This is a genomic window from Kaistia adipata DSM 17808 (genome assembly GCF_000423225.1).
Classification (GTDB): domain Bacteria; phylum Pseudomonadota; class Alphaproteobacteria; order Rhizobiales; family Kaistiaceae; genus Kaistia; species Kaistia adipata.
This window is the reverse complement of sequence record NZ_AUHO01000006.1, coordinates 167,956-221,119: the sequence shown is the minus strand read 5'-3', so window position 1 is coordinate 221,119 and position 53,164 is coordinate 167,956. Positions and strand designations below refer to the sequence as shown.

General features: G+C 64.6%; 70 protein-coding genes and 1 pseudogene (1 of these 71 cut by a window edge). 19 read left to right on the top strand and 52 right to left on the bottom strand.

Annotated elements, in window-relative coordinates:
• The 8 genes from G539_RS23295 to G539_RS0101315 form a co-directional block, all read left to right on the top strand.
• Positions 1 to 1,280, top strand: the 3' portion of a protein-coding gene (locus tag G539_RS23295; protein ID WP_156911738.1) for a putative bifunctional diguanylate cyclase/phosphodiesterase. Its footprint begins 232 nt before the window's first position; only the last 1,280 of its 1,512 coding nucleotides appear in the window; its start codon lies off the left edge, out of view; the stop codon is at positions 1,278 to 1,280.
• An 82-nt stretch (positions 1,281 to 1,362) separates the two neighbouring features.
• A complete protein-coding gene (locus G539_RS0101350) occupies positions 1,363 to 1,968 on the top strand; it encodes a methyltransferase family protein (RefSeq protein WP_029073605.1) in 606 nt (201 codons plus the stop codon).
• 301 nt (positions 1,969 to 2,269) lie between these two features.
• Positions 2,270 to 2,578, top strand: coding sequence for an adenylate cyclase (locus G539_RS23290; protein WP_210162772.1), 309 nt, complete (start codon positions 2,270 to 2,272; stop codon positions 2,576 to 2,578).
• A 726-nt stretch (positions 2,579 to 3,304) separates the two neighbouring features.
• A complete protein-coding gene (locus G539_RS0101340; protein ID WP_029073604.1) occupies positions 3,305 to 3,496 on the top strand; it encodes a hypothetical protein in 192 nt (63 codons plus the stop codon).
• Complete coding sequence (locus tag G539_RS0101335) at positions 3,493 to 3,825, top strand: hypothetical protein (protein WP_029073603.1); 333 nt, start codon at positions 3,493 to 3,495, stop codon at positions 3,823 to 3,825. The genes G539_RS0101340 and G539_RS0101335 overlap by 4 nt, the downstream gene beginning before the upstream one ends.
• Positions 3,826 to 4,586: 761 nt before the next feature.
• Complete coding sequence (locus G539_RS0101325; RefSeq protein WP_029073602.1) at positions 4,587 to 5,090, top strand: DUF3833 family protein; 504 nt, start codon at positions 4,587 to 4,589, stop codon at positions 5,088 to 5,090.
• A 59-nt stretch (positions 5,091 to 5,149) separates the two neighbouring features.
• Entirely contained in the window at positions 5,150 to 5,542 is a 393-nt protein-coding gene (locus G539_RS0101320) for a hypothetical protein (protein WP_029073601.1), read from the top strand.
• The gene (locus tag G539_RS0101315; protein WP_029073600.1) at positions 5,542 to 6,903 is read left to right on the top strand and encodes an MFS transporter; all 1,362 of its coding nucleotides are present in this window, start codon (positions 5,542 to 5,544) and stop codon (positions 6,901 to 6,903) included. Before G539_RS0101320 ends, G539_RS0101315 begins: the two co-directional genes overlap by 1 nt.
• Here G539_RS0101315 and G539_RS0101310 read toward each other — a convergent pair whose 3' ends face one another.
• From G539_RS0101310 to G539_RS0101300, 3 genes are read right to left on the bottom strand one after another with little or no spacing between them, the layout of a single operon-like run.
• Positions 6,904 to 7,326, bottom strand: a complete 423-nt coding sequence (locus G539_RS0101310) for a DUF2177 family protein (protein WP_425402338.1) — start codon at positions 7,324 to 7,326, stop codon at positions 6,904 to 6,906.
• 33 nt (positions 7,327 to 7,359) lie between these two features.
• The gene (locus G539_RS0101305; RefSeq protein WP_029073598.1) at positions 7,360 to 8,025 is read right to left on the bottom strand and encodes a ChrR family anti-sigma-E factor; all 666 of its coding nucleotides are present in this window, start codon (positions 8,023 to 8,025) and stop codon (positions 7,360 to 7,362) included.
• Complete coding sequence (locus G539_RS0101300) at positions 8,022 to 8,804, bottom strand: sigma-70 family RNA polymerase sigma factor (protein ID WP_342665049.1); 783 nt, start codon at positions 8,802 to 8,804, stop codon at positions 8,022 to 8,024. The genes G539_RS0101305 and G539_RS0101300 overlap by 4 nt, the downstream gene beginning before the upstream one ends.
• A 28-nt stretch (positions 8,805 to 8,832) precedes the next feature.
• Here G539_RS0101300 and G539_RS0101295 point away from each other — a divergent pair, with 28 nt between their 5' ends.
• From G539_RS0101295 to G539_RS0101280, 4 genes are all read left to right on the top strand, one after another.
• Positions 8,833 to 10,188: an NAD(P)/FAD-dependent oxidoreductase gene (locus tag G539_RS0101295; RefSeq protein WP_029073596.1), complete on the top strand. Its 1,356-nt coding sequence runs from the start codon at positions 8,833 to 8,835 to the stop codon at positions 10,186 to 10,188.
• Complete coding sequence (locus G539_RS0101290) at positions 10,185 to 10,994, top strand: DUF1365 domain-containing protein (RefSeq protein WP_029073595.1); 810 nt, start codon at positions 10,185 to 10,187, stop codon at positions 10,992 to 10,994. The genes G539_RS0101295 and G539_RS0101290 overlap by 4 nt, the downstream gene beginning before the upstream one ends.
• Positions 10,981 to 12,201 carry an SAM-dependent methyltransferase gene (locus G539_RS0101285; protein ID WP_029073594.1) on the top strand — a complete coding sequence of 407 codons (1,221 nt, stop codon included), beginning with the start codon at positions 10,981 to 10,983 and terminating at the stop codon, positions 12,199 to 12,201. Before G539_RS0101290 ends, G539_RS0101285 begins: the two co-directional genes overlap by 14 nt.
• Before the next feature lie 190 nt (positions 12,202 to 12,391).
• Positions 12,392 to 13,174: an SDR family NAD(P)-dependent oxidoreductase gene (locus G539_RS0101280; RefSeq protein WP_051230990.1), complete on the top strand. Its 783-nt coding sequence runs from the start codon at positions 12,392 to 12,394 to the stop codon at positions 13,172 to 13,174.
• 357 nt (positions 13,175 to 13,531) lie between these two features.
• On the opposite strand, the gene G539_RS0101275 is transcribed toward G539_RS0101280, so the two are convergent.
• Entirely contained in the window at positions 13,532 to 14,077 is a 546-nt protein-coding gene (locus G539_RS0101275) for a fasciclin domain-containing protein (RefSeq protein WP_029073592.1), read from the bottom strand.
• A gap of 270 nt (positions 14,078 to 14,347) precedes the next feature.
• Here G539_RS0101275 and G539_RS26900 point away from each other — a divergent pair, with 270 nt between their 5' ends.
• Both G539_RS26900 and G539_RS0101265 read left to right on the top strand, forming a co-directional pair.
• Complete coding sequence (locus tag G539_RS26900) at positions 14,348 to 14,521, top strand: hypothetical protein (RefSeq protein WP_156911736.1); 174 nt, start codon at positions 14,348 to 14,350, stop codon at positions 14,519 to 14,521.
• 625 nt (positions 14,522 to 15,146) lie between these two features.
• Positions 15,147 to 15,356 (top strand): cold-shock protein, encoded by a 210-nt coding sequence (locus G539_RS0101265; RefSeq protein ID WP_029073591.1) that lies wholly within the window; start codon positions 15,147 to 15,149, stop codon positions 15,354 to 15,356.
• A gap of 424 nt (positions 15,357 to 15,780) precedes the next feature.
• On the opposite strand, the gene G539_RS26890 is transcribed toward G539_RS0101265, so the two are convergent.
• On the bottom strand, positions 15,781 to 15,921 hold the full coding sequence (locus G539_RS26890; RefSeq protein WP_210162771.1) for a hypothetical protein: 141 nt from the start codon (positions 15,919 to 15,921) through the stop codon (positions 15,781 to 15,783).
• 594 nt (positions 15,922 to 16,515) lie between these two features.
• Entirely contained in the window at positions 16,516 to 16,872 is a 357-nt protein-coding gene (locus tag G539_RS0101250) for a hypothetical protein (RefSeq protein WP_029073590.1), read from the bottom strand.
• Positions 16,873 to 16,961: 89 nt separating this feature from the next.
• Here G539_RS0101250 and G539_RS26475 point away from each other — a divergent pair, with 89 nt between their 5' ends.
• Positions 16,962 to 17,711, top strand: coding sequence for an ImmA/IrrE family metallo-endopeptidase (locus tag G539_RS26475; protein WP_210162770.1), 750 nt, complete (start codon positions 16,962 to 16,964; stop codon positions 17,709 to 17,711).
• The gene (locus G539_RS0101235; protein ID WP_029073589.1) at positions 17,701 to 18,087 is read left to right on the top strand and encodes a hypothetical protein; all 387 of its coding nucleotides are present in this window, start codon (positions 17,701 to 17,703) and stop codon (positions 18,085 to 18,087) included. Before G539_RS26475 ends, G539_RS0101235 begins: the two co-directional genes overlap by 11 nt.
• Positions 18,088 to 18,093: 6 nt before the next feature.
• Here G539_RS0101235 and G539_RS0101230 read toward each other — a convergent pair whose 3' ends face one another.
• The 4 genes from G539_RS0101230 to G539_RS0101210 form a co-directional block, all read right to left on the bottom strand.
• Positions 18,094 to 18,351: a hypothetical protein gene (locus G539_RS0101230; protein ID WP_029073588.1), complete on the bottom strand. Its 258-nt coding sequence runs from the start codon at positions 18,349 to 18,351 to the stop codon at positions 18,094 to 18,096.
• Between the two features lie 153 nt (positions 18,352 to 18,504).
• Positions 18,505 to 18,885: a hypothetical protein gene (locus G539_RS0101220; protein ID WP_029073587.1), complete on the bottom strand. Its 381-nt coding sequence runs from the start codon at positions 18,883 to 18,885 to the stop codon at positions 18,505 to 18,507.
• Positions 18,882 to 19,454: a lysozyme gene (locus G539_RS23275; RefSeq protein WP_029073586.1), complete on the bottom strand. Its 573-nt coding sequence runs from the start codon at positions 19,452 to 19,454 to the stop codon at positions 18,882 to 18,884. Before G539_RS23275 ends, G539_RS0101220 begins: the two co-directional genes overlap by 4 nt.
• A complete protein-coding gene (locus G539_RS0101210) occupies positions 19,447 to 19,659 on the bottom strand; it encodes a DUF7940 domain-containing protein (RefSeq protein WP_029073585.1) in 213 nt (70 codons plus the stop codon). The genes G539_RS23275 and G539_RS0101210 overlap by 8 nt, the downstream gene beginning before the upstream one ends.
• An 83-nt stretch (positions 19,660 to 19,742) precedes the next feature.
• Between G539_RS0101210 and G539_RS0101205 the strand changes: the two genes are divergently transcribed.
• Positions 19,743 to 20,003: a hypothetical protein gene (locus G539_RS0101205; protein WP_156911730.1), complete on the top strand. Its 261-nt coding sequence runs from the start codon at positions 19,743 to 19,745 to the stop codon at positions 20,001 to 20,003.
• A gap of 584 nt (positions 20,004 to 20,587) precedes the next feature.
• On the opposite strand, the gene G539_RS0101195 is transcribed toward G539_RS0101205, so the two are convergent.
• The 15 genes from G539_RS0101195 to G539_RS0101125 all read right to left on the bottom strand — a co-directional run bounded on the left by G539_RS0101195 (position 20,588) and on the right by G539_RS0101125 (position 31,137).
• A complete protein-coding gene (locus tag G539_RS0101195; RefSeq protein WP_156911728.1) occupies positions 20,588 to 21,031 on the bottom strand; it encodes a hypothetical protein in 444 nt (147 codons plus the stop codon).
• Between the two features lie 40 nt (positions 21,032 to 21,071).
• Positions 21,072 to 21,782, bottom strand: a complete 711-nt coding sequence (locus G539_RS0101190; protein ID WP_029073582.1) for a LamG-like jellyroll fold domain-containing protein — start codon at positions 21,780 to 21,782, stop codon at positions 21,072 to 21,074.
• Positions 21,782 to 22,450, bottom strand: a complete 669-nt coding sequence (locus tag G539_RS0101185) for a hypothetical protein (RefSeq protein WP_156911726.1) — start codon at positions 22,448 to 22,450, stop codon at positions 21,782 to 21,784. The genes G539_RS0101190 and G539_RS0101185 overlap by 1 nt, the downstream gene beginning before the upstream one ends.
• Positions 22,451 to 22,489: 39 nt before the next feature.
• On the bottom strand, positions 22,490 to 23,926 hold the full coding sequence (locus tag G539_RS0101180) for a hypothetical protein (RefSeq protein ID WP_029073580.1): 1,437 nt from the start codon (positions 23,924 to 23,926) through the stop codon (positions 22,490 to 22,492).
• Positions 23,927 to 23,940: 14 nt separating this feature from the next.
• Positions 23,941 to 24,321: a hypothetical protein gene (locus G539_RS0101175; protein WP_029073579.1), complete on the bottom strand. Its 381-nt coding sequence runs from the start codon at positions 24,319 to 24,321 to the stop codon at positions 23,941 to 23,943.
• Positions 24,322 to 24,349: 28 nt separating this feature from the next.
• On the bottom strand, positions 24,350 to 24,667 hold the full coding sequence (locus tag G539_RS0101170) for a hypothetical protein (RefSeq protein ID WP_156911724.1): 318 nt from the start codon (positions 24,665 to 24,667) through the stop codon (positions 24,350 to 24,352).
• Between the two features lie 14 nt (positions 24,668 to 24,681).
• Positions 24,682 to 25,290, bottom strand: coding sequence for a hypothetical protein (locus tag G539_RS25985; protein WP_029073577.1), 609 nt, complete (start codon positions 25,288 to 25,290; stop codon positions 24,682 to 24,684).
• Positions 25,283 to 25,651, bottom strand: coding sequence for a hypothetical protein (locus G539_RS0101160; RefSeq protein WP_029073576.1), 369 nt, complete (start codon positions 25,649 to 25,651; stop codon positions 25,283 to 25,285). The genes G539_RS25985 and G539_RS0101160 overlap by 8 nt, the downstream gene beginning before the upstream one ends.
• Before the next feature lie 10 nt (positions 25,652 to 25,661).
• Entirely contained in the window at positions 25,662 to 26,054 is a 393-nt protein-coding gene (locus G539_RS0101155; protein ID WP_156911722.1) for a hypothetical protein, read from the bottom strand.
• 87 nt (positions 26,055 to 26,141) lie between these two features.
• A complete protein-coding gene (locus G539_RS0101150) occupies positions 26,142 to 26,732 on the bottom strand; it encodes a hypothetical protein (RefSeq protein WP_029073574.1) in 591 nt (196 codons plus the stop codon).
• Entirely contained in the window at positions 26,732 to 27,121 is a 390-nt protein-coding gene (locus G539_RS0101145) for a hypothetical protein (protein ID WP_029073573.1), read from the bottom strand. Before G539_RS0101145 ends, G539_RS0101150 begins: the two co-directional genes overlap by 1 nt.
• The gene (locus G539_RS0101140) at positions 27,118 to 27,603 is read right to left on the bottom strand and encodes a hypothetical protein (RefSeq protein WP_029073572.1); all 486 of its coding nucleotides are present in this window, start codon (positions 27,601 to 27,603) and stop codon (positions 27,118 to 27,120) included. Before G539_RS0101140 ends, G539_RS0101145 begins: the two co-directional genes overlap by 4 nt.
• Entirely contained in the window at positions 27,603 to 30,098 is a 2,496-nt protein-coding gene (locus G539_RS23265) for a phage tail protein (RefSeq protein WP_051230985.1), read from the bottom strand. Before G539_RS23265 ends, G539_RS0101140 begins: the two co-directional genes overlap by 1 nt.
• Complete coding sequence (locus tag G539_RS23260; RefSeq protein WP_035829797.1) at positions 30,098 to 30,511, bottom strand: DUF6950 family protein; 414 nt, start codon at positions 30,509 to 30,511, stop codon at positions 30,098 to 30,100. The genes G539_RS23265 and G539_RS23260 overlap by 1 nt, the downstream gene beginning before the upstream one ends.
• Positions 30,511 to 31,137, bottom strand: coding sequence for a hypothetical protein (locus tag G539_RS0101125; RefSeq protein WP_029073571.1), 627 nt, complete (start codon positions 31,135 to 31,137; stop codon positions 30,511 to 30,513). Before G539_RS0101125 ends, G539_RS23260 begins: the two co-directional genes overlap by 1 nt.
• Before the next feature lie 90 nt (positions 31,138 to 31,227).
• On the opposite strand from G539_RS0101125, the gene G539_RS0101120 reads away from it, so the two are divergent.
• On the top strand, positions 31,228 to 31,800 hold the full coding sequence (locus tag G539_RS0101120) for a hypothetical protein (RefSeq protein ID WP_029073570.1): 573 nt from the start codon (positions 31,228 to 31,230) through the stop codon (positions 31,798 to 31,800).
• Positions 31,801 to 31,823: 23 nt separating this feature from the next.
• Here the strand turns inward: G539_RS0101120 and G539_RS0101115 are convergent, their stop codons facing one another.
• From G539_RS0101115 to G539_RS25975, 16 genes are all read right to left on the bottom strand, one after another.
• Positions 31,824 to 32,447 (bottom strand): hypothetical protein, encoded by a 624-nt coding sequence (locus G539_RS0101115; protein ID WP_029073569.1) that lies wholly within the window; start codon positions 32,445 to 32,447, stop codon positions 31,824 to 31,826.
• Positions 32,447 to 34,798: a phage tail length tape measure family protein gene (locus G539_RS23255; protein WP_156911720.1), complete on the bottom strand. Its 2,352-nt coding sequence runs from the start codon at positions 34,796 to 34,798 to the stop codon at positions 32,447 to 32,449. Before G539_RS23255 ends, G539_RS0101115 begins: the two co-directional genes overlap by 1 nt.
• 1 nt (position 34,799) lies before the next feature.
• Positions 34,800 to 35,135, bottom strand: a complete 336-nt coding sequence (locus tag G539_RS23250; RefSeq protein ID WP_035829794.1) for a phage tail assembly chaperone — start codon at positions 35,133 to 35,135, stop codon at positions 34,800 to 34,802.
• Between the two features lie 29 nt (positions 35,136 to 35,164).
• Entirely contained in the window at positions 35,165 to 35,539 is a 375-nt protein-coding gene (locus G539_RS0101100; RefSeq protein WP_029073567.1) for a hypothetical protein, read from the bottom strand.
• Between the two features lie 45 nt (positions 35,540 to 35,584).
• Positions 35,585 to 36,322 (bottom strand): hypothetical protein, encoded by a 738-nt coding sequence (locus G539_RS27365; RefSeq protein ID WP_210162769.1) that lies wholly within the window; start codon positions 36,320 to 36,322, stop codon positions 35,585 to 35,587.
• A gap of 74 nt (positions 36,323 to 36,396) precedes the next feature.
• Positions 36,397 to 36,810 carry a DUF4128 domain-containing protein gene (locus G539_RS0101085; RefSeq protein ID WP_029073566.1) on the bottom strand — a complete coding sequence of 138 codons (414 nt, stop codon included), beginning with the start codon at positions 36,808 to 36,810 and terminating at the stop codon, positions 36,397 to 36,399.
• A 204-nt stretch (positions 36,811 to 37,014) separates the two neighbouring features.
• The gene (locus G539_RS0101075) at positions 37,015 to 37,461 is read right to left on the bottom strand and encodes a hypothetical protein (protein WP_029073564.1); all 447 of its coding nucleotides are present in this window, start codon (positions 37,459 to 37,461) and stop codon (positions 37,015 to 37,017) included.
• Complete coding sequence (locus G539_RS0101070; RefSeq protein ID WP_029073563.1) at positions 37,461 to 38,516, bottom strand: phage minor head protein; 1,056 nt, start codon at positions 38,514 to 38,516, stop codon at positions 37,461 to 37,463. The genes G539_RS0101075 and G539_RS0101070 overlap by 1 nt, the downstream gene beginning before the upstream one ends.
• Positions 38,517 to 38,519: 3 nt before the next feature.
• A complete protein-coding gene (locus G539_RS0101065; RefSeq protein WP_029073562.1) occupies positions 38,520 to 38,882 on the bottom strand; it encodes a hypothetical protein in 363 nt (120 codons plus the stop codon).
• Between the two features lie 2 nt (positions 38,883 to 38,884).
• Positions 38,885 to 39,382, bottom strand: coding sequence for a DnaT-like ssDNA-binding protein (locus G539_RS23240; RefSeq protein ID WP_035829792.1), 498 nt, complete (start codon positions 39,380 to 39,382; stop codon positions 38,885 to 38,887).
• A 2-nt stretch (positions 39,383 to 39,384) separates the two neighbouring features.
• Complete coding sequence (locus tag G539_RS25980) at positions 39,385 to 39,804, bottom strand: hypothetical protein (RefSeq protein ID WP_051230981.1); 420 nt, start codon at positions 39,802 to 39,804, stop codon at positions 39,385 to 39,387.
• A gap of 50 nt (positions 39,805 to 39,854) precedes the next feature.
• Complete coding sequence (locus tag G539_RS0101040; protein WP_029073560.1) at positions 39,855 to 40,835, bottom strand: major capsid protein; 981 nt, start codon at positions 40,833 to 40,835, stop codon at positions 39,855 to 39,857.
• 103 nt (positions 40,836 to 40,938) lie between these two features.
• Positions 40,939 to 41,718 (bottom strand): hypothetical protein, encoded by a 780-nt coding sequence (locus G539_RS0101035; RefSeq protein ID WP_029073559.1) that lies wholly within the window; start codon positions 41,716 to 41,718, stop codon positions 40,939 to 40,941.
• A gap of 48 nt (positions 41,719 to 41,766) precedes the next feature.
• Positions 41,767 to 43,191 (bottom strand): DUF4055 domain-containing protein, encoded by a 1,425-nt coding sequence (locus G539_RS0101030; RefSeq protein ID WP_029073558.1) that lies wholly within the window; start codon positions 43,189 to 43,191, stop codon positions 41,767 to 41,769.
• Positions 43,191 to 44,732, bottom strand: a complete 1,542-nt coding sequence (gene terL / locus G539_RS23230) for a phage terminase large subunit (RefSeq protein WP_210162768.1) — start codon at positions 44,730 to 44,732, stop codon at positions 43,191 to 43,193. The genes G539_RS0101030 and terL overlap by 1 nt, the downstream gene beginning before the upstream one ends.
• Positions 44,653 to 45,099 (bottom strand): terminase small subunit, encoded by a 447-nt coding sequence (locus G539_RS25975; RefSeq protein WP_029073557.1) that lies wholly within the window; start codon positions 45,097 to 45,099, stop codon positions 44,653 to 44,655. The genes terL and G539_RS25975 overlap by 80 nt, the downstream gene beginning before the upstream one ends.
• Positions 45,100 to 45,196: 97 nt before the next feature.
• Here G539_RS25975 and G539_RS23220 point away from each other — a divergent pair, with 97 nt between their 5' ends.
• Entirely contained in the window at positions 45,197 to 45,901 is a 705-nt protein-coding gene (locus G539_RS23220; protein WP_035829788.1) for a YfbU family protein, read from the top strand.
• Between the two features lie 405 nt (positions 45,902 to 46,306).
• Here G539_RS23220 and G539_RS27725 read toward each other — a convergent pair.
• The 11 genes and pseudogenes from G539_RS27725 to G539_RS25960 all read right to left on the bottom strand — a co-directional run.
• Positions 46,307 to 46,522: pseudogene (locus tag G539_RS27725) on the bottom strand (DUF6362 family protein); the annotation flags it as partial.
• 50 nt (positions 46,523 to 46,572) lie between these two features.
• The gene (locus tag G539_RS23210; RefSeq protein WP_051230977.1) at positions 46,573 to 46,986 is read right to left on the bottom strand and encodes a hypothetical protein; all 414 of its coding nucleotides are present in this window, start codon (positions 46,984 to 46,986) and stop codon (positions 46,573 to 46,575) included.
• Between the two features lies 1 nt (position 46,987).
• On the bottom strand, positions 46,988 to 47,188 hold the full coding sequence (locus tag G539_RS0101000; RefSeq protein WP_029073556.1) for a hypothetical protein: 201 nt from the start codon (positions 47,186 to 47,188) through the stop codon (positions 46,988 to 46,990).
• Positions 47,185 to 48,570, bottom strand: coding sequence for a replicative DNA helicase (locus G539_RS0100995; protein WP_029073555.1), 1,386 nt, complete (start codon positions 48,568 to 48,570; stop codon positions 47,185 to 47,187). Before G539_RS0100995 ends, G539_RS0101000 begins: the two co-directional genes overlap by 4 nt.
• Positions 48,567 to 49,202 carry a hypothetical protein gene (locus G539_RS27265; protein WP_029073554.1) on the bottom strand — a complete coding sequence of 212 codons (636 nt, stop codon included), beginning with the start codon at positions 49,200 to 49,202 and terminating at the stop codon, positions 48,567 to 48,569. Before G539_RS27265 ends, G539_RS0100995 begins: the two co-directional genes overlap by 4 nt.
• The gene (locus G539_RS25970; RefSeq protein WP_051230975.1) at positions 49,199 to 50,404 is read right to left on the bottom strand and encodes a phage antirepressor N-terminal domain-containing protein; all 1,206 of its coding nucleotides are present in this window, start codon (positions 50,402 to 50,404) and stop codon (positions 49,199 to 49,201) included. Before G539_RS25970 ends, G539_RS27265 begins: the two co-directional genes overlap by 4 nt.
• A 2-nt stretch (positions 50,405 to 50,406) precedes the next feature.
• Positions 50,407 to 51,081 (bottom strand): hypothetical protein, encoded by a 675-nt coding sequence (locus G539_RS25965; protein WP_051230973.1) that lies wholly within the window; start codon positions 51,079 to 51,081, stop codon positions 50,407 to 50,409.
• A complete protein-coding gene (locus tag G539_RS0100975) occupies positions 51,081 to 51,665 on the bottom strand; it encodes a hypothetical protein (protein WP_029073553.1) in 585 nt (194 codons plus the stop codon). The genes G539_RS25965 and G539_RS0100975 overlap by 1 nt, the downstream gene beginning before the upstream one ends.
• Positions 51,662 to 52,348, bottom strand: a complete 687-nt coding sequence (locus G539_RS0100970) for a hypothetical protein (RefSeq protein ID WP_029073552.1) — start codon at positions 52,346 to 52,348, stop codon at positions 51,662 to 51,664. The genes G539_RS0100975 and G539_RS0100970 overlap by 4 nt, the downstream gene beginning before the upstream one ends.
• A complete protein-coding gene (locus G539_RS0100965) occupies positions 52,345 to 52,623 on the bottom strand; it encodes a LexA family protein (RefSeq protein ID WP_029073551.1) in 279 nt (92 codons plus the stop codon). The genes G539_RS0100970 and G539_RS0100965 overlap by 4 nt, the downstream gene beginning before the upstream one ends.
• Positions 52,620 to 53,096, bottom strand: a complete 477-nt coding sequence (locus G539_RS25960; RefSeq protein ID WP_051230970.1) for a phage regulatory CII family protein — start codon at positions 53,094 to 53,096, stop codon at positions 52,620 to 52,622. Before G539_RS25960 ends, G539_RS0100965 begins: the two co-directional genes overlap by 4 nt.
• Between the last annotated feature and the right edge of the window lie 68 nt (positions 53,097 to 53,164).

Sequence of the window (53,164 nt, the reverse complement as noted above, 5' to 3'; positions counted from 1 at the left end):
ACGCGCTCACCGGCCTGCCCAATCGCACGGCGTTCATGCGGGCGCTTGAAAAGGCGCTCGCGCGGTCGCTCCAGGTTGGCCAGTCGGCAACCGTCGTCCTGATCAATCTGGACCGCTTCAAGTCCGTCAACGACACCTATGGGCATTCGGCCGGCGACGACGTGCTGCTTGAGACCGCGCGCCGGCTCGGCGCCTTCAAGGAAGCGAACACTACCCTCGCAAGGCTCGGCGACGACGAGTTCGCCCTGCTGCTAGAGAACGATGGCGACGTGATGGCCGAGCGCATCGCGCGCCGGCTGCTCGAATGCCTCGCGGCGCCGGTGCCCATCGCGACCGGCTTCGTCCGCCTCGGGGCGACGGTCGGGCTGGCCACCTCGAACGAAGGCGCCGATACGGCGGAGACGCTCCTGCGCGCCGCCGACGTGGCGTTGCGCGAGGCCAAGCGCCATGCGCGCGGCACGGTGCGCGCCTTCGAGGCCGGCGTCGACCAGGCCCTGGAAGACCGACGGGTTCTGGAGCTCGACCTGCGCCGCGCCATAGCGACCGGCGAGATCGTGCCCTACTACCAGCCGCTGATCGCCCTCAATGGTGATCGCCTCATCGGCTTCGAGGTTCTCGCGCGCTGGCAGCACCCGAAGCATGGCATCATCCCGCCGGCGTCGTTCATCCCCCTGGCCGAGGAATCCGGCCGCATCGGCGAGATGTTCGAGATGCTGCTCGCGCGCGCTTGCGCCGATGCCCGGAACTGGCCGTCGGACCTGCGGCTCTCCGTCAACATCTCGCCAATCCAGTTCGCCGAACGGTACATGGCGGCGCGCATCCTCGCGATCCTCGCCCAGGCCAATTTCCCGCCGTCGCGCCTGGAGCTGGAGATCACCGAGAGCTCGCTGGTCAACGAGGTCTCCTCGGCGCGCGACATTCTCAACACACTGCGCGGTGCCGGCGTGTCCGTCGCCCTCGACGATTTCGGAACCGGCTACTCCAGCCTGCGCCACCTGAGCGACCTGCCGGTCGACCGGCTGAAGATCGATCGCGACTTCGTCGCGAGCGCGCAGCGCAACGAGGAAGACTGGCGGCTGATTCGCGCCATCGTGCAGCTTGCCGGCGCGTTCAACCTCGCCACCACGGCCGAGGGAATCGAGGCGCCCGAGATCCTGTCGACGCTGCGGGAGCTCGGCTGCGACATCGGCCAGGGCTATCTCTTCGGCCGCCCCGTTTCCGCGGAGCAAACGAGCCTCTGGCTCCAGCAGCGCCCCGTGCTCCACGCGCTCGCGTCCTGACGGCGGTCCGGGAGCGGTTCCGCCTCGGAACGGACGCAATTGCGGCAGAGCAAGGCGAAAACATCGGCACGGAATTCGCATCATGAGACAGCAGCCGCTCAACCAGCGTTTGCGCATCCACCTGATCCAGACGGGCGCCCTGTTCATCGCGGCCGCGCTTCTGGTCGCCCGCCCCGTCCTCAGCGGCCGGACGCACGAGTTGCTCGAGATGGTGGGCTTCGCGCTCGTCCTCATCTGCGTGGCTGGCCGGATGTGGAGCATCCTCTATATCGGCGCGCGCAAGAACCGCGACCTGACGACGCTCGGCCCCTATTCGATGACGCGCAATCCGCTCTACCTGTTCTCGACGATCGGGGCGGTCGGCGTCGGGCTGATCTACGGTTCCCTCGTCGTCGCGCTGCTGCTGGGCGCGCTCAGCTATGCCGCCTTCCTGCTCACGGCCCGCAAGGAAGCCGACCATCTACGTGTCCTGTTCGGCGAACGCTATGCCGCCTATGCCGAGCGGACGCCGATCTTCTGGCCGAACCCGTTGCTCTACCGCGACTCGGCCGAGATGGCTTTTTCGCCGGACGCCCTTCGCCGAACCTTCCTCGACGGCCTGCTCTTCCTCGCCATCTTCCCGGCCATGGAAGCGCTCGAGCATATCCAGTCGAGCGGGATGCTGCCCACCCTCTTCCGTTTCTACTAGAGCCGCCCCCGAACGGGCCGCTGCTGGGGACCCCACCTCCCATACTGCGCCTGCGCCCAGGCGCGCGATCTCATCGGCGATGGACACCGCGACGGCGGCCGTCGTGGAACGATTGAGCGCGCATGGCGACGACGCGGCCGGGCCGCCCGCGCCCGACGTCCGGAATCGCGCAACATTACAATTCCGACATGCTCGCCAGGGGTGCTGGAATCCAACAATGCGCGGTGGGAAAATTCCCATTTGGCCGGGTTCCGGCAATATCCGAGCCAATCCGAAGCACTGCTTTCCTGGGAGACAAGCCATGAAACAGTTCATCGCGCCGACGATCCTCGGCGTGTCGCTGCTGGCAACCTCAGCCGGCCTGGCGCTCGCCGCCAATGTCCACACGACGACGGGTACGACGGGTCAGCCGAATCAGACGATCGGATCGGCCCAGACTGGCAGCGTCACGCCGGGCCAGTCCGCCAGCGCCCCCGGCTCTGCGTTCAACCCGGATGGCACCGCAGGAACCCACTACGCAGGCACGCAACCCCAGAACTCGAACAATCCGAAGAGCGTGTCGCAATACGACGTGGCCGGCTTCCAGCAGTCGCACAAGCCGAACCCGTAGCCAAACGGGTGGCCCGGGATCCAACGGCGTTGCCAGCCGAACGGCTTCGCCGCGATCCCATGCGAGGTCGCGGTGAAGCCTGCGGTGTCAGGCAAGGCGGGACATGAAATGGAGCGGATCGGCGCGGCAAGCGCGGCGCCGGAGATCCGAGATGATTGGCGACCCCGGCAGGATTGCGATTGTTCAGTGATTTCAAGCCGCTGCCCTTCCCAAACCGGAATTGCAGACCCGAGGGGAATCAAGGCTTTCGGCGTCGTTTTCCCAAACCTATAGTCGCTCCCATGTCACCCTCCCCCGCCGAGATCCGCACCATCATAAAGGGCCTCGCCCTAGCGATAGGCGTGGCCGTTGCGTATGGCGGTCATTGGATGGGGTGGTGGTGAGCCAGAAAGAAATCGGCCCGGAAATTTCTGGAGAAAGAAACGGCCCCGAGGGTTGGATCTCGGAGCCGCTTAAGGTTGCTAGCGTTTCTCGGGGCCCTGTTAGTGCCATCCCGATCTAGCAACAGGCTCACACCGGAGCGTGAGCGATAGGATCGACGCGGGCCGGGCTTGATACCGGCTGGTGCCACATTGCCCTCTCTCGGCGGGGCTGCTCATGGGGTGGGGGCACCGTGGCCGCCCCCAACTGCGCGCTTCCTTCAGCGCCGCCGCGTCGCCCTCGATTCTACCCCATGCCGATTCGCGTGTGAATCCCTGCTATGGTGGGAGGACTGGAGGATGCGACATGGCCGAAGAGCGCAAGGAAGACATCACGATCCGACTGGCTCTTGCGGCGCTGGACACCGAAGACGTGGATCCGGCCGAGCTGGAAGCGCTTTTGCGCGAAGCGATCACGACGATTGAAACGCTGCGCGTGCTCGTGGGCATACGCGAAGAGATCGAGCTCGAGGATATCGAGCCTGAGGGGAACGTTTGACCACCGAGCAACTAACCCTGCGCCGTGAGTCCGAGCACATCTATCGAGTATGGCTCGGCGAGAAGCGCGTCGGGTCCATCACCGGACAGGAAGTCGGCGGCCGGAGCTATTGGACGTGGTCGGTAACGGCCATGTTGCCCACCCCTCCTACCTACACCGGCGGCTCGGCGGATACGCGCGAGGAAGCCATGAGCGGCTTCAGGGCGACGTTCGAGAGGATACTAGCCGGGCCGCACCATTGGATGCCGGAGCCCGCGAAATGGACGCCGGGTCTGGGAAATGGCTGGGTTGACCCCAGCTATCTGAATGGCGCCTCAAAGAGCAGGTAGGCCATCAGCCACCACAACCCGATCGACGTTGCGATCAGCCCGACATAGACGGATCCCCGCACAATGGCGGTCCCAACACGATGTGACATTGCCGTAGCCCCATTGTGCCCCAAGTCACTTCGTGATGATGACGTTAGGTCAGGCGACACTCAATGGCGGCCGTGCAACACTTCGAGCCTGTTTGGATCTGGGAGAGGCCGGGAAGCCGTCCCGCCATCGGCAGCGTCCGTGCCGCGGCAGAATGGCTGTTGTTCTTCTGGCCGGAGGCGTTCACAGACGGGAAGGCAGACGTCGCGGCCGCGAGAGAGGCGTCGGGTCGCCGCCGAGGAGGCTGGCATCTAGGCGGGCGCAATCGAGAAGCCTCCGGAACGGCCGAAGCGAAAGCGGATCTGGGTGAGAGCGCTCACCTTGTCGAGGACGGCGCCAAGGCCACCATCGTTCTTGATCATGACGTCGATGGGGAAGTCAATGACCTCCGAGGAGTGATTTGCAGGCGATCCCGCCCCGGAAGGGGACTTGTGATATAAGCAGTTTCAATACCTTAGAAAAAGTGCGGAGAAAACGCCTCCATTCAATGCATTGAGGTTTTCGGCTTGCGCCCCGCACCTCGATTATCTGAACCATCTTCTCTGAATCGAGTTTTCTCCCGATGCCCGAGTCAATCTCCGTCCAGTTGCAGTCTTGCGGGCTCAGATAGGCTGATCCAACCGCTACGTTCCTGCGTACTAGTTGGCATCACAGCGTCTGACTGGAGTGAGGCGATGTACAGCAGCAAGCTGAGACTGGTGGTTTTCGTGATACTGACTCTGTCGTCCATAATGCCTGCGTCGGCCGGCCAGTTTTCCCTGGAGCGCTACTTCGCCGGCAAGACATCGGCGATTGGCAGCTTCAGCGCCATCAACGGCGTAAAACGCGACTTCACCGTCGATCTTCACGGCACGTGGAACGGCCACACGCTGATACTGGTCGAGGACTTCGTCTATTCGGATGGTGAGCGAGACCACAAGACTTGGCGCTTCCGTAAGGTCGCTCCGAACCAGTATCGCGGCACCCGCGAGGATGTCGTCGGCGACACGCTGGTGACCATCACCGGCAACACGGCGCGCTTCACCTATCTCGTCGACCTCGACGCGGCACGAAAGCGCAATCGCGTCCGCTTCCACGACACGATGACGCTGCAGGACAGCGGCCGGCTGATCAACAACGCCACGATCACCAAGTTTGGCATTCCCGTCGCCAAGACCCGGGTCGAGTTCAGCCGTTGAAGCAACGCGGCCGCCCGGACGACCCCGTCGGCCATCGCCAACGAATGTGGGAGAGGATCATGACGGCCTATCTCGAAAAGCTACTGTCGATTGCCGCCTTTGCGGCTGGGTTTCCGGCGGCGGCAAGCGCAGCGGAACTCAGTGGGCCCGAAATCAAGGCGCTGATCGGGGGCGAAAAGGTTCGCCTAAGCACGCCGTTCGGCATCGCGCTGCCGCTCGAATATCGCAAGGATGGCGTGGTCCTCGGCGATGTCTCCGGCTTCTCGGCGGCGCGCATGCTGGCGCCCAGCGAAAAGGGACGGTGGTGGATCGCCGGAAATTCGCTCTGCCAGAAATGGCCGACCTGGTATGATGGCCGCCAGTTTTGCTTCAAGGTAACCTCGCTGGGCGGCAGCAAAATCACCTGGCTGCGCGACGACGGCGCTTCCGGCACCGCCCGGATCGGGCCCTAGTGGCGCGCGACGAGGCATCGGATCCGGGACGGCCCGGACGGGCGGCGCTTCTCGCCTATGCCTTGCCGGCGGTGCCGCTGGCGGCGATCGCGCTGCCGCTCTATGTAATCGTGCCGACCTTCTACGCCGACCATCTCGGGATCCCGCTCGAGGCGATCGGCACGGTGCTGCTCATGATCCGCCTGGTCGACGCCGCCAGCGATCCCGTGATCGGCTGGCTGTCGGATCGGGTGTCACCGAAGGCTGGGCGAAGGCGGACCGTTTTTCTCCTGTCGCTGCCGCTCACGGCCCTGTCGGCCTTCATGGTGTTCTGGCCGCCGGGCACGGCCGGAACCGGCTACCTCGCCTTCTGGGGCATCCTGCTCTCGATCGGCTATACGGCGACGCTGCTGCCCTATACCGCCTGGGGCGCCGAGCTTTCGACCGACTATCGCGGCCGTTCGATCGTCTCGGCCTATCGCGAGGGCGCGACGCTGGTCGGCACACTGATCGCGATCGTCCTGCCTTTCGCCGTCGGCATGGACCGGATCGACGGCTTTCACGGATTGGCGGCGGTCGCCGGGCTCGTTCTCGTCGCCGTTCCCGCCTTCGGGCTGGTGGCGGCCTGCGCCGTGCCGGAGCCGGCCAACCGCTCGATATCGCGGCTCTCGCTTTTCGACAGCCTGCGCCATCTCGTCCGCAACAGGCCCTTTATCCGCTTGGTCGCCGCCTTTCTCCTGAACGGCTTCGCCAATGCGATACCCGCGACGCTGTTCCTCTATTTCGTGTCCGAGCGGCTGGCGGCGGAAGCGCTGCGCGGGCCGCTGCTCTTCCTCTATTTTCTCTGCGGCATCCTGGGCGTCCCGATCGCCGTCTGGGTCTCCGCCAGGGCCGGCAAGCATCGCAGCTGGTGCGGGGCGATGATCCTTGCTTGCGTCGTCTTCTTCTTTTCCGGCCTCCTCGGCTCCGGCGACGTTGCCGCCTTCGCCGTCATCTGCGCGCTGACCGGCGTGCTGCTCGGCTTCGATCTCGCGCTTCCGCCGGCGATCCAGGCCGATGTCATCGATTGCGACACGGCGCTCTCCGGCGAACAGCGCACCGGCGTCTATTTCGCCGCCTGGGGCCTCGCCACCAAGCTGTCGCTGGCGCTGGGCGTCGGCCTCGTCTTTCCCGTGCTCGCCTGGTCGGGCTTCGTGCCGGGAAGCGAGGACGCCGTGCCGGAATTCGCGCTCGATACGCTGGCGATGCTCTATGCGTGGCTGCCGATCCTGCCGAAGCTCGCGGCGATCGCCATCATGTGGAACTTCCCGCTCGGCCAGGAGGCGCAGGTCGCGCTGCGCGGCCGCATCGAGCAGGCCGCCCGGAAGCCGGGCGCCGCCTGATCAGCCGCCGCTTCGGGCCGCGATCCATGTCGTGACGAAATAGCCGGAGGTGGCGGCGAGGCTAGTCAGGAAGGTGCCCCAGGCGATGTCCACGAGGCTGAGCGACAGCGACCAGTTCTTCAGCGTCGCCAGATTGGTCATGTCATAGGTGCCGTAGGCGACAAGCCCAAGCACGGCCCCTCCGACGAGCGCGGTGACGACGCTGCCGCCGCTCACGGCGGGCAGGACGGCGAGATAGACCACGCCGGCGACATAGACGAGATAAAACAGCCCCGCCGCGACAGAGTTCGGCTGGTCGAGCAGTATCTCGCCCATCCGGCTGCGATAGAAGCGCGACGTCATCGTCGAGAGCCAGATGAAATCGACTCCGAAGAAGACGATGGCGGTGGCGAGGTAGGGGACGGCGTAGGTCTGGAACATCATCGATCTCTGCATCGCTTGGCGCGCGCCGCTCCCTCAAATTCCGAGAAGAGGCTGGATGGCCCGCAAGATCCAGCTGCGGAAGCGCAGCGGCGCGTCGGTGACGGCGAGGCAGATGCAGTCCTCGCCCGGCGTCGCGACCGGCTGGTGCGTCAGGCTGGCATCGGCATCCTCGATATCGCCGCGGGCGAACAAATCGTTGCCATCGGCGAAGCTGCCGGAAAGCACGAGCGTCAGTTCGCGCCCGCCATGGCCGTGCTCGGGCACCGGCTTGCCGGCCGGGATCCGCAGCAGGCGCACCTGAGTCTCGTTGTCGGCGGTCGGAATTCGGATCTGCGAGGCGCCACGGCCGAGCGAGCGCCAGCGCAGCGTCTCGACGTCGCGGCCGAGATAGGATCGAAGCGGCTCCGGCAGTCCGCCGGCGCGCCGGGCGGCCGGCGCAGCGGGCGCCGCCGACGGCGGCGTCGGAGACGACTTTGCGATGCGGCGGCGCACGGCCTCCCAGGACGCATCCGTCCCGGGCGCGGCGGCGTCGGAACTTTCGAGCAGTTCTCCGCCTATGCCCTCGGCGAACGCCAGGCGCTGCCGGCAGGCGGGGCAAAGCGCCAGATGCGTCGCCACGGCCAGGCTCCAGCCTTCGGCTAGGCTGCCGGCGGCGTAGCTGACCAGCAGATCGTCGCTCAGATGATGGCGGATCGTCACGACGTTTCTCCCTTCCGATCGAGCGCGGCGCGCAGCTTGCTGAAGGCAAGGCGCAGTCGCGACTTGACGGTACCGAGCGGCATGTTGAGGCGGGCTGCGATGGCACTGTGCGAATTGTCCTCGAAGAAGGCGAGCCTCAGTAGCGCCACCTGCTCTTCCGGCAGGGTCGCCATCGCCTGATGCAACTGGACGGATACTTCCTGCGCCTCGAACATCTCATCGGCCGGCGCGACATCGTCCGGCACGAAGGCAGGATCATTCGGATCGAATTCTGGGCGCTTGTCGCGCCGGAACGCGTCGATGCGCAAATTGCGGGCGATGGTGAAGATCCATGTCGAGGCCGCGCCCTTGGCCGGATCGAAGCGGTCCGCCTTGTTCCAGACGGCGATCATGGTTTCCTGCATCAGTTCCTCGGCCGAATGGCTGTCGCCGGCCTGCCGCGCCATGAAAGCCCTCACGCGCGGGGCGAAGTACCGAAACAGCACCTCGAACGCCTCGAGATCGCGCCGCTCGCCGACCGCGACCAGCAGCGCTGCCAGATCCGGCTTTGCCTCGTTCTCTGTCGTACGGCGCATTTCAACCCTTCCCCACCCGCGATGCGGAGGCCCGGCTCGCCGCAGCGGCGCCGCTGCCACGAATTTCTTTTGCCACGCGGGTGCGGCGATTGGAATGTGCGTGTTCATGCTGGATATACGCTGCCCGGCAGCAGGCGGATCATCGTCGCCAGTTTTTTCGCTGCCGATGGATCCGGGGCGCGTTTCCTTCCGTATCACCACCATCAAGCAAATAGGCGCGGAAAGGCAGAACGTGCGAGTTGAAGCCAAGGGCCACCGATCAGCTGGGCGCAGCGTCGCCGTGGTCGGTTCGGGAATATCCGGCCTGTCCGCCGCATGGCTGCTGAGCCAGACGATGCGCGTTACGCTCTATGAGAGTGAAGCGCGGCTTGGCGGCCACTCCAATACCGTAGAGGCGCCGACCGCCAGAGGCCCGATCGCCGTTGACACCGGCTTCATCGTCTACAATGAGCGCAACTACCCGAACCTCGTGGCTCTGTTCGAGGAGATCGGAGTCCAGACGTCGACATCGGAAATGTCGTTCGCGGCCTCGCTCGACGGCGGCAAGCTCGAATATTCCGGCTCCGGCCTGAACGGGCTGATGGGCCAGCGCGGCAATGTCGTGCGGCCGCGTTTCTGGCGGATGATCCGCGATATCTTGCGCTTCTACCGCGAGGCGCCCGATCTCCTTCGGCGCAGCGATCTCGAAGGGATGACGCTAGGCGAGTATCTCGACAGGAACCGCTATGCGGCGGCCTTCGTCGAAGACCATCTTCTGCCGATGGGGGCCGCTATCTGGTCCATGACGGCGCGCGAGATGAGCAACTATCCGCTGCAGGCCTTCGTCCGCTTCTTTGCGAGCCACGGCCTGCTCAACCTCGTCGACCGGCCGATCTGGCGGACCGTGCAGGGCGGCAGCCGCGAATATGTCCGGCGCCTCAGCGCCAGCTTCACGGAGGGCGTCCGCCTCAAGACCCCGGTCGCCCGGATTGCGCGCGAGGACGGCGGCGTCGTCATCACCGATGCTTCGGGCCATGCAGACCGCTTCACCGATGTCGTGATCGCCACCCATGCCGACCAGGCGCTTCGCCTTCTGGGCGATGCGGACGGGCAGGAACGGTCCGTCCTCGGCGCCTTCCGCTATACTGACAACTTGGCTGTGCTGCATTCCGACGACCGCTTGATGCCGAGGCGGAAGCGCGTCTGGTCGAGCTGGAACTATATCGGCGAGCGCCAGAACGACGGGTCGCAGCCGCTCTGCGTCACCTACTGGATGAACCGCCTGCAGAATCTCGACCACCGGCATCCGCTGTTCGTGACGCTCAATCCGACGCGCGACATCGACCCGGCCAAGAGGATCGAAAGCTTCCGGTATACCCATCCGCTGTTCGACCAGCCGGCGCTCGACGCGCAGAAGCAGCTCTGGCGGCTGCAGGGCCGGCGAAACACCTGGTTCTGCGGCGCCTATTTCGGCTACGGATTCCACGAAGACGGACTGCAGTCCGGTCTGGCGGCGGCAGAAGATCTCGCCGATGTCCGCCGCCCCTGGAAGGTCGGCGATGAATCCGGCCGCATCACGCTGGCGCCGCTCCGCGAGGCAGCCGAATGAGCGGTCAATCCGCCCTTTTCCTCGGCGACGTCATGCATGCCCGGCTCAGGCCGCGCCGTCACAAGCTGCACTATCGCGTCTTCTCGCTGCTGCTCGACCTCGACGAACTGCCGGCAATCAGCGCTAGCTCGCGCCTGTTCGGCCACAATCGCCGCGCGTTGCTCAGCTTCTGGGACAAGGACCATGGCGATGGTACCGCCGGCTCGCTGCGCGCCTGGATTGAGGCCCGGTTGATCGAGGCCGGGTGCCACGAGGCCGGCATGAGCCTCCGCGTGCTCTGCTATCCACGCATTTTCGGCTACGCCTTCAATCCGCTCACCGTTTATTTCTGCTACGCGCCGGGCGGCGCGTTGCGCGCCATCCTCTACGAGGTCTGCAACACCTTCGGCGAGCGCCACACCTATGTCATCGCCGTCGCCAATGACGCGACACGCTCGGTTCGCCATGGCTGCGCCAAGGAACTCTACGTCTCGCCCTTCCTGCCGATGGCCTGCTTCTATCGCTTCGATATCGAGCCCCCCGGCGAGGCCATCCGGGTGCGGATCGACGAATCGGATGCCGAAGGGCCCGTGCTCGTCGCCTCCTTCACCGGCAAGCGCCAGCCGATGACGGACCGAAACCTGCTCCGCGCCTGGCTGCGCCATCCGCTGATGACGCTTAAGGTCACGGCGGGAATTCACTGGGAGGCACTGCGCATCTGGCGCAAGGGCGTTCCCGTCCATCGGCATCAGGCCGCCACGAGCCCTGTTGCCATCACCATCGTCACGACCGGATTAAAGGATGCGGGAACCCATGAGCCACGTTGAAGAGAAAGCGGTCCCGGCCGGAGCCTTTCTCACCCCGCTCTGGTCGCATGTCTTTCGCGGTTGGGCCGACCGGATCGTCGCGGGACAGCTGACGATCCAGTTTCCCGACGGCACCAGCCATGTCGTTCGCGGCCCCCTGCCCGGCCCCTGCGCCAATCTGAATCTGCGCAACGGCAGACTGCTATGGCGTATGGCCGGCGGTGGCAGTCTTGGCCTGGCGCGAGGCTACATTGAGGGCGACTGGGACACGACTGATCTCAGCGCGCTGCTGGAACTCGGGCTGGTTAACGAGCAAGCGCTGCATTCGCTGCTCGATGCGCCGGGCCTTGGCCGGCTGCTGGCCTATCTCCGGCATCGCCGCCGCGCCAACACCCGCGCCGGCAGCAAGCGCAACATCGCCTTCCACTATGACCTCGGCAATGATTTCTACCGTGAATGGCTCGATGAGACGATGACCTATTCGTCGGCGATCTTTGCTCATCCCGAGCAGTCGCTCGCAGAGGCGCAGCTCGAGAAATACGCCCGCGTCGTACGGGAACTTGGCCTTGGCGCCGACGACCACGTTCTGGAGATCGGCTGCGGCTGGGGCGGGTTCGCAGAGTTCGCGGCGCGCGAAACCGGATGCCGGATCACCTGCCTGACTCTGTCGCGCGAGCAAGCGAGATTTGCTAGGGATCGGATCGCGGCGGCAGGCCTCGCCGAGCGGGTCGAGATCCGGCTCGAGGACTATCGTGACTGCGCGGGCCAGTTCGACAAGATCGTCTCGATCGAGATGTTCGAGGCGGTCGGAGAGGAGAACTGGCCGACCTATTTCACGGCCCTGCGCACGCTGCTGAGGCCGGGCGGCCGCGCCCTGCTGCAGGTCATCACCATCGCCGAGGCCAGCTTCGAGGAATACCGCCGCAAGGCCGATTTCATTCAGACCTACATCTTCCCGGGCGGTATGCTGCCCTCCCGCACGGCCTTTGCGGCGGCGGCCTCGGCGCAAAAGCTCCACCTTGTCAGTTCGCAATTCTTCGGCCGCGACTACGAGAAGACGCTTCAGATCTGGGACACAACCTTCTCGGCAGCTTGGCATCGCATCCAGGCGCATGGCTTCGACGCGCGGTTCCGGCGCATGTGGCACTACTACCTGCAATACTGCGCCATCGGCTTTCGCGCCGGTAAGATCGACGTTGGGCAGTTTCTCCTTCAACGTCCGGGCTAGTCGGTGAAATTGGAGAAGAAAATCCATTTCTATCGGACGGCTAGAGCGCACAGGTTGAAAATAGTTGAGAGTGCGGCCGAAGCTCGCGAGTTCCGATGCTCGACACTTGCGAGGCTATTGGAACGCATGTCGCGACCACACGAATGGTTGGAAAGACCCATCGCTGAAGCGCGAGTTCGGAAGGAACGTCATGCGGAGCGCTGAATGGACTGCTGGTCTTCAGGAGCGGGGCGAGCGGTTGGCTTGGGTAACCGGAGCCGGGACCGGAATCGGTCGCGCGCTGGCGCGTCGCCTGGCCAGCGAGGGCTGGTATGTCGCTGTCAGCGCACGAACGGTTCGGCATCTGGAGTCTCTCGCTGCCGAGAATAGAAATCGGATTCATCCATTTCCACTCGACGTGACGGACGCCGGAGCGGCTGCAAATACCGTCGACCGGATTGAGGCGCAGCTTGGGCGACTAGACTTGGTCGTCCTGAATGCTGGCACCTATCGCCGCGACGGAGCCGCTGAGTTCGACGCTGCCGCGTTTCGTGCCATTGTCGACGTCAACCTCATGGGGACTGTCAACTGTCTGGCTCCCCTCCTGCCGCGGATGCTGGAGCGTCAGGAGGGTCAGATAGCCGTGGTCTCTTCGGTCGCCGGATACATCGGCTTGCCGGGCGCTGCCGCCTATGGCGCGACGAAGTCGGCCCTCATGAACATGTGCGAGGCGCTCTACCCGCAACTGGCAGCCAGCCACGTCTATCTAAGCGTCATCAATCCGGGGTTCGTGGATACGCCGTTGACGCAAAAGAACGATTTTCCCATGCCTTTCTTGATCTCCACCGAGGAAGCTGTCGATCGAATTATGGCGGGACTGCAGTCAAGGCGCTTCGAGATAGCCTTTCCTCGCCGGATGGTGCTCTTGCTGAAACTGCTTGCCCTCTTGCCGGCTCCCCTGATTTTCGCGATTACCCGGCGACTCATACGCTGACGGAAGGTGGACTCCAGTAGCAGGTCGAATCAGAATTGTAATTTTACCTCACTCTGTTGCAGAATTCGATGTCGCGACGAATGGCTTCATGCCGGTGTATGCTAAAGGACCCGTGGACAATACAGCCGACGATCACCTGGAAACGCAATTCATTACTATATAATTGACGACAGCCATGTGACTTTAAGCCACCATTATTACTTTCGACCGCTTTCATATACAGCCAAAATTATCCAACATCTCGGGTCAGAGAGCGAATCTCTGGATCAATCTCTACGTTCGATCTGGACCATTTCGCTGCAATACAAAAATGGGCGGCGCCCGAACCACTTGGCCGCCGCCCACGACACGTTAAGCCTACTTCGGGAGGAGAACGGCGTTAACGACGTGGATGACACCGTTCGACTGCTCGACGTCTGGAACAGTAACCTGCGCGGCCCCACCTGACTCATCGATTATGTAGACACGCTTGCCTTTCAGCTCGGCCGTAAGCGCATCGCCGCTCACCGTATTCATATTATACTTTCCGCCGTTCTTCTTGATCTTGCGCACCAAGTCCTCGGCGGTGACTTTCCCGGCCACGACATGCGCAGTCAGGATCTTCGTCAGCTGGTCCTTGTTCTCCGGCTTCAGAAGCGTCTCGACGGTTCCCTTCGGCAACTTGTCGAAGGCCTTGTTGGTCGGTGCGAACACAGTGAAGGGGCCAGGGCCTTCAAGCGTCTTCACGAGATCGGCCGCCTTCACCGCAGCGACGAGGGTCGTGTGGTCCTTCGAATTGACCGCGTTCTCCACGATGTTCTTGCTGGCGTACATCGGCGCGCCGCCCACCATCGGATTGGACGCGTAGGCAGCCCCCGACATCGCAAGGGCGATCGAAAACACGGCCGCTTTGAACAACTTCATAGTCAAATGTCCTCCAAGTTGCGCAGTTTGTCTCGCAGTGCCTTCTACGAGAGGAGCGGCCAACTGGTTTCGCGAAGATGTTGAGTTGAGCAACCGCTCGCCGCCAGGGTGCACGTCGGAGCGACTGGACGTCGCGGGCGCCTGAATGGCGGCTGCTAGGCCCGGCCCAAACCTCGGATCTTCGGCGACCAGCCAGGCAGACAGGTTAAGCTCGGCCCCCTCCGCCCGATTGAGGATTGGACCGCCGTCAGTTCAGTGGGATCGCCCGATATGATTCAAGACTTCAAGCCCGCCGCGGTCCGGGATGGGAGTGGCAAGATCGGCAACATTACCGATGTCGAGCTCGCAGCTGAATGGTTGGCTCGCTTGCTTTTGGCCAAATTGGCATTCGAACAGCGCCAGCCATTTTTAGGCCTGTATCGCATGCCTCCTATCGGCAGATGACCAGGCAGGTCCTGTAAACGGGCCCTTTCCGGGTGCGTAGAAGGTTGCCAATTCCTACTTACGCTCCCCGAGACCCCGCGAGCGAATACCCGCCGACATCCAGGAAGCCGGTCACAGTCGAAGCGCCGCTTGGCTCAGTGCAGGGTCCAGCGCAGCAGCCCGACGTCATATCCAAGGGGCTTCACCTTGGCCTGCGGCATTCCTCGAACCTCCGCGGATGGCTTGGCAGCACGCGTCAGGATCCAGAGGTAACGGCCGGACGTTGGCCTGCTGCCGGTTTCGTGGACACCGAGATAAGGTGTTTGACGGAACTGGAGAGTGTGAATGCAACGAAGGAAGTTCAGCCGCGAGTTCAAGCTTGAGGCGGTGAGGTTGGTGAAGGATCGGGGCGTTGCTGGGCACCAGCCAATTCGAGGAGCATCACTAAAGATCCGCGATCCATCGCAAAAATTCAGAATTACCTTGCTTCAGACACATTCCACCCTTAGGTTTGCAAAATCGAACATGCGCAGAGCTCTGTTCTGGCTGATAAAGCCACAACGATTTTTCCTCACATCTTCGGTATTTGTGGCGCACCGCTCCGCGGGGCGACCTGTTATACACTCGATCCTGAAAGGGAAATCGTATGTCTATTGGAACAGTCAAGTTCTTCAACGAAACCAAAGGTTTCGGCTTTATCCAGCCGGATAATGGCAGCACCGACATCTTCGTCCATATCTCGGCCGTCGAACGATCTGGGATGTCGACGCTTCGTGAGGGCCAGAAGGTCAGCTACGACTCCGTCCCCGACAAGCGCAACGGTAAGTTCTCGGCTGAAAATCTTCAGGCCGCCTAACTAAGCGAACTTGAGCGGTGACCACGGATGTACTGGCACCACGCTCGTTCGCTAGAGAAGGTCGGGCTTTGCCCGGCCTTTTTTTTATTTCAGGAGCCCCCGTGAAAACGCAACTGATGAAGCCCCCCCTAGCGCCAACAGAAAGCCGACTCAACGACGCTGGCAGCTCATGAGATTATTGAGCGCTATCAGGCGTTGACCGCAGCTAAAACAGAGCGTCTTCGTGCGCAGAGATTGGCCTATCAAGCAGCGTATCCTGAAGCTGCCAAAGCAACCCGCAAGTCCCGATCGAAGCCATAACTCAATTCCGACGATCCGAACGCAACCTCCCCGTCAGAACCGGAAACAAACAAATATTCCCGTATAGGTCCACAATTGGTAACTCGGTATGCATCCCGATAAGTAGCCCGCCCTCACGGCGACTTCAAAGTGCGCCGGGCACCGGCAGTAGCCCGGCTGCGAGAAACGCCCGGCCGATCACCCCCCAGAGATAGACGCTCAGCGCGATCAGCGCCGTCCAGACGAGCGCACGCTGGATAGCCCTCCGCCAAGCCTTGCTACCCATCATCCTTCACGCCCCGCACCTCGATCTAGAGCTTCAGTGCCTTGATCGCGGCCTCGAGCTACCACCGCGCTCCGCGCAGCCGAACATCGGCCGGGTTCTGGAACTCGACTTGAGCAGGGCCTCTCGTACCTCGACCTGCAGCTTGTCGGGATCTCAGCGCTCGAAGGCTCCACTGATCTCAGCAGTCTCGGATGCTTTGTCATAGGCACAGGCAATGAGACGATCAGTCGACGTCCCAGCCTCAACTCCAAACAGCACCGCAAAGCTGTAGGATTCGGAGCCATACGGATCCACCTGGATCCTTCTAACCTCAAGCACTCCATCGGAAGCGCGCAGACATGCCTTCTCGACGTCCTGCTGTAACTCCTCCCAAGCATCAGAGCTCGATGCCCGAACCGGGTGATTTCCGGTCCCCAAGACGAAGGGTAGACTGGCGAGAACGGTCGCGAGGCAGCGCGGGAACTTGGGCACGAGTAGCATTCAACATCCTCCTTCGGGGCAATCCGAGATCGAAGGGTGGTGATCGAGCTCAGAAATCCGACCACGAAATAGCCCGGCCCGTCCGAGGACAGAGCCGAGCCAGTTCATTCGAAATTACTTGCAGTCGCAGACTGCTGTGCCGGCCCCGTCATATTTATGCTTTGGCGTATCGCCCCGATAATCGCTTCTGTAGCTCGGGAATTTGGCCTCCTCATAGATGATCAACTTGCACGAGCCTGCAATCTTGCTCGATTTTAGATTATTGAGCCAGCTCGGGTCGTTGAACGCGCGGTATTCCTTTTCAAGGCCAGACGTTCCGTTGTTATGAAAAAATACCACATCATTGGGCTGGATGACCCCTGCTGCGCCCTGGTAGTTTGGCTGCGAGTAGATCATGCACTGCGCGAAGGCCGCCGTTGACATCATCGTCAGCGAAACGGTCGCAACAGCCGTACGAATGAACCTGCTCATATATATTCCCCCAGAAGGCCTGCCATCGAGCAGGCGCTTAACAGTTGACGTTAACGAGAGGAAGCTCGCATGTTCAACCTGAACGAGAAATGAACAGTCGAAACGAAGATGCGGGACGTGCTGGTCTGGATGCGCGGGCGGGACTTCCCGATCTCAATGCCGTCGCAGCGGCTGAAATGCCCCGCCTGCGGCTGCCGCCAGATCAGCGTGATGTTCGACGTGCCGCCCCAGCGGGCGCGGACGTAGCCCCCCCAATCAAGGGATGCGAATCGCAACCTCAACGTGATAAAGCTATTGTCAACATGTATTCTCCAGATGGGTCAGGAACCTATGCTGTGACCACCACCGAAAGACGCCCAGACTACCGAAAGGTAAAGTCCGAGGCCCGCGCGATACTCGAACGATTTGGAATTCAGAACCCGCCTGTAAACCCTGTCGACATTGCGCGGCAGATGGGCATCGAAGTCGTATTCGTCACGTTCAACAAAGGATTTGAGAACGTGTCGGGCTTTTTCGATTGCGAGGACAACTCCATCTACGTCAATCAGGACGAATACCCACTTCGACAGACCTTCACTGTTGCGCACGAGCTAGGTCACAGCGTCCTGCATGCAGAGTGGGCTCGTTCGGCTGAGTATCGAATGCTTATGAGAGATGGTGACTACACTGGCAACGAGCCACACGAGAAAGAGGCGAACGCCTTCGCGGCCAATCTGCTCGTTCCTCGCTTCATGCTGGACAGATACTGGAATTCGATGCCGCTAGAGGGCCTGTCGCGGCTATTCGCCGTCTCGGTGCCCGTCATCAAGAATAGGCTCGCGTTCGAATATGGCATCTGACCGCTCGGCGGCTAAGGACGCCATTCAGGACAAGAGCAAGGACGACCCGGAATTAAACGCGGCGATCTCCTCGGGGCATGATCTTCAACTCAAGCTGACCCAAGAGGAGAACCGTCATGCGGAAAAAATGCACCTCGCCAACATTGGTTGGCTCGGCAGAGCTTTCGGCGGAGAACAGTCGGCGCCAACGTATATTGCCTTCCTGGCTATGGTGATAGGACTAGGTGGCACTGCCTATTGCTGGCTTCAGGCCACCGGAACACCCGCGTCTCCTGTTGCGCCAGAGCAGGCAGAGTTCTGGTCCAAACAGGCAGAGCGCGCGCTTTCGTTTGGCGCCGCGGCTCTAGCCTTCATTTTCGGACGCGGCGCAAAATAAGCCGCGTCACGGCCCCCTATGCGGGAACCAGCTCCAGATCCGCATGAGCGCGTCGATCAGCAGCGGCAGCCCGATCAAAAGGCCGATGATCGCCCCGCCGACGATGCCGACGACCTTGCCGACCGTTCCGAAGCTGATCATCACGCGGATGAGCTTCTGCAGGAACTCGACCTCGTCCGGCTGCAACGCCTCCAGCATGCGGCGCGTCTCCTCGGGCAGGTCGCCGTAGCGCTCGGCGGCGGGCTCGTATTCCGGCTGCTTCATCGCCGCCCCTTCCACAGCTCGATCATCACTTGGTCATAAGCCCCGACCGCGCCGGCATGCTTGACATTGCAGACGCCGAAGGCGTCGATCGCCCGGTTGGCCATCACCTGCGGATTGCGGCTCGGCGCCGGCGGCGCGCAGGGCTCGCGGATCTCAGGGGCCAGAGGAGGAACGAAGACCGCCGGCGGCGGCCGCCCGGTCGATCCGCTCGCGCAGCCGGCCAAACTCGTCATCGCTATAGCGACAGACAGGATCATCCCGGATGAGAGCTTCATCGCCGGCGGCCTCCCTCAGAGAAGCGATGGCTCGGTTGACGCCGATCGCGATTGCGTGGACGCCCGCCGTCAGGCGGGCATTGCGGTCAATGGTTTCCTTGGCGGCGTCGAGGTCAGCGCGCAGCTGCGCCCGCTCGAGGCGGAGCGCCTTGGCCTCTCCGAAGGCGTCTGTGACGCGGTATCCGGCATAGGCGCCGACGGCGCAGCCGATCGCCGCGGCGACGGCAATGCCCTTCAGGCCGAAGACGGCGGGGATCATTTCAGCCCCGATACGCAGAGCTCGCCCTCGCCGATCCGACGGGCGTCGCCCATCTCGCGGCGATTCACGAGGCCGATGAAGACACGGCCACTGGCCTTGTTGAACGCGGTCGCGGCGTTGCAGCTATCGACAAAGCGACCCGCTGCGCCGAGCCTCGCGGCGGTGGACCGGCAGGCGGCGCCGGTGCCGATGTTGTAGGCGAGCGAGTTCATCATCGCGCGCCAGGAGAGCGGCTTGCCGGCAAAGCCGGGGACGCAAGCGACGAGCTGGCCGCGGAACTCACCCATACGCCGAACCAGCCGCCGGTCGCAGCCGGCCGGGGTTTCCTGCATTCCCGGTTTCACGCCCTTGGTGTCGCCATCGCAGATCGTCCAGGGCGCGCCGCCGGTGGCCGGATCCGGATAGGCGCGGAGCTCCCGCCCCTCCCAGGGCTTGACGAGGAACTGCGCGGCGAGCGCGACGTCGTCCGGCACGCGCTCGCCGGACATCGTGACAAGTCCGCCGACGGCGACGGCGAGAACAGCCGCGATCGCTGCTTTGCCGCGCTTGCTCGGAGCGAGCTTAGGCATCTGTGATCCCTTTCTGTGCGAGGAGACGAGCGACGAAAGCGGCCGCGGCAACGATGCCGGACAGAGTCGCGAACACACGGGGCGGAATGGCCTCGACCCCGATCAGGGGAAGCGCGACCTCGACGCCGGACAGCACGCCGGCAAGCAGAAGCAGACGGATCGACCACGCACGGCAAAGCACCGCGCGCCAGTTGGACACGAGCATGTGATGTCTCCAGCAAGATTGCGGATTGCGCCGGCAGGCAGTGCCCACCATCTCTGTATGAATGCCCGGCGCTATCGTGCGCCGTGGATGCCAAGATCGGAAAACCTATGGAGACGCGGCGCTATGCCCTTATGAGGGATGGCAAAGGTTGGGCGTTCGACGGGCCACATGAAGTGAGCCAGACCTATCTCAGCAAGGAAGCGGCCTTCGAGGGAGTGATCGCCGCGATACGCCGGGATCTCGTGCAAGGCGACGCCATCGAGCTGCAGATTATCCAAGGCGCCGAGCCAAGTCAGAACGAACCGCAGCGGCGGCGGTCCCAGTTCTCCGTATCCCTTTGCTAGTGGCCTCGGCCGGCCCGCTCTAGCCCAGCGACGTCACGCTGGCATCTCGATCCGTTTGAGTGGTTGCCATGGGTGGTTCGTCGCTGGGCCACTCGGTGAAGCCCGCCGACGGCATATATTGGCCACTCGGTGGGCTTCATTATCCATATGGGCCGAATGCAGTCCCGCTCTGGCCAGCTGGCAGCGCCCGCGCGTTCCTCTTGAAATCACCGCTAGCTGAATAGGCCGCAGGGAACACGCGTCCGGACGTACCGTTGGGGATGCGTGGCAACGCTCGCTGCCAGGGCAGAGGCGCCACGTGATCCGAGCCCAAGAGACTTGCCCGCCTCCCTCGAGGTGGGCTTTTTTTGCCTGGTCCATTCTGAAGGAATGTTGCCGCAACGGCATGGACACCCGCACCAGGGGGTGTCAGGCTAAGCGCGCAACTAAAACGGGAGGACTGAGAATGAAGAAGACCTATGCCAAGCCGACGCTCGACAAGAGCTCGCTGCTGCAGCAGATCGCGGCGACACCGGCGTGTAGCCCCATAAGCAACTGCGTCTAACCGAACTGGCCCGCCGGCGCTGCCGCGCCCGGCGGGTTTTCTATCCCACAGCCATGATCACATCGGGATCGAGCTCGAGCGCCTCCACCATGGCGACGGTGTCCGGGTCGTCGAAGAAGACGGACTCGACCGGCGCCAGCCAACGGAACTTGGCGAACTCGTTGCCAGGCAGATTGAGCAACGCATCGGCGGCGGCGGCTTTCCCTGCCGCGTTCACCCGCTCGATGATCAGCCACTTTTCAACGCGGCGGCGTGGCGCGGGCGGGATCTCCTCGAGCACGTATCGCACACTCGATCCGTCCCATTCGACGCCAGCGCCTGGCTGCATGCCCTCGGGGATCACGTCCGGCGGCTTCGCCCTGTAGAGGCCAATGGCGGCAAGATCTTCATCCGGCCAGCGGGCGATGTCCCGCCCGTAACGGATGCCGTTAATGCGCTGCGACGGGTCCCAGCGGATGAGATTTCGCGAGAATAAATCAGTCAAGAGCGCACCCACTTCGGAGGGCTATCAATGAAACTGTCGGTCATTGATCGGGAAAAGCCTCAGTCGGAACGGTGAAGCTGGCCGTGTACCGCGCGACGCCTTGCGTCACGCGGAACTCATCGAGCCAGCCATTCAGCTTGTTGGTGGCGTTCGTGGTCCGGGCCGAGGAAAGCGCCCCCAATGTGAGCCCGCCATCCGTCCACGACGTTGCCAGCGAATAGGACTGTTGCAGGGCGCCATTCAAGAATAGACGATTGACCGCCCCTGCTCGGGTCAGAGCCAGATGGTACCAGGTGTTCAAGGCCAGGCTCGAGGATGTCGCCAGGCGCTGGGCCCCAGCCAGGTACACGAGGACTTTGTCGGACTGTATTCCGAAATCCGGCGCAGCATTCTTGCCCGAGGCGTTCATGGAAACGAAGCCCCAGTTCCCCGAGATGAGGGCCCGGCGGCGAAGGAAGAACTCAACCGTATAGTCCCCGGTCAGATCAAACGCGGTTGCGTGATCCGAATATGCGTAGTCACCCGTTCCGTCGAAGGTGGCCGACGCCCCACCAAACATCGACTGCGACGTATCGATCTTCGCGTTGCCCGCGAGGGTGATCGGAAGAGCGTTGTTCGAGCTGTCCGTGAACACCGTGCCATTGTTCGGACCGTCAAAGTGCAGGAGACAACTGACGCTATCGAAGAACGGATCACTGGGCCCGCTAGGGCCGCTGGCCATCAGCATGTGGCCTGAGAAGCCCGGCAGCATTACTTCACGTCCTTGAGCAGGGTGATCACCACCTTGTTGGCGGCGACGCAGTCATAGAAGCCGTAGTCCTCGGCACCGGCGCCCGACGTCACTTCCAGCCCCTTGCCGCCCGGCGTCTTAAAGCCCGAGCCGACACCGAGCGTGAACGCTCCGCTCTGAGCGATCCGGAACCGTCCGGTCTTGTTCGGCACATAGAACGATGGATCGAGCAGCACGGCGTTCGCGGTCAGCGGAATGAGGAAGTTCGTGCCGTCCCTCATATCCCAGGCGACGTTGCCGCCGCTGATCGAGAGCGGCACCTCTTCCATGCCGGCGACGACCGCGTCCGTCGTGATCAGCTTGCCCGAGGTCATGGCGCGATAGACGGCCGCCGAAAGCCCGACCATACCCTCGATCAGGGCGATCGCCACCTCGGCGGCACCGGACAGGCTGATGGCCGACGTCGCGCCTGCACTGTTCGAAAGAACTGTCGTGCGCTGCAGCTGAGTGCCTGACGCCACATAGGTGCCGATGCCGATCTCCCAGCTGGCGCCGTCCTCGATCAGGTACGGGACGACATCACCGTTCGCCACGCCGGCCGCGCCGAAGGTTTGATAATAGCCCCGGATCACGTCGGTCACGGCTGCGCCGAGCGCAATCGTCCCCGTTCCGGTGGTGGCGGTCTTCACCCGCACCCGGTCCTTCACGACAAAAGCCATGATGTATCCCTAGTTGTAGAACTCTTTCCAGACGCCGTCGCGACCGATCCAGCCGAGCGAGACCGGCTTCCAGGTACCGCCGTGATGGGCGAAGATATCGGACGCCTCCCACTCGCCGGAGCGCCGCACATACAGCCCGCCGACCCCGCCGAGCTTTGGCTCGCCGATGACCGGAGGCGCGCCGACCAGCTCGTCGGCCATGAGCACATGCACCTGCCCGAAGGCCGGCTGCCCGAGGACCGGAGCCGCCGCGATCGGCGAGGTCGCAATAAGCTGGTACAGCTGCCCCAGCATGGGCTGGCCGACGACCGGCGCTGCGCCCACGATCCCTATCGCCACGAGAGCATGAACCTGGCCGAGGTCTGGGGAGCCGAGATCGGGAGCCCCGCCGGTGATCCCCATCGCCTCAAGGTCGTGCCCCTGGCTGATCGCAGGCGAGCCGAGATCAGGGGCGCCGCCAATGAGGGCGGTCGCCTCAAGCATGTGAACCTGCCCTAAATCGACGACGCCGATCTGCGGGGCGCCGCCATCCAGCGGCACGACGGTAAGAACGTGCACCTGGCCGACCAGAGGCATGCCGATGTCGGGCGCCGCGCCGACAAGGTCATCGGCTTCGAACTCGAACACGAATCCGAACTCCGGCACGCCGAGATCTGGCCGGCCACCGACAATGCCGTCAACCAGCAGGGCATGCACCTGGCCGAAGTCGGGCGTGCCGATCTCGGCCGACGTAGTCGTGACCGACTCGGCAATCAGAGCATGGGTCTGACCGAGGGCGGGCGTGCCGATCGCGGGCGGCAGGCCGGTCAGGCCATCCGCCGTCAAGCCATAGCCGGCCTCGCCGACGATCGGCGTCCCCATCGTCAGCGCCGCGCCGGTGATCCCGACCGCCTCGAGGAGATGGATCTGGCCGAGGTCGGCGACGCCCGCGCTCGGAGCCTGCCCGTCGATTCCGACGGCGACGAGATGGTGCAGCAGCCCGACCGCGGGCGCGCCGATGTCAGGGCCGGCAGCCGTGAGGGCATCGGCCATCAGGATGTGGGTCTGCGCCAGCGTAGGCGCGCCGAGATCCGGAGCGCCAGCGACGGGCGGGTCGGCGATCAACGCGTGGACCTGCGCGATGGTCGGGCTGCCGACCGTCGGCGTCGTACCGGCAATGCCATCTGCGACCAGGGCGTGACGCTGGCCGACAGAGGGCGTGCCGATGACGGGGGCGCCGCCGGCGATGCCGGTGGCGATCAGGTCATGGCGTTGGCCGACAGCCGGGCTGCCGACGCTCGGCGCGCCTCCGGTGATTCCGCTCGCCACCAGCCCGTGCCGCTGGCCGACGGCCGGCGTGCCCACGACCGGCGCCGCGCCCGACAGAGCGTCGGCCACCAGCACGAAGGCACCGCCCGGCCGCTGACGGCCGAACGGTACGGAACCGAAGGGAGACGAGCCGAACATGGATCAGCTTTCGGTCAGGCGATGCCGGGAAGGCCGATATCGAACGCCGCGAGGGTGAACGGGTTCGGCGCGGTGACGACCTGGCTGTTGTTGACCGAGCCGGCTGCGAGCAAGCGGCTGTTCACCGTGTCTACGACGGCCCAGTGCGTGACCGTGCCGGTCGAGTTGACCGAGCCATCGGTGATCGCGGCCGAGGTCACCTTGCGGCCGCTCGGCGAGCGCGCGGAAGGCGAGCCGAAGGCGGCGCCGGCAGAGAAGGCCTTGCTGCCGAGCGAGTTCGCCGCCGTCGCGGCGGTGTAGGTCGCCGGCTCGGCCGAGCAGATGTTGATCTGATTGGCCTCGGTGTCGAGCACCTGCAGGCCATTGTCGAGAATGCGGTCGTTGAAATAGGGCATGGGAAGGCCTCGCGCTGGGGTTGGAAGATCAAGCCGACGCGAGCGTGGTGCCGCGCGCCACGGCCGCCGCCTCGTCGTCGTGGAAGCTGTCCTCGACCGGACCAACCTCCCCTAGGGCGTAGACGTACCAGCCCTTCGGACCGAGCCAGTCGAGATAGGTCATGGTCTTGCCGGCCTCGATCACCTTGCCGTCGGCATCGAATTTGCCGAGCTGGTAGTGCGACGCCGTCTTCTCGTCATCCAACAGCGCTTCGGTCGCCTTGCCGGTCTTTCTGGCCGGGCCGCGCTCGACGCGCACCTTGCCGCCGATGTCGATCAGGTCTTCGTTGATCCGCGTGACTTCCATGATGGGCTCCTTGCTCAAGCGGGAACTTTCAGCCAGAGCGCGTTGTCAGGCGCCGGGCCGGAGGGGTTGCTGGTGCTGATGGTGATGCTGGTAAGGCCGAGGCCGGCGAGGACGTCGGCGACCGTGGCGCCGGGCGTGCCGTCGTCACCGGCCGGCCCCTGCAGGCTGGTCGGCCCGGCCCAGTCGCCGGAAGCCGCGCTCGCCTTCACGTAGAGCTCGAACGGCGTGACATCCGTCCGCCAGAAGATGAAGCCCTTCGGCGCGGCGTCATTCAGCGCGCGATCGGCGAGCGTGCCGGTGGCGTCGGGCTGGACGCCCCTGCCCGCCTCGATCGCGGCGATGATCGCGGTCAGCCGTGCGTTGATCTCGACCGCGGAATGCCATCCAACGCCGGTACGCAGGATCTGATAGCCGGCCTCACCGGTGAGCATCGGTCCCGGCCACGGCTTTTCCAGCGTCAGGCCTGTGTTGCTCTCGACGGTCGCGATGACGGCCCAGGTCGCGCCTTGGATCAGCGTGTCGCCGGGCTTCACCTGGCTCAGGAACGCCGTCAGCGCGCCAGCAACGGCCAGGCCGCCGGCCGCGAGCGAAATCGTGCCGGCGGCATAGGTGCTGTCAGCCATGGGCGAACTCCTCGAGGGCCGCGGCGATGGCCGCAGGATGCGTGGCGGCGCGGATCGCGGCCTGCGCCGCCTGGCGCCGGGCCTCGACCGTGGCGATCGCCTCGGCGGCGTTGGCGGCCTTGACGAGCACGGCGTCGACCAGGCTGGCGACGTCGATCCCGGTCGTTCCCGCCTCGGCGCGAAGCAACGGGCCGGCGCCACCGCCTGCCGCCCAGTGCTCGGCCTCGGCCGCCTTGCGCGCCCGGACAATCGCCACCGGCGATGCAGCGAGGTCATAGATGCGGGCGTTCGCCGTCTGGTCGAGGCGCAGCAGGGCGTCAGCCCGGAGCGCGTCCAGGTTCTTCGTGATCTGAAGTTTCAAGGGAGATCCGTCAGCTGGCGGTGATGTCGGCCGCGAAGGGCAGATGCGGCCAGCACTCGACATGGACGTGATAAGTCGCCGGCATGGCCGACGAGATCTCGAGCGCGCCATCATGCGCGACCGGCTCGCCGTCGACCGTCACGATGGCGCTGGCTGGAATGCCGGAAAGCACGGCCTCGTCGACGGCGTCGGCGGCGATCTCGCCGCGGTCGAGCATGACCGGCATCGGCAGGCGCTCGCGCAACGTGCCGGCCTCGACATAGCCGTGGCTCGTCAGGTCGAAGGCCGGCCGCTCCGGCAGCACGACGAACGGAATGCCGGCAGTGGAGAGCGACGCCCGTTGATCCTCGGATGCGTCACCGAGGATCAGCAGCAGATAGGGATGCCCCTGTTCGGCGAGCATCTTAAAGTGCCCCTCTCCATAGGTGCCGAGGACATGCCAAATCCGGCCCGGAGTCGGGCCGCCACCTTCATATTCGATGATCATGCTTCACCCGATCGGGAGGTCGAGGACGTAGTAGAAGACGCGATAGGGTTCGGTCGCCCCGGGCTGGTAGGCCAGCCAGTTGGTGACCGTCATGCGGTCCCGCTTCACGAGGGCGTTGAACACCCACTTCTCGTAGCGGCCGCCCGGCGTCGGGCCCGTGCCGCCGGGATTGCTGATTGAGCCGCCCTGCAGGTTCGACTGGTCGTAGAACATGTTCGGCATCGCGCATCGCACGGGATAGCTGTTGTTATCTGTCGCGTTGTAGCCAAGCCCGGTATTCGCGCCGATCTCGATCGGCAGGCTGCCATTGGTGCGCGGACCATAGGTCCAGAGATAGGAGGGGTGGCATATCGCCAAAAGGACAAATGGAATGAACCCGAAGTCTGGCCAGGTGACGACGTGCTGCTGGCCGTAGCAGCCGGTGCCGATCGTGAAGGCCAGGACGCCGGAGGTCCGCACCTTCACCGTCGAGAGATTGCTGTCATAGATCAGGTCGGCAAAGGTCGGGGCTTCCATGTTCCCGCCCGCTGCCACCATGCGGAAGCGCGGCTGACCATCGAGAATGCCGAACTGGGCCGCGAGCTGGCGCGCCATCAGGGCAGAACCCTTGCCACCGCGACATAGCTGACGTCGCGCGCGATGCCGGAAGAGACGAAGGTGGCGCCGGTCAGCGATACCGTGCAGGTGATCGTCGTCCGGGCACCATGATTGTAGTGGTACGGCAGGCGGAGCTCGCCGGCCGTAGAACTGGACTGGAACTCGACCATAGGCCGATCGAGCAACGGGAACGGCCAGAGGATGCTGACGCTGCCCGTTGCAGGGACGCTGATCAACCCCGCCTGGATGATCTGCGCCGGCCGATTGCCGACCGCGAGCAGCATGTCCTCCTCGGCACCGGCCAGCGCATTGACGCCCGGCGGCGAGACGCGGAAGACGATCGGCTCGACGGAGAGGTCGAGGACGAAAGCAGGCTCCAGCGTCACGGCAGCCGATCCCCCGGGATCTTCCAGACGATGTAGTCGAAGCTGTGCGTGCCGGAGAACAACGGGTTGTTGCTCGCCTTGTCGAAATTGCGATCCGCGTTGGGCAAGATAGCGAACCAGCTGAACTCGGACGCAATGAGAAACAAGGACGAATACGGGTCGTCGCCAAAGCTCGCGACGGTCCACCACTCATCCGCCAGAATCGACACGCCTGACCGACGGCGCACCGTGATGATGGGACGGTAGGGCAGCGTCGGGAACATGATGCGGGTTCGCCGACCCGCCTGGTTGGCCGGCGTGAAGGTCATGCTGACGGTTGCGGCCTGGTGGATCCGCTCGATCCGGTCCCAGCTCGAATGGAAATAGAGCTTGCCGACATCGTCGGCCGCGACCGTGCGCGCGTCGGCACCCGGCTTCGTTGCCTTGAAGGCAGAGACGCCGAGATCGTCATTGCCAAGCAGCCATGCGACTTCGAGCGCCATCAGACCTCGCGATAGCCAAGGATGCGGCCGGTCATCAGATCGATTTCCAGCTTGCCGCCGACGGCCGTCAGCAGCCCGCCCTGGATGACGAAGCCGGTGGTGCCGTCAGTGACGAAGAACTTGTCGACCGAGATCACGCAGCGTGCCACGCCGCCAACGATGTCGAGCAGGAAGCCGGCATCCTTCCAGTCCGGCGTTCCCGGCACGCCGGCGTCGAGATAGATCTGGAACCGCGCATCAACACCCGTCGGCGCGGCCGTCGCCTCGAACTTGACGAAGCCGCCGGCGGTCGCCTGGTCCGCCTTGACCGCGATCGTGGTCACCTGCGAGGCGATGGCCGCATCGCCATCGATCATCGCCTTCGTCACCTGTTGGATCGCGGCGGTGAGATTGCCGCGGATGGCCGCACGCTGCTCATAGGCCTCGCCGGCACTCTCGGCGCCGGCAAGCGCCAGTTGCGCGACCAGTTCGTCGAGCGCGTTGCGCATCTCCTGCATCGAGCCGCGCGCGTCATTGGTGTTGAGCGCCAGCTCATAGCGCTCCTGCTCCGAAAGGCCTTCCGACACGTCCGGCGTCGTGACGTCCAGCAAGCCCGACCAGGCGACAGGACGCGGCGAGTTGGGGCGATAGCGACCGCGCGTCTGATAGGCGGTGAGGCCCGTCAGGTTCTGGCTGATGATGATGGCGCCCGCGTCCCAGCGGTCGGTCTCGCCCTGGTAGATCATGGTGCCGTCGCTCGCGAGCCGCACCTCGAACTGGACGCCGTTGACGTCGTCGATGTCAGGGTCCCAAGACAGGCGGATACCTGCCTTGGCGCGGCCGAGGTCACCGAGGATCATCATGGGCGAAGCCGCCCAGTCGACGATGGCCTGCGGCGGCGGCCGGACGATCACGGTAGGTCCGGAAACGATCGGCCGCTCGTCGACCGAGGGCAGCCAGCTATAGTCCGACGGATCGACCTCGGTCAGGTTGAGGCCGATATTGAGGTTGGCGAGATCCTGCACCGCGTCGATGCGGAAGAGCTTCGTCACATAGCCATTCCGCTTCGACGTCCACGACGCGAAATCGTTGGGCTCGAGCAGGAACGCATCCGGCGGCATCGGGACGGCGTGCTGGCGGAACCGGCGCGCCTCATCCCGCGCCGACTTCATCAGCCGCTGCGTCTGCGTGCCCGACGACACCATGCCATAGGTGACGGCGGCAACCTGCCGGCGGCCGTCATCCTGCAGCTCAAGCGCAGGCGAATAGAGCGGCGGCGCGTCCTTGACTGCCCAGCCCTCACGCGGCTCGACATACTTGGCCGTCACCGCATTTATGACCGCCGCCAGCGAGGGGAACGGTTCCAGCGTCTGCGGATCGGTCGACAGGATGTCGTCGTCCGTGAAATGGAAGATCGACGTTCCCGGCGCGCCGGCCCGCGGCTTGTAGATGCCGCCGATCTCGGCCATCCGCCCGTTGCAGGACTTCATCAGCTCTTCGAGAAGATCGGCCGGCTCGGTGTCGAAGGTCACCTCGCCACCGGCTTCATATTGCGGCTCCGTGCCGCCGCCCATCTTGCCGACGGCGACGTCGCAGACGTTCATCGCTGACGAAAAGGCTGAGATCGGCAGCTGGTGGCCGCCGACGGTCTGGCCGCCGAACACCCACTTCCCATCGAAGCGGATGCCGCGGACGACGTTGTAGGCTTGGACGATCGGATTACGGGGCGCCACGCTCCAGCCGGCCGGGTCGCCCCAGGCCTGCGCACCATCTCCGCCAGCGCTGCTGTCTTCGCGCACGTCATAGAGCGGAATGCCGTCGAGGACGAACTTCGTCTGCGGATAGCCCGACCACAGCGTCTCGCTGACGCGAGCGGTGACGACGGCGTAGGCGACGCCGTGGCCGACAAAGCTGCCGTCCCACGGCCGGGTCGGATGTCCCTCGAACTTGGAAACGAGGAAGCTGTCGGCCTCGGTCTGGTTGCCGTCGTGAAAGCGGATCCAGAGATGATCCTTGTCGCCGTTCCGATATTCCGGGATGGCGACACCCATGCCGACATTCGATGCTGGTTGGGTGTAGGTGACCTTCGATCCGTTCACCCAGACCTCGGCGAGGCCCTTCACCGGCAGGTCGGAGAGCGCGATCACCATGGTGATGAAGGCGTTCGGCGTCTTGTCGGCCTCTCCCCACTCGTCGACATATTCGAGCGAGCCGGCGGTCATGCCACGGCCAAGAATGAACGAGCGTGGGACCGTGCCACCGCTCTGCATCTTGCCGGAGGAACCGCCGGCCGCGCGTTGCGACTGTTTGCGGCCCAACAGCGATTGCGCCAGGTAGGACGCACCGAGGCCGATGCCGAGCTTCAGCACGCCGCCGACGATGCCCGAGAGAATGCCGCCCGAGCCGAGCCAGCCGGCAAAGGCACCGAACAGGCCGACGACCGGCGCCGCCTCGGCAGCCGCCGTCGAGCCGAGCAGGATGAAGCCGGCGTCAATGATCAGTTGGAGAAGGCGCATCAGGGAATCCGGAATGCCTTATCGGCCATGAGACGGTCGAGATTGCCGAGCCCTTCCGGCCCGAGGAACGTCACCTGGTCGCCGGCGACGACGCCGAGCGCCCAGCCTTCGGCCGTGTCGATCGCCGCAAGATCGCCAGCGCCGGCACGGATCGGGTGGATCTCTTCGAAATAGTTGCCGACGAGCGCGACGAGGTCCTTGAAGCCGGCCCGCTTCAGCGTCTTCGTCGCACCGGCCGCCGTCGAATAGGAGCCGCGGAACCCGGTCGCGAGATCGAGCCCGGTCATGGCGCGGACACAGTCGGCCGCGAACAGCGCACAATCGTGCTGCCCCCAAGCAAACGGTACGCGCCGGTGCGCCTCGATCACCTCATGCAGCGCAATGCGCCACTCGGGCCTGCGTTCGAGCGCCATCAACCAGCCTTTCCGCCCTTGCGTCCCCAGAAGAGCTCCCAGTCGCCGACGACGCCGGCGTATCGATAGAAATTGTCGCCCGACTTGCGCAGGATCTGGCTCTCATGGCTACGGACATCGGGATTGGTCCGCGTCAGCTCGCGTGTGTGCGAGGCACAGGAGAGCGCGATCTTGGAAACACCGCCCTCGGCCGGCGTCTCGATCGGCGCTTCGTCGATGAAGCCGATGAAGCGCGCCTTCGCCGGGGCGACGAGCACGTGCGTCTCCGGGCTGAAATAACCCCGCGAGATCTGGATTGGCGCATTCCGTGCGTCATAGTCCCGGGCGAGCTGCTGCACGCCATCGTCGACGCCTGACAGTTCGACGCCGACGGTGCGAACCGACAAGTCCGAGAGCAACGGAATGTCGTCGATGGACGTCAGCGCGCCGCCGTTGAAGGTCCATTCCTCGGTGGCGCCGGTACGCCCGTTGACGATGTCGCAGGTGAACAAACCCGCGTCCGACCAGAAGCCAATCGAGATCGGCGCGCCGGTTATCCGATGCTTCACCGTCACCTGCAGGAAGTCGCGGGCCACGACGGTGCGCGCCGCGATCGCCTGGATCTCGGCGAGTTCCAGATATCGCAATTGAAGCTCCTAACAGCCGTGACCATATCGCGAGTTGTCCGGGGTCCGCCGGACAGAAAGGCAACATCAACGATCCATTGGAACGTCGCGATGAACATGCAAATCGCCCCCTCCAACCCGACCGTCGGAACTCGTTCAGGAGCGAAGGTAGATCCTTGGCTCATCATCTCGCAGGTCTTGCAGGGCGCAGTTGCCGTGGCGCAGCTGTCGAACCCTCCGGCAGGAACGACCAGCTTCTTCAGCAATAACAGCACCAGTCTGAAACCACTCGTGACGACGACGCTTGACCTAATCCATCATGCGGATCGGGCCATTCGATTGTTCGAAATATCCCCACTAAATCCGCTTGATCGCCCGTTCAGAACCGGCAGCTCCTTGATCGTCCTCGCAGGCCAAGATCTGCGCGAATTCAACAGCATTCACTCGGGCCTGTGCCTCAAGACGAGTGGTGCTCACAGCTGGGCGGCGATGCTAACGCAGCACGCGCCTCCGATAGCCGAGCAGGTACGAACCGACGTGGCATCACTCGGAAACGTGCCAGCCCGTGTCGCAAACCTGTATGGCGGAAACGTCACTGGACGACAGGCTATAGATGAGGCGCTGCAAATTCTCGGCGCCTACTACGATGCCATGGAGCTACTGACCCGACCGAACAACGCCTAGTTCTAGGGGCGCCTAGAGCGCCCCTAGACTACCTGCACGGCGTCGAACCCGACTTTTGCTGCCATTCCTTCGGCACTGAGGTTCAAGCTACCAGGCAAGATCCTGAACTCGCCCGATGGCTGTTTCAGAGCTACCGACGTATTGATTGTAGCGCCTTGGCGTAAGGGCGGATGAACGATCAACTCCGACGCCATGCCGGCTCCGCTGGCCACTGCGCCAGCCACGACCTGATGAAGGGCCCGGCGACCGATCCCGAAGTCAAACGACAGCATGTCGCCAGTCGAGATCACATAGCCCCCAGGCAAGCCCTTTAAAGTGAGACCGCCCGCAGTCGGGCCTAGTGCGGCGATCTGAACATCCGCGGTCCCAAGCAGAGCTCCCTCGGGATCGGCCTCCGGGAACTGGGCGCCCGGGTCCCAAGCATAGAAGCTGCCCATTGACCCGCCGAGCCCGCCGACAATCGCACGCACCCGACGGAGCCGATCGACGGTAAGAGCCGAGCAATCAACCTTCATCCGCCAAATTGGCGAGCGCAGATCCTTGACCCTCACCTGTCCGCCGGCTTGGCCAGACGTCTCCTGCCCATAGTCGAGTGAGAACGCTATCCCCGTCACGACCAGAGTGCTCATAAGTTCGAAGCTGGGCATCAGAAATTCGCCAGCCTCCGATCGCGCTTCGCCGTCATCAGCATGTCGGGAAGTCGGGTCTCCCATTGTTTGTCACGGCGGTCCATCTCTGCCTTCAGCCTGGCGAGCGTGTCCTCGCCGGCATTGCCCTGCACGGTGATGGTAGTACGCGACGCGAAGGTGATGACGTTGCCGCCCTGCCCCGAGCCAGAGCTCTCGACGCCGAGCCGGCCGCCGGGGAGACGGCGCAGCGGCATGATCGCTTCCGGCCCGGCCTCGCCCATCACGCCCGTCCGACCACTCGCCATTGGAAAGGTAGTGGCGCGGCTGACGACTCCACCGCTGGCGAAGGGAACCACGTTGCCGCCGGAGAACGCCGCGCCGCTGGCGAACAGGCCGCCAGTACCGACCATGCCGCCGCCGAACGCGCTGCCGATCACGCCCGACAGGTTGCCCCAGAGGCTGTTGAACAGCTGGTCCGTGGCCATGTCCACGAGCTTCTGGCTGATGCGGTCGAGGGCGTTGAGGGCTGCATCGGCCAGCGAGAAAAAGAAGCCCTTGCCTTCAGCTACGCCAGATCGGATGTCCTGGAAGAAGCCTTGGAATGTGCCCTTCGTGAAATCGTAGGCATCCCGGAGGCGGCTCGTCTCCGCCTCGAGAGAGGCCATGGCCGCGGCCTTGTCCTTCAAGATCGAGACCTGTGCCGGATCGAGCGAGAGGCCGGCCTGAGTGGCCCGGTTCAGTAGTTCCTGCTCGTATCGCAGTGAGGCAGCGGCTTCTGCCGTCAGGCCGAGGCCCGCCTGCTCGGCCCGCAGTGACGCGATCCGTGCGTCGGCATCGCGGACGATGTCCTCGAACTTCTCTCCGTCCGTCTTCCCGCGCCGCTTCTTGGTCTTCTCGTCGACGGCCGTCAGACCTGCTGCCAGTTCCTTCAGCTTAGCCGTCGCCGCCGAGGCTCCCGCCGCGATACCGGCCCCGAAGTTGCCCAACGTGTCCCGCGACATGATGCCTTCGATGTTGGCACGGTGCACTGAATTGGCCGAAGCCAGCCGATCCGCTGCGGGGTTCGCCAGCCGGTCCAGCTGCATACCGTTCCCGATCTTCGCAACATCGACGCCCGGGATCGCATTGATCTTGTCGATCAGCCAATCGATGCCGGCGCCCGCGCCCGAGATCAGGCCGTTGATCGCATCGATCGCGAGATTGACGCCGCCGATGACCGCCGAGCCCATGATGTCGCCGAAGTTGCTCCAGATGAATTTCAGGTCCTCGTAGGCGGCCGTGAACGAGTTCAGGACGTAGTTCGCTGCCGTCTTGGCGATGCCGACGATATCGACGCCGAAGATCCGAGTAAGCTCGTCGCGGAAGATGTTGGCGGCGGCGACCGCCGCGACGATGCCGAGGACGATTGCGGCGCCCGGGTTGGCGGCTGCCATCGCCGCGGCCGCCGTCACAGCTGTGACCGCCAGGCGCGCCATCAGTCCGATGAGCGACACGATCCCACTCACGATCGAGGGCGCATAGAGCAGCGCCAGTCCAGCCGCTGCGGTCGTTGCATAGGGCGCGATCGGCTGGATAGCGCCTGCCAGCACACGCAGCAGGGACGCGCCGAGTTGCGCCCAGTCCACCATCTGCAGTCCAGCGGCCGCCAGCGCGGTCAGGCTGATCACCAGCAAACCTACGGGCGAGAACACCGAGGCGAAGGCCGCCGCCAGACCGTGCAACGGCTTGTCCATCGTGGAGATGACCGCAGCAAGCTGCGTGCCCTGCTGCAGGCCGATCTGCATGGCGCCCATACCCATCTGCGCCGAAACGGCGATGTCCTGGAACTGGGCAGCGATGTTGGCCGTGTTGAACTTGCCGGCCATGGCGACATTGTCGTTAGCGGCCGCCGCGTGGGCCCGAACGGCCGCTGTCGCTTTCGTCGCAGCAGCAGCCTCGGTGTTCAATGCGCCCGCGAGGTTTCGCGAAGCACCCGCCGCACCGATTGCTGCCGTCTCGTGCCGGTCGATGGCGACGGCAGCTTGCGCAGCCTGGCGGCCAATTTCGCCGAAGGTGACGGAGACCTTCGCTCCTGTGACACCCAATTCCTGGAACCGCGCGCTGGCCGCCCCGGAGGACGTAGAAAGGGTCACCACCTTCCTCTCGGCGGTCGACACACCGCGTCCCATTCCAAGTACCGCCGTCTCAACCCCTCGGACAGCGTGCTCAATGGACGCGAGAGCGGCTTCGAGACGCGCGAACGCAGCCTTGAGCACACCGGACGCACCCTCGGCCTTTTTCGCCGAGTTTGTGAGATCATTGAGATCCTTGGCGCCCTTCTGGACGCCGGAACTGTCCACGGCCAGGCCGAGCGTCGCGATGTCGGCCATGTCATGATCCCTTTCGCGGCCGCGTTCGATCGGCCATCTCTTCCTGCTCGCGCGCCACGGCGGCGAGATAGGCGGCGTCCATTTCACGGATGACGGCGATCTCCTCCCGCCGGACGAGCGTCCCCGTGAGGACGATCCAGTTGGAGAGCTCCGTCATTGAAAGAGGCTGCGGCCCATTCAGCCCAGAGGCTCTGCAGGAATTGAGATCCCAGAACCACTCCGGCAGATAGCGGACCTCGTCAGGAAGCAGCTCGATCTCGGCGACAGGGAGGCCAAACCGTTCCAACCGCTGCCGCCGGGTCTCGCCGTTCTCATCGACGAAGTTCTGCCGGACCACCGCGCCGATGTGGGCCGCCAGCTGCCGGCCTAGCTCGAGAAAAAACCGGCCTCGTCTCCGAGCGCGGTGTCGACCTGCTTGGCCAGCCAAGGCAGCGCCAGCGCCTTGCCGACATTCACCTTGTTGAGCGGCGGGCTCTTGAGGTCGCCCAGCGACAGGCCGTCGGCCCAGGTCCAGCCAACGATCGCCGCCGTGAGCAGGTCGACCGTGTTGTCCTCGATGCGCTCAGCGGTCATCACGTTGCGGCCACCGCGGAGCGCCTTGTTCTTGATCGCGCGCTCGACGGCCTTCACCCGGTCATCCTCGAGGCTGACGCACTCGATCTGCAGGCCGATCGACGCCCCGGTCGCCGGGTGCTTGATGTCGACGGTGATCGTGGTCGGCTGGATAGCCAGAATGTCCATGGATGGTGTTCCGATTGGAGGGGATGACGGGCAACGCGGGCCCGCTTAGGTCACCGCGGCGGTCGCGGCCGAGGTCGCCGTGGCGTTGCCGGCGCTGTTGGTGCCCGTGACCGCAACCGAGATCGACTCCGTGGCGTCGGCGGCGGCCAGCGTGTAGGTGGCGCCGGTGGCGCCCGAGATGTTCGCGCCGTCACGCTTCCACTGATAGGTGAATGACGGCTCGCCCAACCACCGGCCGGGAATCGCGGTGAGGGTCGAGCCCTGAGTGAGAACGCCGGCGATCGAGGGGAGCAGCGTGTTGAGCGGTGCGACGAGCGACTGCGGGTTCACCACGATTTCGCGCTGGATCAGACCGAGGGTGAACACTTCGAGGATGAAGTCTTCGTTCCGGCCGTTGGGTCGGGTCGGACCAGCGACCAGGCCGCGGTTGTAGTAGACCGTGTTCGTGTGGTTTGCGTCCGGGGCGTCGAGGTCTTCGAACTTGACAGCGTAGAAGAACTTGGTGGCCGCCGCCGCGCGCAGTGCTATTTGACCGGCATCGGTCGGATTGCGCGCGCACTCGATCGTCGGATCGCCCGCGTTGGAGATGCCCTTCTGCTTCTGCGTGACCTCGGTCGCGAGCTCGTCATAGCTGACGACGTTGGTGTTCATGCCGGACTCTCCGACGGAGCCGACGTTGCCGACTTCGGTCCAGGTCAGGGCCTCGAACTGGCTCTGGTCGAGATTGGCCGGCTGCGGCGTGGTGCAGAAATAGACCTTGCGGCCCTTGTTCGTGTTCGCCACGTCGGTTCTCCTTTCATGGCAGAGAGAAAAGCCCCGCCGTGGCGAGGGCGAATTGCCCGGTCAAGCCGGGAAGATCAGGCGAATGCCTCGTATCGAATGGTCACCGGCACTTGCCAGTGCGTGTCGTCGGCGAGCGCGGGACCGATATCCGGCGCCTTGGTGACCCTCACGGTGAGCCCATCCGCGCGCATAGGCAGGTCGGCCGGGAAGTGTTGCGCGACCTGTCCTGCGATCTCCGTCGCGCCGGATGCGCCCTGGTTCTTCGGCACGAAGACATCAACCTGCACCAGGCCGAGCCGCTGATGCGGCGCGTTCGACGCGAGAAACAGCCGGCGGCTGGCGTTCGGGATGTGCGTCGCCCGCAGATACCCGCCGGCCGGCTTCGCAAATCCGACGTTCGGCCACGCGACCGGCAGCGCGCGCGTCATCGCCAAGCCAGCCACGCGCGAGAACAGCGCGGTCTCGATCGTGCTTTCCGTGCTCGGCATTCCGCGATATTCCTTGTCTGATGAAGCCGCTCAGCGACAATCAGGCCCATGATCTTCTGACGGAGGCGCGCCGAGCCCTCGGCAACGCACCCGGCGGATCGGTTCGGGCTGACACAGCCCTGAAGGCCGCTCGGCAGGCCCTTTCCGGCCTGGCGCTGGCCCTTCTGGTCGCATCCGAGAAGGGCGAGGACCAGGTCGAGGGCATCAGAGGGCTAGACGTCCCTTAAGCTCCGCGGCCTTCTCGTCGACGATCTGCGACCACTGCTGTGCGGCAGTTCGAACGAACGCATCCGGGCCCTGCCCGCGCGCGCCGTACTCGCGATGAGCCGCATAGGCGGCCGTGTATCCCAGATAGATCGTGTCTCCGAGATCGGCGCCGGCGATGACAGCCTCGATCGCGCCAGCATCGTAAGCGTAGGTCTGGCCCGCGACAGGCTTTGCGGTTGCGCGGATCGGCGGCATGGAGGCGGTCGAGGCCATCAGCGACGCCCGCAGGAAGCCCGTGTCGACACGCATGCGGCCGCCCTCAGCGCGCGTTGTTTGCGCGCGGCTGGCGAGCTCCTGCGAAGCCTCCTTGAAGACGCGCTCCTCCGCCCCTTCGACCTTCCGAACCCAGTCCGCGACCTGCGCCGCGAATGAGAGGTTCGCCATCAGGCGGTCTCCCGGAGGCGCTCAACCAACTCCGCGAAATAGTCGATCTTATACTCGACCCGGCAGCGGCAGCCGGAGATTTCGGCGATCGGCGCCTGCGGGTCACCGGGGAACCGCAGCACCGCGCCCGACACCGAATGAAAGGCGCCATCGAGCGGCACGCTCTTTCCGTTCAGGCTGCGGTGCGTGTGCCGGACGCGATTGTCGCCGGCGGAGCGCCAGATTTTTGTGACGTCCTCCTCCCGGATCTTGCCGGCCTCGATCTGCTGCCGGATGGCATCATCACGGCTCTTGCCGAGCGCGATCATCGTCTCCGTCCGCGCCAGCATTTCTCCGCGCAGGTCGAGCAGGCGATCAGCATAGCGCGCGAGCATCCGGGCGACCGCATCGGCGGGCAGCGGCTTGCCCGACCGGATGGCGGCGAGCACCGTCCGGTCGAAGCGCTTGTCGCGCCGCTCGCGATCGAGGTAGGCCCGAAGCTGCGTGGGATCGCCGGAAAGAAGCTCCTGACGGGCCCGAGCGACGTAGCGCTCCTGAGCAGCCGTCAGGCCTATGGTCCCGCCCTCGCGCTGCCCTGTAGCCCGGTTGACGCGCCCCACGACCTCAAGGGCAGTCGCGCGAGGGTTCTGCCCCCGTTCCAGTCCCTCCGAGAGCGCCAAGCGGATCGCGACGCGCTGATCCTCGACGACCCGTGTCACCAGCTCCGAAGAATGGTCGCGCAGCCAAGCCTCAGCGGCCGGATTGCGGACCGAGAAGCGGAAGACGACGCGGTGCCCTTGCGGGTCGGTGACCTTCGGCATGGTCCCGACGGTGGCCAGGCCGCCGCCGTTGTAGGCGTCCGATAAGGCCAGCTCGAGCCTTGCGAAGGCCACCGCGTCCAGTTGCAGCGCCGCAAGCGCGCCGTCGATGTCGCCGTTCTCCAAGCGCTCGACAACGGTGCGGAGAACGACCGCGTTCACGATGTCGGCGATGGCGTCGAGAAACGCCTTCTTGACGACGGCCTCGTGCGTTTCGAGCAGCGCCTCGATGATCTCCCGATCAGTGCGTCGAGCCACGGCTCACCCTGCCACGAAGGCGATATAGGCGACCGGCGTTCCGGCGGCCGGGATCGGGCGGATGTCCTTCATGGTGTGCACCGTCCCGTCGATCACCAGCCGATCAGAAAGCTCAGGTTCGATGGCTGGCGCAGCGAAGATCACCTGGTTGTCCGTGGAGAGGATCAGGGCACCGTCGAAATACTTCTCGGCCACCCGGGCGACCGTGGCATCGAGCACGTAGGTCGTTTCCGTCGGCGCGCCCGGGAGCCAGGGTGTTGCAGGATCAGGCACGCCCGGCACGACCCGGATCAGCGTCACGGCACCCTGCTTGAACTCGGCCAGAAGGCCAGAGGCGACGGCCTGCATCTCGTCGTAGAAGCCCACGATCAGACCCTCAGCAGATCGACAGAGGCGCCGCTGGACCGAGAAAGCAGGCCGGTTAGGATATCGTCCACGATCGTCAGCGTCGGCCGCTGTGAGGCCACGCTACCGCCGCCCGCATAGGTGACGTCGACGGCGCCCTCAACACGCGCCCGAACCTTGACCTGACCGGGCGTGACCGAAGGCGACAGCGAGCCCGGCGACGTCAGTTCGGCGAGCGCCATTTCGAAAGCGGCATTCAGGATCTCAGTCGGAATCTCGTCAGCGGCGATTGCCTCGCCGGCTGTGTCTTCCGCCTCGATGCGCGGCCACCCGAGCGCTTGCCTCCTGCCCCCAGCCTTCCGGCCAGGGTAGCGGATGCCATAGCGGCCATCGAGTACGGCACTGGCGCGGACAAGGGCTGCGGCGCGCTGATCATCCGTGACGCCCGTTGCCGACCAGGCGGCATTGAGCCGAGCCGTGTGATAGGCGAGCGCGGCCGGGAGGTCGCCGTAGTTGGCCATGATCAGGCGCTAGCTCCGGCCAGCGCCGCATACAGCTCGAGCAGCTTGGCGCGGCCAGCCTTGTGATGGGGCGCCTTGCCGGACGCAGCCTCGATCGCGGCGCGAAGCTCGTCGTCCGTCAACTCGGCGTCGGAGGCGCCAGAATTGCCAGCGCCAGCCTGTGCGGCCACAGCCTGTGCAATTTCCTCGGGTGTGCTGCGCGAAGCGTATCCCTTCGGCGGATAGGTCGCGGCCGGATAGCCGGCAGCCACATACTCAGCCACAGTCGGGCCATCGTCACGCAATTGCTCCGTGTCGACGATCTTCGCTCCCGCCGGCGCGAACACAGCATCGACGATCGTGTAACCCTGCCCGCGCAGTTCGGCCTTCCGCTCGGGCGTCACCGGATGCGGCTCGTAGATGATCTTCGGCTTTTTCGACATGGTTCTCTCCGGGAGGATGGGAAGGGGCGAGGTTTCCCCGCCCCTCTCGATCAGGCCTGGCCGATGGCGAGAACGCCGGCGGTGTGCTTGATGCTGGACGCGATCTTGTCCCAGTTGGAACCCGTGCCGAGTTCGACATCGGTCGGCGACTTGCCGCCGTTGCCCTCATCCCAGGTGTACCCCTTGAGCCCCAGACCGAACGTGTAGTCGATCTGGAGGGTCGTCTCGATCCGGGTCTGACCGTTGCTGGTCTCGATGTTCGAGATGATGTCGCGGCTGTCGGAGACGGTCGCGGCGTTCGGGACGAGCGAGAGTACCCGGCGCTTGGCCGGCGTCACCGGGTCGGCCACCGCCGCGCTGTAGAGGGCCGGCGCATCGGTCACCACCACTGTCCGACTGAGGATGTCCACGACACGGACGTTGCCCGACTGGAACAGGTTTTCCGTGTTCGCCAAATTGGCGCCGACGAAAGCATGGTAGCTGACGCCGTCCATGACCTGAGCCGCCAGATTGGGCGAATGATCGCCGAACAGCGCATGACTGTCGTTGACCGTCGCATAGTCGATCTTCTTCGTGGCCGACACATCGACGGTGGTGGCCGCGCCCTGGTTGGAGATGGCGGCGACGAGCGCTGCGATGGCCGTGTTGAGCTGATCGCGGAGCAGCGCCTCGGCGAAGTTGCGGGACGCGACCTCGATGCCCTCGGCCGTCGGCTTGTTCAGCCAGGTCATCTGCGACGGCTCGAACCGAACGGGGCCGAAGCCGCCGGCGACCTTAACGGTCGAATGCTTGAGCTGGGTCAGGTCGGTCGGCGGGGCCGCCGCCTGCGCGGCGTAGCGATCGACGCGACGCTGCGCCGAATGAATGGCCGCATAGAACGACTCCTGGAGGAAGTCGCCTTCGAAACCCTCGGTCGTCAGGCGGATAGCGCCGCCGGAGGCCGCGTTGAACTTGTCGACCATCTGCGCCAGCGTCTCGATCGTGGCCGGCATGAAGTACTTGTTGAAGACCTGCATCTGAGACAGGGACATGGCTAACCTCGTGATGTGTGGATTGTGAGAATTGGGGTGCCGCTAACGGCGGTCTTGGCGCCTCGCGCCGTGCTGCACCCCATCGAGGGCAGCCTTGTCGGAACTAGCCCTGAGCCAGTTCCGGGAACCTAGACGTAATGGCCTTCTGTCGGTCCTCTTTCGAGCCGCCGAAATCACCCGGCGGGAGCTTCGTCCCGCGGCCGCCTCGGTTGTTGCCCTGCGCATCCGGCCCGGTCGGCTTGCCGAGGAATGCCTTGCCCTTGGACTGCGACCAGTCCTTCACGAAGGACTTCACGTCGATCTCGCCGAGGTCGGTCTCGACGATGGCCTTGCGGTTGCCGTCATCGGCTCGCTGAACCTTCACCGACGGCTTGAGATAGGCCAAGGCGCCGTCGAGCAGGTCGGGGTCGACGCCGACTTCCAGGAGGGAATCCTTAAGCCCGGCCTCGACAAGCGATCGGTCGATGTAGCCGTCACGCTCGGCGATTGCGGCGTCACGATCGGCAAGATCGGATTCGTGCTTTTTGGTCAGGTTGGCGATACGCTGCTCGTAGAGGGCCTTCTGGGACTGGATGTGCTCGTCGGCGATCTTCTTCTTGTTCGGATCGTCGGGATCGCCGGCCGCTGCCTTGAGAGCTAGGTACTCCTCCGCATCGAAGCCGTCGGGGATCTCGGCGAGCTTGGCCTCCAGCTCAGCCACCTTCGCCTTGAACTCGTCGCGCTTGGCGACGTTGGCGCGATTTGCCGTAATGACACCGCGAACCTTGGGGTGATCGTCGATGCCCTCGACGTCGAGGATGAACTTGTCGCCCTCCTCCTTGTAGAAATCCTTCTGGCCGTCCGGGATGTCATCCACGGACGCGTAGACGCTCTTGAGGCCCATCGGGCAGCTCTCCTAGGTGGGACGCCCGGCTCGCGGGCTGGGTTCCGCCTACTTGGCGGTTGGCGGCGTCAGTGCCGCGGCATCATCGGCGCTGGGGGCGCGCTCCAAATCGTCCTGGTCAATGAGACCAAGTTCGTCTTCGGCAGTTCGATCGACCGGGATAAGCTCGCCGCGCTGGAAGCGGTCGAACATCGTGCGCCAAGAATAAGCCCCAGCCTGCCAGCCGGCGACGAGCGCGGTGATGTCCTGGGCCGAAATGGCATGATCGAAGAAGTCGGTCACCGGCGTGACCTTCACGTCATCCGGGTTCGCGCCCATCCATACTGCGAGGTTTTTCAACGCCTTTTCGAGGCCGGCCGCGCTGTTGAGCGCGATCGTCTTCAGCGTCGATGTCTGGTTGCCCAGGCGGAGGCGGATGGCCTCGCCACTCTCGGCCGTCCGCTGGGTGTCGGAGAGGATCTGCGCACCGAAGACCACGGCCCGGCTCAGCGCATCCTGGATGGCCTTTGACTGCGCATCGAGCCCCGGGCCCGAGAACTCGAGATACTTAGCGTCGCCGCCGACCGGGAGGAGCCAGAGCTTGGAGCTTCCGAGCGTCGTCGGGGCCTTCCCACTGTTGGCCGCCTCCACCGGATCGTCAAACCCGATCGCGACTGGTGTTGGCTCCGACGTCATGTGCAGTGCGAAGGTGTAGTCGGCATCGAGCCGATAGACCCTCACCGCGAGCTTGGCGAGCCCGTACAGCGGGACATCGTCCGGCGCGGCCGTCAGGTCATTGGCGCCGATGAAAACGAACGGCAGGCTGTCGAGAGCCCGGCGTTTGCGATCCTGCGCGACGACCTCTTCCGCAGCCACCCAACCCGACGAGCTCTTCGTCCAGCGGCGAGCCGTGTAAGCGCCGTCCTGCAGGAAGCATTCGAGATAGACCTCGGCCGTCTCCCACGCCCCGGTCTCGCGATTTCGGACCAGGCCGGTCTCGTCGAGAACGAGGAAGTCCGTCTCGTCGTTGGTCGCGTCCCAGTTGAGAATCGATTCCGCGACATAACCGGCGAGATAGGGCGCGCCCGCATCGGAGACACCCGGCAGTACGCCATAGCGGCCGACGGTAATGAGTTCGATTGCGATGCGCCGGTGCAGCCCCTCGAGCGTCAGTCCGTCGCGGGTGGCCTTCTCACGGAGAGGCTCCAGCACGGCTGGCAGCTCGATCGCGGCCGGCTGGTCCAGCATCACCCCGACAGCCCCCCGCACCGTCGGCGCAACGAGCTCCGGGAATTCAGCACGCAGCTTGTACGCGTCATAGGCCACCTTCCGCAGGACAGGATCCGCGATTGCCCGCGTGCCCGATTTCTCCGGCAGATAGGCCTCGCCGCGCGCCTTTATCGCGTCCTCGCCATCCATCGCGTCGCGGAGGAGCCGCCACGATGGTGCGAACGCCTCATAGAGTGGATGCTTGGTCGTCGGGTCGAATGCCATCAATAGAACCCTGTCTCGACCACCGCGGCGGTGCTGGACCTTGCTGTAACGAGGCGGCCGAAGGCGCCTGAGGAGGCGTCGACCTGGTCTTTGGCGCTGCCGCTTGGAAACAGGCAGAGCTCGTCGAGGTAGGCCTCATTCCAATCGCCCTCGACCAGGAAGACATTGCCTGCCTCGCACTGGGCGGAGAACGGTTCGGCTCGGGTGATCTTGTCGCCGCTCTCCGGCTCAGCGTGAACGGTCCAACCGGCCAGCATGAGCACCATGTCCTTGGCCTGCACCTTGCCGGCCTGGCCGGGGTCTTGAGGCAGGCTGATCGAGACGCCTTTGCCGTCCGCCTCGGCCGTAGCCTTGATCGTCCGACGAACGTCGGCGCCCTCCTCGAGAACCCGGACGACGTGACCGACGATGAATGAGCCATCGGGCGCGCGGCCGAGCTTGACGCCGGCGGTTGCTGCCTGACCCTTGACCTTCCGCTTGGCGGAGGTCGCGGCCAGATCCCAATGCCGAACCCACTTCGTGCCCGTCGGCGCCTGGCGGATCATCTTCCCGGCGAACCAGGACCGCTTGAACAGGCCACCCTCGCGCGGCATCGGGCGCTGCTGGAATTGTCCAGCGACGGCATAGGAGCCCATCGGGATCTTGTCGCGCTCGACCACCTCGCGGGGGAAGCGCTCGGGAAACAGTAGCTCGCCTTCATAGGCGCGCGGATCCACGAACCCGATCGACGTCCGGCACCGGCACTCCGGCTCGAACTCCATCGGCAGCATCAGGTGCTCATAGCCGAGGCCGAGCTTGGCGATCTGGCCGGAGACATCGTCCTCGTGCAGACGCTGCATGATGACGATGATGGCCGAGGTCTTTGGGTCGTTCAGGCGGGTCGGCACCGATTCCCGGAAGATCCGGGTCGTATTCAGCCGCTCGGCCTCGCTCTCCGCTGTCTCGGTCGAATGGGGATCATCGATGATGACCCGATCGCCGCGGCCGCCGGTGAGGGACGCGAACGGCACGCCCTCGCGAAACCCGGTCTTGGTGTTGGCGAATGACGCCTCGCCTGCCCTGACGAGTTCAACCTCGGGCCACAGCGACCGATACCACTCAGACTGCACCAGGTCGCGCATCCGGCGGCTGTCGCGCTTGACGTACTTTTCCGTGTAGCTGCTGGTCAGGTAGCGGAGCGACGGGCGCCCCATCGGCCCCCATTCCCACGCCGGCCACAGAACCGATGTCAGCAGCGATTTCATGGTGCCGGGCGGCACGTTGATCAGCAGACGATTGATCCGGCCGTCGGTGACCGCCTGCAGATGATCGCAGATGGCGTCCAGGTGCCAGCCGTGGACATAGTCCGAGCTGGGCTCGACGACGTGCCATGCCTCGCGGATGAACCCGGCCAGCGTCTGGCACCGGGCCCGGATGGCCTCGGCGTCCCGCTTGACCCGATCCCGCTCTCGCTCTGCTTCCCTACGCCTCCGCTCCGCCCGGATCTCCGCCAGTGTCGGCAAGCGGGCCGAGGATGGCCTCGAGGCGGTCGAGATCGTCATCCGTCACCTTGGTTAGGTCGTAGGAGCCGATGGCACCGGAGTGCAGCAGCTTGGTCGGCTTGTACGACCCGTCCATTTTGTTGGCTTCCGCGATGGCAGCGATGGCCGTACGCGGGTCTTTCTCGACCTGGGCGTCATGGATGGCCTGCAGGCTCTTCATGCGCTCGGAGGCGCTCCACGCTGCCTTTTCGGCCACCCTGCCCTGCAGCTCAGACACCCGCTTCCTGACGCTGTCATTTGCTTTCAAGCGCGTGGCATTGCCACGATTTGGCGAGTAGCCGGCGTGAGCGTAGGCCTCGTCGGCCGTTAGCCCCCGAGCAAGTGCCTGAGCAAAAGTCTCATGCCTCTGGTTTTTGATAGGGGCCATTCAAGCGAACCGACATGCCTTGACTTCGCCGTAACAGACACGACATATACGTACATCACCCGTACGATACGGATGATTGGCGACAAAAGGAGCCCTTATGGCTAAGACAGAGCGTTTTGAGATGAGACTGAGCGAAGACATATTGGAGCGGGTGGATCTTTGGCGTTCATCACGAGAGGACGTCCCCTCGCGTTCCGAGGCGATCCGCCGCTTGATCGAACAGTCGCTCGACCAAGTTGGGGTCGGCAGCAGCAAGACTTACGAATTCGACCCGACCCCACCTGAGCGGCTCCAACTCTGGATGCTCTCTGAGATCCTGAAGCTCCAGAAAGGTCACGACAAGCACGACGTCGACCTTATCCAGGGCGCCATCTTGGGCGGCCACTTCTGGGCACTGCCCTGGGAGATGTCCGGGGTTCTCCACCGCCACACTGATAGCCAAGCGGCACTGAACCTGGTGGTCGACACCTTGGACATGTGGTCTTTCATCGAGGAGGGATACGAATCCCTGAGCGAGACCGAAAAGGCTAAGCTGACGTCTCTCCCGGATATCGGCCACCCCCCATCGTTCATCGGCTTCGATGGCAACAACGAAGCCGAGATGCTGAGTATCGCCAGGTTCCTGATTGAAAAACTGAACCGCTTCGAGCGCTTCAAGGGGCGGAGCTTGAACTCACATATGCCCCGTATCTCCCTCTACCGGAACATGATCGCTGAATTTGAGCCCATGCGGGCCAAACTCATCGGGCGTGAACTCGGCCTGTCGGAATTGACTAAGCTGCTGACCATCCGGTCATGGTGATTGATATTGGAGCCGGCCTTAGCGGAGGCCGGCCCCAATCAATTCGTACGCTCCACGCGATCACGTCGCAGACTGCTCATACCGAGCGAGGATTTTGCGGCGCCGCTCTGCTTGCTGCTCGGCCCAGCTCATATCCCGGGCCTCGGGAACATCGATCGGCCTGGCGTCATCCTCCATGAAGGAGCGTGGCGACGCAGAAATCGACAGGCTATCGATTTGCCCCCCTCCTATGCCCTCATGTTGTGCCACCCGTCCATAGTCGGGGTAGCGCAAGTTTATTGAGGCCTTACAGAGACTTAGCGCAACCCTCTCGTGGATAAGGTCGGTCAGGCGGTAGGCCGACCTGCGAGCAACGCGGCTTTTGCGGCACCAGCCAGCGAATGAGCGCTTCCCCGCCTCGCATGATGCCCGGGCCCAGATGATCTGGCGGGCCTTGTCCTCGTCGACGAGCGCGTTGATCCATGCCCGGGCCTCGTCGGCCCGGGAGATGGCCGCGGCGTCCGGGATGTAGCGCACCTGCACCTGACCGTAGCCATAGGCGTCCTTGTGCTCCCTGGCGTAGACCGGCCACAGGCCGCGGGGCTGGCTCGGGCCCACACGCTCGACCTGCAGGTGCAGCATGGTGTCGGCTGCCTCGACGAGGCGTTCTCGGACGAGCAATGCGGTCCAGGTCATAGGAGGCTCCCTTGCTGCTCTGGGGTCAGGGCATCGCGGAGAGCCATGACGAGGAGGGTGTAGATCCGGCTCCGCTTGGAGAACCGGCGGCCGGTCAGGGCTTGGCGGCGGATCTCCGCGAGTTCGATGGTGTCGAAGGCGCCCATGAAGTCGCCGGCGCGCGCGTCTGCCCATTCGGGGAAGTCGAGAACGATGTCAGAGACCGCCAGGATCGTTTCGGACCAGAGTTCGGCGGTGTTGTTCCGCGACCAGAGGATGGCGCGCAGCACGAAGATGAGATGGCTCTCACCGTGCTTCAGGACGATTCGGCGCATCACCTGGCGGGCATGGGTCTGCCGAGGCCGCCGCCGCTTCCTGTACGGGACGATCTTGATGCCGAGTTGATCGCAGAGACGATCGATCTTCGACAAGTCAGCGCGCCCCCAGCTTCTCGATCTTGTGGGCGATGTCGATGGCGGCCTTGAGCTTGGCGGCGGCTGCGCGGTCGACCACGCCGGCACGGTTCCGGCTGTCGGCATAGTCCCGCGCGATCCGGGCGCAGTCGGCGATCGCCTGCTTCCTGGCGGCATCCATGGCGGCGTGGATCGTCTCGGGGCTGGTCACGACCTTCACAGCATCGTCCCCTGATCGCGCCAGTCCTCGACCAGCGAGGAGAAGCGGGTGAACCGGGCCTCGCGCTTGATCACCTTTCGAATGCCGCCCTCGGCGAAGCGGGCCTTGAGCCCGACGAGCTCGGCCTTGCCGGCGACGAACTCTCGCCGGGCCTCGACGTCGGACTTGCGCTTGTCGGTGCGCGCTGTCGACAGCATGTGGTCGATCCACTGCTCTTCGACGTAGAGGGCGATCAGGCCGTCCAGGTTCTCCAGCGCGCCGGCGCCGCCGTATGCGTCCCCCCGAACCGGACGCGGATTGTCCCTGCCCTGCCCGTCGCTGTTCCGCTGCATCAGCAGGATGCCCGCGTTCTCGGTCTCCTGCATGAGGGCCTTGAGGTCGCCGTAGACCTGGTTGACGCCCTCGGCCAGCATGGTCCGGCGATCTGTGAAGCTGACGCGCTTGGCATGATCGATGATGACCAGCCCCTTGCCGAACTTCCGATTGAAGGCACGGACCCACATGGAGATCTCGGCCGTCGTCGGCCGGCCCATCTTGCGGACCTCGAAGGGCTTGTCCCGCATCTGGTTGAGCAGGTTGATCACGGATTCGAGCTCGGCATCGCTCGCCCTGCCCTTGCGGAGATCGTTCGACTGCACCGATGCGCGCTGCGAGGCGATCTGCTTGTAGACCTCAGTCGGCTTCTGATCCCCGGAGAGGAACAGGACGGGATAGCCGGCCTCCATCGCGTGATAGGCCTGTTGCAGCGCGAAGCTCGTCTTGCCGCCGCCGGAATCGGCGAGCAGGCCGACCAGCCAACCGAACTCGAGATCGTCGCCGAGCACCTGCTGCGCCTCGCCGATGAACCACGGCACGGCCGCGCTCTTCTGGCGCTGATGCGCGAGACTGATCTCCTCGATCGCACCGACGGCCGCATCGCCGTCGTCGGCCGCCCTGCCCTTGCCGATCGCGTCGGAGAACAGCTTCTCGCACTCGGCGACCAGATCCTCGGTCTTGGCGCCCGGCTGGAAGAGCGATGCCCATTCGTGGATCCGCTCGGCCGCCAGAACAAGCTCTCGCCGGACTGCGGCGTCCTTCACCGCTGTGGCAAGATCGACGATGGCGTAGGGCATCGCGAACTCGGCGAAGAGCCGGACGACATAGCGCATGCCCGAAAGCTCGCCGACCCGGTGATCGTCAGAAACCGCCCCCTTCATGGTGACGGGGCTGGCAACCGAGCCGGCGCCGATCATGTCGGCCATCGTCTGGTAGAGATGGCGGTGCACCGGTTCGAAGAAGTCATCGGGCGCGAGGATCGACGACACCCGATCGAAGCAGGCGTTGTTAGCGAGGATCGAGCCGAGGACGTGCTGCTCGGCCTCGAGGTTCTGCGGAAGGCTCACGCCGCGACCCTCCGGCTGGCGAGCATCTTCCGAACGTCCATCGAGTTGCCCTCGACGGCCGTGTAGACGGCGATGCCAACGGAATCGGACTGGTCGCTGTTCTTGACGACGAAGCCGTAGCGGAGGCCGAGGTCCGCAGCCCATTTCCGGACCTCGCGCTTGGCCCAGCCGTTCTTCTCCTTCTCCGGCGTGCCGCGTGGTGCATAGGCTCGGCCGATGCAGAGCATCCGCCATTTCGCAACGTTCACCAGCATCGCGCGGATCTTGAACCGGTGCAGCATCACCAAGGCGCCGCCGGACATCGCCGGCAGCACAAGCATGGTGTGAGGGTTGGACGCGAGCTCCTCGACGGTGCGGCTGGCGAACAGACCGTCGCTGACGACCTTCTTCCGCTTCGGCAGGGCCCGGAGGGGTTCTTCGACCCCGGCGAGGTCAACCCGGACGCCTCGTTCACGGAAGCTCATCAGGAGCTCATAGAGGTGATCGGACAGCGCGCGGACGTTGTCGTCGTAGTCGTCCCCTCGGCACGGGAACGAGCCGCAGGTGATCCGCGGCGTCCGCCCCTCGCCCATCTCTTCGATGAGCGTCCAACCGGTATTGGCGGAGGAGAGATCGAGACCGAGGAAGTTCATGCTGGCGCTCCGCTCGATTCAGGAACGAGGACTAGAATGGCTTGCCCCTTCACGGTTCCGCGTTTGGCGCGCTGCCGCTGGATATGGTTGCGGATGATCTCGCTGCCGAGTGTGGGACCGTTCAGCCAAGCCATCGCTGCCTCGCGCGGGAACCGCCAGCGGCGATCGGCATCGATGTTCTCGGGCGTCCGGTCCGCGAGATAGCCGTGTCGAAGGCAGAAGTCTTTCATGGCGCGGGTGATGACGCCGCCGGTGGTGCCACGAACCCGACCATCCTTCGGGATGCCTGCCAAGTCCATGATATCCCTGGCAGTGACGGTGCCCGCGAGATCCCACGAGGCGACAGGGCGGACGACGCGGAGCTGCTCGACATCGCGGCGAAGTGCCGAAGCCTCCTCCATCACGAGCTCCATGCCCGCTCGAAGGTCCTCGGTCTGCTTGATGAAAACCTTCTTCACGATGCCGCCGATCGCGGCGCGGGAAGCGTCGTCGAGTTCGAGAACGCCATGTTCACCGCGTACCGCGACGCCGTCGGTCCAATAGGCGGCCAAGGCGTCGTAGCATTCCCGCTGGTAGGCGATGACCGCATCGCGGATATCGGTTCGCACGCGGCTGGCGTCGATGCCGAAGAGGAAGCCGTTGAGCATCTTGAGCGGGAGAGTAGTCGTCTCTCGGCTCTTTCCGTCAGTGGCAACCATGTGTGTCACGCACATGGTTGCGCCGAGAACCGCATCACGCTTGATCCGCTGAAGCTGTCCGTTCCAGTCCAGCCCCATCCCCTCGACAATCGGCTTCAACGCCGCGTGCGGTTTCCCTTCGACCTCCACCGTCTCGATCTTCGAGCCGCGGAACTCCACCACTCGCACCGAGCCACCTTGCGTGTTACCCGTCATCGTCTCGTTTCCATGTTGGTTTCGGGATGAGGCCGGGGCGGTCTCGGTCGCCAAACTTGCGACCGCCTCGGCTTGCTCTTCCTTGTGGCGGCGGATCACCCGCCGCACGTAGGCCCGGGCATTGAGCCAGGACCGCCGATCGCCGCTGCTTCCCGCAACGATGAACGTCTTCTCGACACCGTCGAAGTCAGCGACGAATCGCGGATGCTTGCCCGTGATGACGAGCTCAAACGGATAGCCGGCCTTGCTGAGCTCTTGCGCGACAGCATCGCGCTCTTCCGACCCATAGGTGGACAGGGCGCGCGTCATGGTCAGGAAGCCAAGCCGGCTTCGGGCAGGTCCTCGCCGAACGGCGCGTCATCTTCGAGATCGGCCTGATCGTCGTCGACATCATCGGCGTCGAGCACTTCGGTCTCGCTCTCCTCCTCCGCCTGCATGGCGAGCACGAGCCGGCGCTCTTCGGAGCCCTTGTGATGACCAGTGAGCCACTGTTGGCCGGCCGCCGTGGAAAGGTCGTGCGGATTGTCCGGCGCTTCACCGAGGCGCCCGGCGCGCAGGCCATCCTCGAACGCCTTCTCGTCGATCGGCGCCAGCGTGGTTGCCGTCTCGAACAGGTCGAGCTGCGACTTCTGGATGCCGACGCCGAGGATGTTGAGGTAGCGGAGCAGCTCCTGCATCTCGGCCGTGAATTCCTCGGCCTTGCCCGACTTGAGGATCTTCAGCGCGCGCTTGGCAGCGGCGAGGTTGATCCCCTTCCCTTCGGCCTTGGAGAGTGCCGCGCGCGCCGTGCCCTGCGCCGAGGCGGCTTCCTCCTGAGCGCGCCGGATCTGGGAAAGCTGGACGGCGACGATCGCCTCGGGCGGAACCTGGTTGTGCTCTTTCGGGGTCGAGACGGCAGACATCGGGGTCGTCCTTTCGTGGATGGCTAAGAGGCGGGTTTTGATGCGACGGCGGTCGCGGAAGTAGGCTTCGGCGCGGTTGAGCATCAGGGGCTCTCCCGGTCGCGCCTCAGGAAGCGGATCTCCGGCCGGCCGAGATAACCGCGCTCCCAGACGAACCATGCGAAGTCGGTAGTGCCATTGCCGGGCTTGATGCCCGCTTCGATTACCGGGCCCGGCGGCATCGACGGGCGCGGGCTCAGCAGGTGAACGCGAGCGAGCGGCGTCTTCTCGAGCCAGGCGCCGCGGCCGGCGGCGTTCATCCACTTCGTCGGCAGGAGCAGCGCGACCTTCCCGATAGCCAAGTCCAGCGCGCGGGCAGCGAACGCGTCGGCGATACCGAACGGCGGATTGCTGACGATGTTGTCGCTCCGGGAGTTGTTGCCCCGGAAGTCTGCGAGATGTCGCGGGTCGGCGCCGCCGGCGCGGGCGACGATGTCGTTGCCCTTGGCCATATACCCGGCCTCGATCGCTGAACGGACAATGCGGCCGCATCCACAAGCTGGATCGTAGATCGCACCCTCGAAGTGCTCGACCTCGAATAGTCGGCGCGAGCACCATTCCGGCTCGACGTACCAGTCCTCGGGATGACGGGCCCAGATGTGGGCGTCCTTCTGGATGGGTTCGCTCACAGCAGCGCCCCCGACAGCACCGAACGCTTCCGACCGGGCCGCGCTCCGTTCGGCTTGGGCTCCCTGATCCGCACGACGGTGGCCCGGGTCGTCAGACGTTCACCGCACGCAGCGCAGAACCTGAAGCGGGAGCCGAAATTCACCGGGTTGGCGCAAACCAAGCGCTCCGGCGCCGGCTTATCGCCCTGACCGGGGAGGATGTACTGGCACTCGAACTGGCCAGCCTCGAGGAAGGACTTCGGCGCCCCGCCCGTCGGCACATACTCGACCACGAGCTCGGCCGGCGGCAGGAACGGTACCTCGTCCGTCACCATCGGCGGCGCGGCGACCTTCGGCCGAAGCTGCTTCTTGTGGGCCTTGAGCTTGATCCGCTCGGCCCGGCACTTCTCGCGGATCGCCTTGGCCGACCAGAACCTCAGCTTGGCAGAGAGCTCCGCGACCGACAGGCCCTTGCTGGCCAGAACGCGGAGCCTGTCGAGGCGAGCCGGGGTCCATTCTAGATTGGGCTTGCGAGAGTTCGCCGAGCTGATCTCGGCCCGTTGCATCTTGCCGATGATCGAGTTGCGCGTGAGCTTCGTTCCGAACTCGCGGCTCATGATCATCCCGATTGCCGAGGCCGTCTCGCCCTTGGCCGCCAGCACCCGCAGCCGATCGATCATCTCTTCCGTCCAGGGCTTGCTCATGCCACGCTCCTCTGCTGGACGATGGCGATCGACCGGGAACGGCCGGGGTGGAAGGTGATGAAGCCGCGCTCACGGAGAGCGACGATCACGCGGTTGACGCTGCCGCGCGATCGGAGGCCCGTCGCCGAGGCGATGTCGTCGTAGGAGGGCGAGAAGCCGCGCTTTGCGATGAGCGCTTCGATCGCCTTCAGAACCTTCGCCTGGACGCGCGTCAGGCCGGCCGGCGGCTCCGGGTCGGAGAACTCATGCTGGCAGCAGGGGCAGCGGTGCATCATCGCTTCGCTCCATCAATGGCGTGGTCGAGTGCTGTTCCGAGAGAGGCCATCTGCGTCATCGCCTCGAGCACCTTGGCTCGAAGCGCCTTGGCCTCGGCGACGTCGATCCGGCCGTCGGCCAGCGCGTCGGAGAGCGCGACCTCGACCTGCGACCCGCCAGTGAGCACGCTGGAGAGATGGCCGAACCAGTGCGTCGTGTTCTGCGCTACGGGCATGGGGACGAGGAGATGCCCAGAGAGCTCAGCGAGGAGCCGCGTCACGATCGGCTCGCCGGCGTCCTTCTCAAGGTCGGCGATGACGTCGATCGGCGCGAAGACCTCTTCCTGCCGGGCGCCATACCGGGACAGGAGCGATTCCGTGCCGCGGGTGATGCCCTGGCAGCGGCGTGGTCCGCCAGCGGCACCGATCAGATCACGGGCTGCCCCCTTCAGGCGCTCATAGGTCTGGTTCGAGAAGATGCGAGCAATGGTCATGAAAGTCTGGCCCGGTTCTTTTCATGGACGCTCGGCCTTGCCGGGCGCAGGTTCCGTGCAAGGACGGA

What these genes read in the sequence shown, in the direction of transcription:
- G539_RS0101350 (WP_029073605.1), top strand. Translation starts at nt 1,363, where the DNA reads ATGAGACAGCAGCCGCTCAACCAGCGTTTGCGCATCCACCTGATCCAG.
- G539_RS23290 (WP_210162772.1), top strand. Translation starts at nt 2,270, where the DNA reads ATGAAACAGTTCATCGCGCCGACGATCCTCGGCGTGTCGCTGCTGGCA.
- G539_RS0101340 (WP_029073604.1), top strand. Translation starts at nt 3,305, where the DNA reads ATGGCCGAAGAGCGCAAGGAAGACATCACGATCCGACTGGCTCTTGCG.
- G539_RS0101325 (WP_029073602.1), top strand. Translation starts at nt 4,587, where the DNA reads ATGTACAGCAGCAAGCTGAGACTGGTGGTTTTCGTGATACTGACTCTG.
- G539_RS0101320 (WP_029073601.1), top strand. Translation starts at nt 5,150, where the DNA reads ATGACGGCCTATCTCGAAAAGCTACTGTCGATTGCCGCCTTTGCGGCT.
- G539_RS0101310 (WP_425402338.1), bottom strand. Translation starts at nt 7,326, where the DNA reads ATGATGTTCCAGACCTACGCCGTCCCCTACCTCGCCACCGCCATCGTC.
- G539_RS0101300 (WP_342665049.1), bottom strand. Translation starts at nt 8,804, where the DNA reads ATGGTGGTGATACGGAAGGAAACGCGCCCCGGATCCATCGGCAGCGAA.
- G539_RS0101290 (WP_029073595.1), top strand. Translation starts at nt 10,185, where the DNA reads ATGAGCGGTCAATCCGCCCTTTTCCTCGGCGACGTCATGCATGCCCGG.
- G539_RS0101285 (WP_029073594.1), top strand. Translation starts at nt 10,981, where the DNA reads ATGAGCCACGTTGAAGAGAAAGCGGTCCCGGCCGGAGCCTTTCTCACC.
- G539_RS0101280 (WP_051230990.1), top strand. Translation starts at nt 12,392, where the DNA reads ATGCGGAGCGCTGAATGGACTGCTGGTCTTCAGGAGCGGGGCGAGCGG.
- G539_RS0101275 (WP_029073592.1), bottom strand. Translation starts at nt 14,077, where the DNA reads ATGAAGTTGTTCAAAGCGGCCGTGTTTTCGATCGCCCTTGCGATGTCG.
- G539_RS26900 (WP_156911736.1), top strand. Translation starts at nt 14,348, where the DNA reads ATGATTCAAGACTTCAAGCCCGCCGCGGTCCGGGATGGGAGTGGCAAG.
- G539_RS0101265 (WP_029073591.1), top strand. Translation starts at nt 15,147, where the DNA reads ATGTCTATTGGAACAGTCAAGTTCTTCAACGAAACCAAAGGTTTCGGC.
- G539_RS26890 (WP_210162771.1), bottom strand. Translation starts at nt 15,921, where the DNA reads ATGGGTAGCAAGGCTTGGCGGAGGGCTATCCAGCGTGCGCTCGTCTGG.
- G539_RS0101250 (WP_029073590.1), bottom strand. Translation starts at nt 16,872, where the DNA reads ATGAGCAGGTTCATTCGTACGGCTGTTGCGACCGTTTCGCTGACGATG.
- G539_RS26475 (WP_210162770.1), top strand. Translation starts at nt 16,962, where the DNA reads ATGAACAGTCGAAACGAAGATGCGGGACGTGCTGGTCTGGATGCGCGG.
- G539_RS0101235 (WP_029073589.1), top strand. Translation starts at nt 17,701, where the DNA reads ATGGCATCTGACCGCTCGGCGGCTAAGGACGCCATTCAGGACAAGAGC.
- G539_RS0101230 (WP_029073588.1), bottom strand. Translation starts at nt 18,351, where the DNA reads ATGAAGCAGCCGGAATACGAGCCCGCCGCCGAGCGCTACGGCGACCTG.
- G539_RS0101220 (WP_029073587.1), bottom strand. Translation starts at nt 18,885, where the DNA reads ATGATCCCCGCCGTCTTCGGCCTGAAGGGCATTGCCGTCGCCGCGGCG.
- G539_RS23275 (WP_029073586.1), bottom strand. Translation starts at nt 19,454, where the DNA reads ATGCCTAAGCTCGCTCCGAGCAAGCGCGGCAAAGCAGCGATCGCGGCT.
- G539_RS0101210 (WP_029073585.1), bottom strand. Translation starts at nt 19,659, where the DNA reads ATGCTCGTGTCCAACTGGCGCGCGGTGCTTTGCCGTGCGTGGTCGATC.
- G539_RS0101190 (WP_029073582.1), bottom strand. Translation starts at nt 21,782, where the DNA reads ATGCTGCCGGGCTTCTCAGGCCACATGCTGATGGCCAGCGGCCCTAGC.
- G539_RS0101180 (WP_029073580.1), bottom strand. Translation starts at nt 23,926, where the DNA reads ATGTTCGGCTCGTCTCCCTTCGGTTCCGTACCGTTCGGCCGTCAGCGG.
- G539_RS0101175 (WP_029073579.1), bottom strand. Translation starts at nt 24,321, where the DNA reads ATGCCCTATTTCAACGACCGCATTCTCGACAATGGCCTGCAGGTGCTC.
- G539_RS0101170 (WP_156911724.1), bottom strand. Translation starts at nt 24,667, where the DNA reads ATGGAAGTCACGCGGATCAACGAAGACCTGATCGACATCGGCGGCAAG.
- G539_RS25985 (WP_029073577.1), bottom strand. Translation starts at nt 25,290, where the DNA reads ATGGCTGACAGCACCTATGCCGCCGGCACGATTTCGCTCGCGGCCGGC.
- G539_RS0101155 (WP_156911722.1), bottom strand. Translation starts at nt 26,054, where the DNA reads ATGCTCGCCGAACAGGGGCATCCCTATCTGCTGCTGATCCTCGGTGAC.
- G539_RS0101150 (WP_029073574.1), bottom strand. Translation starts at nt 26,732, where the DNA reads ATGGCGCGCCAGCTCGCGGCCCAGTTCGGCATTCTCGATGGTCAGCCG.
- G539_RS0101140 (WP_029073572.1), bottom strand. Translation starts at nt 27,603, where the DNA reads ATGGCGCTCGAAGTCGCATGGCTGCTTGGCAATGACGATCTCGGCGTC.
- G539_RS23265 (WP_051230985.1), bottom strand. Translation starts at nt 30,098, where the DNA reads ATGCGCCTTCTCCAACTGATCATTGACGCCGGCTTCATCCTGCTCGGC.
- G539_RS23260 (WP_035829797.1), bottom strand. Translation starts at nt 30,511, where the DNA reads ATGGCGCTCGAACGCAGGCCCGAGTGGCGCATTGCGCTGCATGAGGTG.
- G539_RS0101120 (WP_029073570.1), top strand. Translation starts at nt 31,228, where the DNA reads ATGAACATGCAAATCGCCCCCTCCAACCCGACCGTCGGAACTCGTTCA.
- G539_RS0101115 (WP_029073569.1), bottom strand. Translation starts at nt 32,447, where the DNA reads ATGCCCAGCTTCGAACTTATGAGCACTCTGGTCGTGACGGGGATAGCG.
- G539_RS23255 (WP_156911720.1), bottom strand. Translation starts at nt 34,798, where the DNA reads ATGGCCGACATCGCGACGCTCGGCCTGGCCGTGGACAGTTCCGGCGTC.
- G539_RS0101100 (WP_029073567.1), bottom strand. Translation starts at nt 35,539, where the DNA reads ATGGACATTCTGGCTATCCAGCCGACCACGATCACCGTCGACATCAAG.
- G539_RS0101085 (WP_029073566.1), bottom strand. Translation starts at nt 36,810, where the DNA reads ATGCCGAGCACGGAAAGCACGATCGAGACCGCGCTGTTCTCGCGCGTG.
- G539_RS0101075 (WP_029073564.1), bottom strand. Translation starts at nt 37,461, where the DNA reads ATGGCGAACCTCTCATTCGCGGCGCAGGTCGCGGACTGGGTTCGGAAG.
- G539_RS23240 (WP_035829792.1), bottom strand. Translation starts at nt 39,382, where the DNA reads ATGGCCAACTACGGCGACCTCCCGGCCGCGCTCGCCTATCACACGGCT.
- G539_RS25980 (WP_051230981.1), bottom strand. Translation starts at nt 39,804, where the DNA reads ATGTCGAAAAAGCCGAAGATCATCTACGAGCCGCATCCGGTGACGCCC.
- G539_RS0101040 (WP_029073560.1), bottom strand. Translation starts at nt 40,835, where the DNA reads ATGTCCCTGTCTCAGATGCAGGTCTTCAACAAGTACTTCATGCCGGCC.
- G539_RS0101035 (WP_029073559.1), bottom strand. Translation starts at nt 41,718, where the DNA reads ATGGGCCTCAAGAGCGTCTACGCGTCCGTGGATGACATCCCGGACGGC.
- G539_RS0101030 (WP_029073558.1), bottom strand. Translation starts at nt 43,191, where the DNA reads ATGGCATTCGACCCGACGACCAAGCATCCACTCTATGAGGCGTTCGCA.
- terL (WP_210162768.1), bottom strand. Translation starts at nt 44,732, where the DNA reads ATGACGATCTCGACCGCCTCGAGGCCATCCTCGGCCCGCTTGCCGACA.
- G539_RS25975 (WP_029073557.1), bottom strand. Translation starts at nt 45,099, where the DNA reads ATGGCCCCTATCAAAAACCAGAGGCATGAGACTTTTGCTCAGGCACTT.
- G539_RS23220 (WP_035829788.1), top strand. Translation starts at nt 45,197, where the DNA reads ATGGCTAAGACAGAGCGTTTTGAGATGAGACTGAGCGAAGACATATTG.
- G539_RS27265 (WP_029073554.1), bottom strand. Translation starts at nt 49,202, where the DNA reads ATGAACTTCCTCGGTCTCGATCTCTCCTCCGCCAATACCGGTTGGACG.
- G539_RS25970 (WP_051230975.1), bottom strand. Translation starts at nt 50,404, where the DNA reads ATGACGCGCGCCCTGTCCACCTATGGGTCGGAAGAGCGCGATGCTGTC.
- G539_RS25965 (WP_051230973.1), bottom strand. Translation starts at nt 51,081, where the DNA reads ATGCTCAACCGCGCCGAAGCCTACTTCCGCGACCGCCGTCGCATCAAA.
- G539_RS0100970 (WP_029073552.1), bottom strand. Translation starts at nt 52,348, where the DNA reads ATGAGCAAGCCCTGGACGGAAGAGATGATCGATCGGCTGCGGGTGCTG.
- G539_RS0100965 (WP_029073551.1), bottom strand. Translation starts at nt 52,623, where the DNA reads ATGATGCACCGCTGCCCCTGCTGCCAGCATGAGTTCTCCGACCCGGAG.
- G539_RS25960 (WP_051230970.1), bottom strand. Translation starts at nt 53,096, where the DNA reads ATGACCATTGCTCGCATCTTCTCGAACCAGACCTATGAGCGCCTGAAG.